The sequence below is a fragment of the Jeotgalibacillus salarius genome, from assembly GCF_004405125.1.
In the GTDB taxonomy this organism is placed as follows: Bacteria; Bacillota; Bacilli; order Bacillales; family Jeotgalibacillaceae; genus Jeotgalibacillus; species Jeotgalibacillus salarius.
In genome coordinates this window covers 255,780-313,450 of the sequence record NZ_SORX01000001.1, presented here as the reverse complement: position 1 = coordinate 313,450, position 57,671 = coordinate 255,780, and the positions used below count along the sequence as shown (strand labels likewise).

Genomic DNA, 57,671 nt, shown 5'->3' with positions numbered 1-57,671 from the left:
GCAGATCATGTTGCATTTAACATTGCGACAGATGAATCTGCAGAGCTCAGCGGAAACGCAAAAGCACTGTCAGACGCATACCGCTTCGTCGCAGTTGCAGACGGGGAAGTTGTCGATACATTTGATGACATGTTCCTGGCAAATGTAGTTTACGATGACAGCAGTGTGGAAGACGTGAAAAAAGTGTCAGTCCAGCAGTGGAAAAACAACAAATGGCACTATGCCGGCGGATCAGAATTTGAAGACGGTCTGGTCTTTATCATGACTGAGCCAGGTATCTATCAGGTTCTGGAGAATGACGTCACATTTAAAGACATCGCCGATCACTGGGCACGTCCTGATATTGATGTAATTGCATCATTGAACATCACAACGGGTAAAACACCGGATGAATTCAGGCCGAACGTTGGTCTGACACGCGCTGAATTTGCTGTTTTACTTGCAAGAACAATGCAGCTTCCCTCAAAGAAAGTTGAAGGTGTATTTACCGATGTAAATGCTGATCACTGGGCAGGAGCAGCAATCGAAGCCGCATACCAGGCAGGCATCATCACAGGTAAAGCAGACGGCAGCTTTAAGCCAGGCGAACAAATCACACGCGAACAAATGGCAGCCATGATCATGCGCGCCATCAATCATCGCGATCCATACCTGGCACCAACCATCTTCATGCCAAACGAATTTAAAGACCATGCAGACATCTCAGACTACGCACGCGACGCAGTCTACCAGGCCGAAGCACTCGGCATCATTACTGGAAAAGAGAACGGCAGCTTTGCACCGAAAGATCAGTTAACAAGAGGTCAGATGGCTGCTGTGTTGAGTAGGGTTTTGGGTGTTTTGAGGTAGTAGGTAATTAGGCAGGGGCATAGCGGGGACGGAGGTTACTGTGTCGTTATTATAATCATTCTAAAAGTGGCGCACTTAACTCCGTCCCTAGTGTGCCGCTCATTTTAAAGGAGGCTCAAAATTGCCCAGAGAATCAAGAAAAATAAGCCAAAGCGGTATCTATCACGTACATTCAAAAGGAAGCAATTATCAAATGATATTTTATGATGATCATGATCGTAATAAGTTTTTAATGAAGTTGCATTCAGTAAAACAAGTGACTGAATTTGAACTTTATGGATGGTGCCTTATGGATAATCACTTTCATTTAATTATAAAAGTAAAAGAGGTTCCTATTTCACGGATTATGCAAAAGCTGAATGGGAGTTATGCGATTTATTTTAATGCTAAGTATCAAGCAATTGGTTCATTATATTATGACCGTTTTAAAAGTCATGAGGTAGAAAATTTGCAGTATTTATTTACATTGATACGTTATGTTCATCATAATCCTGTCAGGGCACATATGGTACAGACTCCTTCAGCATGGCATTGGAGTAGCTGCAGGGATTACTACGGTTATTCAACACCTCACTCACATTTATTAAACCATCATAAAATCCTTCAAACTTTTTCATCAAACCCCGAGCAAGCCATTTATAGATTTACTACTTTTAATGAAAGTCCTGCAGACAAACCTCGTCATCTTCTCACCAAAAAACCTGTCTTCACTGATCAAGAAGCAATAAAAGAAATTCAAAACCACATTATTGATCCTCCAATTCATGTCATCAAATACCTTCCACCAACAGAAAGAAAGATAGTAATCAGACATCTCAAAACTATAAAAGGGATCTCTTTAAGGCAACTTGCACGAATTTTAGGCACTTCTTTAGGCGTTGTGCGCAGAGCTTGAATAGGCGGCACAGAGGGGACGGAGTTGATTGTGTCGTTTTAGTAATTATTCTAAAAATGAATGACTAAAGTTCAGTGTGCCTATTTTGTAATGATTCTAAAAGTGTCTCACACAACTCCGTCCCCCCTGTGCCGCCTGCCTTGCATACTCACAACCCAAGCTCATCCTGTAATTCACCCTGCAATTGTTTAATTTGTTCCGGCGGAATTTGATAGTAATAGATGTCATTTATATATACGTCTGATCCGCCTTCAACTGAGCGTTGGTTGATTTGGTTCAGGGCGGGTCTGTATTTGTTTTGGATGTCCATTATGTTTTCGACGGTCAGGTTGGTTTTTACATTTGAACCGATTACATTAAAAATGTTATTAAAGTTCCAAAGTGAGGAGATGCCGGCTCCTTCTCTGAGTACAGCTTCAATGACTTTTCTTTGTCTTTCCTGTCTGCCAAAATCACCGTTTGGATCTTCGTAGCGCATACGTGAATAGGCTAATGCTTCATTTCCGTCAAGCGTAATTTCTCCCTCATTAAAATTGTAGCCTTCTGATTCAAATGACAAATGGTTATTGATTGTGATTCCTCCTACTGCATTAACGATATCTTCAAACCCTTCCATGTTAATTTTCACGAAATAATCAATTGGAATGTCTAAGAAATGTTCGACAGTTGCAATGGTCATTTCTACACCGCCAAACGCATAGGCATGGTTAATTTTGTCGTGTCTGCCGTAGCCGATCACTTCAGTATAGGTATCTCTTGGAATGCTAAGTAAATGAGTCTTTTCAGTTTGTGGATTGACGGTCATGACAATGATTGTATCTGATCTGCCCCGGTCTCCTTCGCGTTCGTCGACACCTAATAGAAGAACAGAGAAAGGATCATGTTCTTCAAAACGAATGAAAGAGGACCTTTTCTCGGATTTCTCCCGTTCTATTGTCACGTGCATTTCCTGGGTGGCACTTGCAAATGATTGATAAAAGCTGAATGCATAAACACTGGTTGATACTAAGCTTATAATGAGTATGAATAAAGTGATTTTTAACCATAGATGACGTTTTTTCTTTTTCAACTTCATTGAACACACCTCTCTCATTCATTTATCTATTGCGTTCTCAATAAAAACTTGATATGTTCATTATAAAGAACAAAGGTATAATTGTAAATCTGAATTTAAAAGGAGTGAAAAGTAATGATCGATATCCACAGTCACATACTCCCGGGAATTGATGATGGTCCGGGTAATATCGAAAAGACGCTTTTAATGATTGAGCAGGCTTTGGAAAAAGGAATTCATCACATCATTGCAACTCCCCATCATCAAACAAGAAAATACACTCAGGAAGCAATTGAAATTGTGGAGGCTGTTAATCAATTAAATTTATTGATGAGTGAGACCGGAAGAGATATGACAATATACACTGGTCAAGAGATCAGAATGCACGGTGAACTCGTACAAAATCTGAAAAAGTATATTGATCTTCCGCTTGTTTGTCCCTCAGGCCCATATGTTTTAATTGAACTCCCAACAGACAATATCCCGCTTTTCACTGAAAAAGTCTTCTATCATATGCTTACTGAAGGATACCAACCGATTATTGCTCACCCTGAAAGAAACATGGAATTAATAAGGAATCCTGAAAAACTATATCAATTCGTCAACCAGGGTGTGATGACTCAATTAACAGCATCAAGTATCACGGGCAGTTTTGGACGAAAAATACAAGCTTTCAGCAAAGCAATTGTTGACGCTAACTTGACTCATTTCATCGCTTCGGATGCACATAATACAACAGTAAGAAATTTTCAGCTGCAGGAAGCTTACGAAACAATCCAATCACGAACGGGTACTTCAAAATATTTTCAGCAAAATGCACTTAGTGTGATTCAAGGCACACCAATATTTTTAAAACCGCCAAGACCTGTTGACGAATCAAATGTGATGACGCGATTCAGGTCGGTTTTGAAACGTGTTTAGGGTGGCACGCTGGGGACGGAGTTGAGTGAGTCGTTTTTATAATCATTCTAAAATTGACGCACACAACTCCGTCCCCCCTGTGCACACTTCATCGCACTTTAACCTCCGTCCCCAACATGCACATACACAAATAGTCGTATCCACCCAACTATTGTAGTAAAATAAAGGCAATAACATGAACGCCATACATAGGGGAGTGGTTTGATGGTTACTGAGGTGTATATGGTTCGGCATGCGCATTCGGTTTTTTCGCTGGAGTTTGAGGAGACGCGCGGTTTGTCTAAGTCTGGCTGGAAGGCTGTTGGGAAAGTGACTGAGGTTCTGCTTGGTGAGAGAATCGATGTGATTTATTCGAGTCCTTATGTGCGGGCCAGGCAGACGCTAGAAGGATTGGCAAAAGAGTTGGGTAAAGACGTGATCGTGGATCCTCGTTTTAGAGAACGTGATTTGGCAGCGCGTGATCATCATTTTGATGAACCTCTGACTGCGATTAAAAAAGTATTTGAGGATAGGGATTTTAAGTTTCCAGAAGGAGAGTCTAATAATGAAGTGATTGAACGTGGGATTTCTGCTTTAAGGGAAGCTGTTGAGGATCATAAAGGTGAAAAGATTGCGATAGGTATTCATGGCAATATATTTGCTTGCATGATGAGCTGGTTTGATGACAGGTATGGGTTTGAATTTAGCCTTCAGACGACAAAACCTGATATCTACAAGCTTTCTATCAATGAAAATTTTGAACTTGAAGCAAGTGAACGTTTGTGGAAGACGGACTGGATAGTGGATTGATTGGACTATGCAAAATTTTATAGATATAAAAAAGCCAGGCAACTCTGCCTGGCTTTTATGAATTAAGGAAAGCTGCTGGCTTACCAACCAAAGTATTACCGCAGCTGAGTGTTATCATATCTAAATTCATTTATATATGCTAGTATAATATTGTTTCTTAAATGAATTGTATTAATCGTAATGAAAATGAAAGAATAAATGAATATTTTGGTGTTTATTTTAATAGTCTACACTATTTATATTATGTTCATTTTCTGGAATTAGAACTGTTGGAGGGTTTTTATGAAAAAATTTATTGTTTTTATTAGTGCAGGGATTGCCGCAATGACTTTTACCAGGTCTGCGGAAGCATTTTCGGATGTTGAAATGTATAACGATGAGATCAGTTTTTTAGAACAGCAGGAAATATTCACAGGATATGGTGACGGAGAATTTAAACCTGCCGCGGACCTTACCAGACTTCAGGCTGTTCAGGTGCTGGTTAGAGAAATGGGCGTTTCTGATGAAAGTGCAGCTGATCCTGGGTTTATCGATATCACTGAAGATAGCTACGGCTATGCTGAAATTGCAGCAGCGGCTGAGTTAGGTATAATTTCAGGTAAAACAAATGAAGCTGGGGAAAAGTATTTTGACCGCTACGCTCCTTTGACGAGATCTCAGATGGCAAAAATTATGAGTGAAGGATACGACCTATTAGATGATCAGCGGATATCATTTATTGATGTGCCAATGTTACATTGGGCGAATGATTATGTGAACAGTCTGGCGGCCAACGATATTACCACCGGATTTTCAGACAGCACGTTCAGACCGCAAGAAAATATTCAGCGTCAGCACTTTGCAGTATTTATGGCGCGACTTTTAAACGATGAATTTAAACCTTCATTTAATCAGGATAGCTTTATGCCTGATCAGTCTAAAATTTATACGTATCAAACTGGTGATTCAACGCTTGAAATCAAGCATATAGAAGGAGATACCTGGGAAAGACGCTTTGGAGTAAATAATGAGATTTCAAGGGAATCGAAAATTATTGAATCCAATAACGGGATTGTTTTTGGAGAGCCTCAACTGGTCTTTAGTTTTGCATTAGGTTATCCCATTAAAGAAGGTCACAAGTGGATCGATCAAAATGCACTTACATTAGAAATTACCGATGTTAATGCCACAATAACAACCCCTGCTGGAACTTTTAATCATGCAATTGAAGTCAAGGCGGATGGTTATATTGATTATTATGTAGAAGGTATCGGGCTGGTTAAATCAACTTGGTATGGTTCAGACATACAGAGAGTTGTTGCTGAATTAATTGAAATTAATTGATCGAAGAGGGCCGGAGGAATAGATTTCTTCAGGCTCTTTTGTTTTGATACAGGGGGGGAAGGCACTATTAATATGAATATTTTGAAGTCCGTCCCCAAGGAGTACATTTCATGGCTATTTAACCTCCGTCCCCAACTGTTCAGTTTACTGCTTCCAAATTCCGGGTAAAGATGAGTACATACATAATAGTGGAGGTAATGACTTATGAAGAAAGTAGTGACAAGTATTTTGGGCTTGGGATTGGCTGCAGGATTAGTACAGCCGGTATCAGCTTTTGACGATGTTAACCAGTACGAGGATGAGATAAATTTCTTGACTGATCAGGGGATTATTAAAGGTTATGAGGACGGCAGCTTTGGTCCTGCTAATGAAGTGAATCGTTTACAGGCAGTACAGATGATTTTAAGAGAAATGGACGTAACCGATTTTAATGCACCAAACCCCGGTTTTACGGATATGAATGAAGATGACTATGGCTATAAAGAAGTAGCAAAAGCGGTTGAACTTGGGATTATTTCAGGAAAAACTGATGAAAACGGTGCAAAGTATTTTGATCCTTACAATTCATTAACACGTGCTCAAATGGCTAAGATCCTTTCAGAGTCTTATGGGATAGAAAAAGAGTGGCGTTATTTCTTCAGTGATGTAGACCGTCAACATTGGGCAAAGGAGTATGTCGATCAGTTAGCATCTCAAGCCATTACAACTGGCTACGAAGATCAGACTTTCCGCCCGGAAGAAGATATACAGCGCCAGCATTTTGCAGTGTTTATGTCCCGTTTATTAAACGAAGATTTTATTACAACTTCTAATCAGGAAAACATCAGTTTTATGAAAGATCAGAATAAATCATACGTTTATGAGCAGTCTGTCGGAGAGCAATCAGTCAGTTATGTTTCAACTTTCAATGGCTATCATCTTTCCGGTGCAGGTGACGAGTGGGAACTATGGTTAAATACCTACAATGACGGAGATGAAACTGAAGGGGTTTCTATTGAAACATCAAAAGGGCTTTTCGTAGGATTATTAGAATCTGAGTATGCTCAGGTACTGGCTTACCCAATTGAATTAGGTGAAGAATGGATTCATATGTATGGTGAAGAGCCAGATGCAAGGATAGTAGATACAAATGCCACAATTACAACTCAAGCAGGTACTTTTGAACATGTAGTGGTTGTAGAAGATATTATATATCCTGCCAAAAGATATTATGCACCAAACATAGGTATCATCAAAACTGAAGACATGGATCCAAATGATAACAGTGATTTTAAAAATGAATTAATTGAAATTAGAGAATAAAATTTTTCATAAAAAAAGACGGTTCAATACGAATCGTCTTTTTTGTTTAAGTTGATGTAATGTGCATGTTGGGGATGGAGCTGTAAGGTCCAGCCGCAGCGACATTTCAAGCATGTCCTCGCCAGGCACATTGTATAGCCATTTAACCTCCGTCCCCCAAAATGACATGCTAAATATCTACTCCCTCATAAACAACTGCGTATAATAATGCCCATAATATCCACCTTCATAATGTCCGATTCCAATATGCGTGTATCCTTCGTGAAGGATATTATCACGATGACCAGGACTTTCCATCCATCCTGTAACGACGGCTTGTGCGGTTGTATAGCCTGCAGCGATGTTTTCGCCTACATATGTCCACGGATAGCCAAAGTATGCTACCATTTCTGCAGGTCTTCCATATGTTGGTGAGTTATGGTCAAAGTAGTTATTGTCAGCCATATCTTTTGATTTTATATTTGCCAGGAATTGCATCTCTGGTTTGAAGATGAGTGGTTGCAAACCTGCTTTTGACCGTTCTACATTTACTAATCTCAATATTTCTCTCTCTAATGTGCTTGGCTCTCCGTCATCCACACCCGCGTATCCATCAGGATGTTCTTGAAGAAATTCCATCGTTCTGTAAAGGAAAACTGCCATATTTGCCCTCAATACAGGGGTGTTTGGACTGAATGTGACATTGGAGGTACCTGTAGTAATACCCGCCTTAAAAAGTGTGCTTGCATATGAAGCGACTTCACCGCCTTCTTGAAGATCACTGAATTTTTTCATGCTGCTGCCTGACAGGTTAAATGACTCCACAAGAATTTTAGCCATTTGACCACGTGTCATAGCCTGATGTGGATTAAAACGTTCTGCTTTATTGAAAATACCTAATTCCGTAAGTTTTGCAATGTAGCGATAGCCAGTCGTGTTTTCGTTAATATCAGTAAATCCAGGATTCTCAATATCCTCAATGTTAAGTTTGTATGCCCGTCCAATGAGTGCTGCTGCCTGAGCTCTGGAGACCGCACGTTCCGGTTTGAATGTTCCATCCTGAAAACCTCCAATAATGTCTGCTTCAGATAAATCAGTAATTTCGTGATATGCCCAATGGTTTTCCTGCACGTCTGAAAAAGTGGCTGCAAGAGCAGTACTGCTGATTAAAAACAAAAGTGTAACCACGAGCACAACCTTATTTTTCATATCAATCACCCCTTACATATTAGTTATTATTTATTATACAGCTCAGTATTCTTTTTAAAATACTCATAAAGTCTAAAATAAATAGAAATCTATTCACTTATCAGATTTTTTTAATAATTTACTAGTGTAAAAGTTGTTCTTAAGTAAGAAGAGTGGTAAAATTTTTAATTGACAGCGCTTTCAATATATGTTTTTACAATTTTCTTAACTTTCCTTTACAAAATGCATATATAATTGACCTGTCAGAAAAAATCATAAGGATGGTGTCAAATGAAGAAAAAATTATTAATGACTTCCGTTGCCGGTGCAATGGCGGTAAGTGTGTTCGGATTCCAGGCTGCTGAAACGCATGCAGATAATCACGAATTTGAACTCCGTGTGTTACATACGAATGATACGCACGCAAATTTAGATGATGTAGCAAAGCGTGTCACATTGGTAAAGAGTTTGAAGGCTGAGATGCCTGATAGCAACCTTTTAGTGGATGCTGGTGATGTATTCTCAGGATCTCTTTACTTCAATGAATTCAGAGGTCAGGCAGATTTAGAGTTTATGAATCTGATGGGCTATGATGCAATGGTCTTTGGTAATCATGAATTCGATCTTGGGACCCCTGAAGGTCATCCTGAGCTAGCTGAGTTTGTTAAAGGTGCAGACTTCCCATTCGTATCTTCTAATGTTGATTTTTCTGATGATTCGAATTTCGATGGTTTACAATTTTTTGAGTATACTACTGAATTTGAAAATGGTGAAATTTACAATGGTGTCATTAGAGAAGTGAATGGGGAACAGGTTGGGATTTTTGGTTTAACTACCGAAGAAACAGCGTCTATTGCAAGCCCTGGGCCGGTTACTTTTTCAAATTATTTAGATGCTGCTGAAGAAGCGGTAGCAGCTTTTGAGGATGCGGGCGTAAATAAGATTATCGCTCTTACACATATCGGTTTTAATGATAGTGCAGCAGTTGATAATGATATGCTTCTGGCACAATCAGTGGAAGGAATCGATATTATTGTCGGGGGCCACACTCATACAGAACTTTCTGAGCCTGAAGCTGTAGGCGACACGCTGATTGTACAAACAGGTGCTAATAACGATAATCTTGGTCAGCTTGATGTAACTTTCGATGCTGATGGTGTTATAACTAATTATGAAGGAACACTTCATGAGATTGATGATTCAGTTGAAGCTGATACAGAAGCTGCTGAAATATTAGCTGAATACAGTAGCGTGATCGATGAACTGAAAAACAGACCTTCTGGTGCAGAAGCTGAAGTATTCCTTGATGGAAGCAGATACGATCCTGCTAATGGAGATATTAACTTCGGTGGTGTTCGTATAAATGAAACAAACCTTGGAAACCTGATAACTGATGGTATGTTGTGGAAGGCACAGTCTATTGACCCGGACACAGTAATTGCTCTGCAAAACGGTGGTGGTATACGTGCTTCAATTTCAGAAGGACCGATTACTTATGGTGAGGCATTAACAGTTATGCCATTTGGTAATGACCTTGCTATTATGAATTTAACAGGTGCTGAAATCTATGAAGCTCTTGAACTTAGTGTATCTCAATATCCAGCTGAGTCAGGTGCATTCCTGCATGTAGCAGGTATGTCCTTCTCATTTGACCCTGCTATGGAAGCTGGTTCACGTGTAAAAGAAGCTTATGTCATGATGGAAGATGAAACATATGTAATTGAAGAAGACGAAATGTATAAAGTTGCAACAAACGTGTTCACTGCTACTGGTGGAGATGGATACGATATGCTTGAAGAAGCATATAATGATGGTCGTGTTTCAGAGCCGGGCTACAGAGATTATGAAACATTTATCGAGTATGTTACATCACTTGATGAAGTTGCACCTGAAAAAGAAGGACGTATCATTGCACTTACTCCTTTTGAAGATGTAACTGAAAATAACTGGTATTCTGGTTATGTAGCTGACCTCTATTACGGTAGTATCTTAAACGGTAAGTCTGAAACAATGTTTGATTCTCTAGGCACACTTTCACGTGCACAGGCAGCTTCATTTATTGTAAGAAGCCTTGGATTAACTACTGATGAAGAAGCTTCATTCAGTGATCTTGAAAATGTGGCAGAAGCAACACAAAATGAAATCGCTGCAGCAGCGGCTAATGGAATTGTGAACGGTATTGACGGGGAGTTCAGACCTTATGCTCCTGTTACTCGCTCACAATTAGCTCTTATGCTTTACAGAGCATATATGGTTGATGGAGAAGAATTTACACCTGAATCAACTGACTACTTCACAGATGTAGAAGGCTGGGGAGAAGAGACAACAAATGCAGTATCATTTGTTTACGAAACAGGAATCGCTTCTGGATATGGTGATCAGTACCGTCCACTTGCATTCTCAACTCGTGCACAGGCTGCGAAGATGATCTCTGTTTTCTTAGATGTTGAGACGATGGAATAAGAAATAAATAACACATTGAGCGCCATCAGGATATCCTGATGGTGCTTTTAAATTGAGTTAGATATGTTAAGTGTGCATTTTGGGGACGCAGGTTAAATGATCAAAAGGTGTGCACGTAAGGGACGGAGGTTGATAGGTTATTCCGGCAATTGCAAATAGGATAATATTCTGAGTCTGTCCCAGACGTGCACATTCTATGAACATTCAACCTCCGTCCCGCCCGTGCACATTAAGTAGTTCTCAAATCTTCATAACCATAAGGTCACAAACTTAATCATTCTAACTCATAGCATTAAATAAATCGCTATATACCATTCTATTTGTTCGATTAAACATTCTGTAAGATAAAATAAGACTTTATACTCAATAAACTCCTTCGTCTACCGATATATTTTATATAGATAAAATATTCAGATAAAAGGGGTTCTGGGGATGAAGAGTGTCAGGTCAAAATTGTTAACGGTTAGTATTTTGTTATTATTGGTTCCGGTTTTAGTGTTAGGAACAGTCAGTTATATTTCTGCGAAAAACAATTTAACGGAAAGTGGAGAAGTGATGATTGAGAATGCAGTGCATTTGGCATTGCAAATGATTGAAGTGACGAATGAACAGGTGGAGGCAGGCGACCTTTCACTTGAAGAGGCACAGGAAAGTGTGAAAGCCCAGTTGATCGGTCCGCTGCAGGACGATGGCACGAGACCAATCGATACACCGGTTGATCTTGGGGACAACGGGTATTTTGCAGTTTATGATGAGTCAGGAACACTGCTTGCTCATCCATCCATTGAAGGACAAAATATGATGGAGATTGAAGACATTAACGGCTTTAAATTCGTTGAAGATGTATTTGAAAAAGCATATGCAGGTGGGGGATTCACGGAATATGCGTGGGCTCTGCCAACCAACCCTGATGAAACGGCAGATAAGATTATGTACAGTGCTTATGATCCGAATTGGGGATGGATTATCTCAACGGGTTCTTATTATATGGACTTTAATGAAGGCGCAAATGAAATTTTAACATTGATAGCAATTACTGCAGGTGTGGCCCTTCTGGTAGGTATCATCATTGTGATCTTATTTGCACGCAGTCTTTCAGCGCCAATTGTTAGAGTGAGAAATCATTTGCAGGAGATGAGCGAAAATAATCTTGATCTTGAAGATTTAAATGTTAAAAATAAAGATGAAATCGGTGAGCTGGCTGCCAGTTTAAATTTGATGAAAAATAATTTATCAGGCATGGTCAGCCAAATTTATAATGTATCACACATGCTAGCGGCTTCATCTGAAGAATTAAGTGCGAGTGCAGATGAGACGAATCGAGCGAGTGAACAGATTGCCGGGTCCATCCAGACAATTTCGGAAAATGCGAATGAACAGACAACACATGCTGCGACTTCAAAAGGGACTGTGCAGGAAATTTCGACTCGTATTACTGATATTAAAGGGTATCTAACATCTGCAAGTGAAGCGACTAATGCTTCTTCAGCACACGTTACGAGCGGAAAACAGCGAATTGAAGAAACGTCGCATAAGATGGAGGAAATTCAGACTAAAACGAGGGAAGCAGCACGTGCTGTGCAGGAGCTCGGTGACCAGTCGCAGCAGATTGGCAGTATTGTCAGCCTGATTACAGACGTAGCAGAACAGACCAATCTGTTAGCGCTAAATGCAGCAATCGAGGCGGCTCGTGCCGGTGAACATGGAAAAGGATTTGCAGTTGTAGCGGATGAAATCCGCAAACTTGCTGAACAGTCAAGCCGTTCAGCTGGTCAGATTCAGGAGCTTATTGCCCATATCCGCTTAGGAATTGAACGTTCTGTAAATGTTATGACTGAAGGTGAAGAAGCCGTTTCTGAAGGGATGCAGGCAATGGATCGGACAGGTGAAGGGTTCAATGAAATCCAGCAGTCCACTTCAGAAATTGTTTCAGCGGCACAAAGTGTTCTGCAAGCCATTACAGAACTCGATGGCAGCACCCAGCAAATGGTGCGATCAGTCGAATCTACTGCAGAAATGGTGGAAAATTCTTCAGCAGAAAGCGAATCAATCGCTGCCGCATCAGAGGAGCAGAGTGCATCGATGCAGGAAGTTGCCTCAAGTTCAGCAGCCTTAACAAAAATGGCTGAAGAGTTGAGTGAGGTTGTGGCGAAGTTTAAAGTGAAAGGACATTAAGAAAACTGATTCAAAAGAGGCAATCAGCCTTTTTTGAATCAGTTATTTTTTTGAAAATAGTCATTTGCCCACTGTACTCCTTCATCAGTCAGCATATAATGTACTTTGTTGAATCGTTTTATTTTTTTTGTGAGTGGCCTTGTTCTGCTTAAACCTAAATGAACAGAGCGGGGGAGGCCATCGTAATTAAACACGTGAACCATTAACATATAAATAAAATGAGGACGGACAGGGCAGGTTATTCCCTTATTCTTTAATAAAGCCATCGCTAACAGAATTTTTTCTTCCATTACTTCTATTTCATTCAGCATTTCTTTTTCACGTGTAGTCATTTTTCTCATAAAAGACTCAATATCACGTTTTTGTTCGTCAGATTCATACGTGAACCCTTTATCTTGTTCACCATGGCTTCGAACCTGCTGTTCAATGAATTTTTTTCCTTCCGGAGTGATATAATATGCTTTTTGACCGAGTGATTTGCCTATCCGTTCAAAATATTTTTTTTTGACGCATTGACTGATGCACAAATGAATGTTTTGAGGTGCCCTGATATCAGCTGATATATATAAATCTTTTAATGTTTTGGCTGTAATGATTGTATTGTGATTGACCGTCTCAGCATAATATCCGAGTCCTAAGCAATAAATCCATTCAATGCGCGTGCCGAGCATTTTAATAAACTGATTAAGTTCGCTATTTATTTCAATTGCAGGCTGCCCGGTCTCCAATAATTTTTCAATGTAGGAAGGTGCATTTTCGCGTACAATTAACTCTAGTTTCATTTTATCAGCGAATTGTTTAGTGCTGGATTCTTTCAAATGGTTGATTGCAAGTGACAAATGTTGCTCTATTTTTTTAAAGTCACCTGTAATTTCGTATTGGTAATTATCGTATGCAACCTTAAGCTCAAACTTATCTTTATCCAAAAAATCTCCTCCATTTGAAAAAGCAATCGAATGGTTAAATAGTCTCATACAATAGTAGTATATATTTTCCTTGATAGCAATAAAAAAGAATAAATTTATGCAAAACTAATGTGTACAAGAACATATATTTCATAAGTTATGAGTGTATTAGAAATAATACTTTACTGGTGCAGGGATCAATTACAGAATAGAGCTTATTATTTGTGTTAATTTAATATCTTTTTACATTATTCATTAGCATAATAAAAACCCGCCATTTCTGACGGGTGACTCGTTAATAAAACCTTTTAAAACTTTCAAAATGATTTTTCCAATAACTATTATCCAAAGAACTGATGATAATGCCGATATTGTCTGCAGCATGAATCATTTGATTATTACCGATATAAATTCCTACATGTGAAATCCCTGATTTGTAGGTGTTTTCGAAAAACACCAGATCTCCAGGTGCAGGTTTATTTACTTCATATGAACGGTCGTAATAACCTTGTGTATTATGACGTCCAACAGGATTACCTGATTGATTCATCACATAATAAATAAATCCGCTGCAGTCAAAACCCTCGGGCGTAGTACCAGCCCATAAATATGGGACGCCGATTTGTTTCAATGCTGCTTCTACCAGAGAAGGTAAAGGGCCCTCTATTAAATCCTCAACTGTTTCAGGTGGTGGTACGTTAACATGTTGAATATTTTCTTCCAGTTGTTCGATCAGAATAGTCTGATCTACAAAAATCCTGACGGAAGAAAGCTTATTCCACTCCATTAACTGCTTCATAGTTACCCCATGAGTTAAAGCAATTTTGAAAAGAGAGTCCCCGGGTTTAATTTTGTAGGTTTTTCCTTCAGCCTTTTCATTTGAAGGAGGTAAGGTCACCTGTTTTGAAGCATGTACTGACAATGTTTGGTTTACATAAATTACAGTTGAAGTAAGTTTATTCCATTCAATTAATTGTTGAATGGTTACACTATATAATGCAGCAATTTTAGAAAGACTATCTCCGGCTTTTACAGTATATATTTGTGCAGAAGGTTTATCTGATTCAATGGGTGGTGTGTTGTTAGGTGGTGTAGGAGCTATTTTGTTAAATTTAACATTCAATTTCTGACCAGGAATTATTTTTTTGGTTGCAAGCTGATTCCAGGTTACAAGATCAGGAACCGTTACACCATTTTGTGAGGCGATTTTTGATAGACTGTCTCCAGCCTTTACTTCATAAATCACTGACTGATCATTGAGATTTTTTTGAGCAGAATTTGTCATAGCTGCTGTATATGTTTTAGAAGTGGTTATGTATTTGTTGATATGAAGAGATTGCCCTGCGAAAATATTATCAGAGTTAAGTTTGTTCAAACTTTTTAGTTCATTTACTGTCAGGTTATGTGTTGAAGCAATTTTAGACAATGTATCACCGGATTTGACGTGATGAATTCCGTTAACCTGAATTTTCGGAACAGACGGTGTAATTTCTTCCTCAGCTATTACGATCAAGTTTTGATTTAGACTAATTTTATCGTTTTTTAGATGATTCAACTTTTTTAATTGATCAAGGCTTATGTTATATTCTTTTGAAATATTAAATAGGGTATCTCCTTTTTTAACTGTATATTCCTTACCAGATGCTGTGGCAGCGGTTGAAGTAAAAAGTGCTGCAGTTGATAGGATTAGTAAAGATGATCTTACAGCTTTTTTCATGCATACAACTCCTCATATTCTATCGTTTTCCTACATATCGGTGATTTATGGTCTATTAAAAGAGGTATAAAGGCTTATTTATCAATATTATTATATTTATTTCATTGTAACCATTACATGAGCCAAAATGCCCTAATTATGCTATAATATCAAAACAATCAAAAAATTAAGAAATATAAGGAGATGCTCATATATGATTAGAGATTTTATTATAAATATATCAATTATGATCTCTTTTACATTTGTATGGCATCAGCTTTTTAAACATAATAAACTTACGCTAAAGTCAGGGATGAGTTTGAAAGTAATCGATGGACTCATTGCGGGGGTTTTTGGCGTAATGTTAATGAACTTCAGCCTTGCAATCAATGAAATTACGATATTGGACTTAAGGCATGTAGCCATTGCGATGGTTGCACTATACGGCGGACTCATTCCAGCAATGATTGCTTCTTTTGTTGTAATTATTGGGAGATATGCGATTGATATTAACTTCTCTTCTCATGTTGCGCTTTTTATGGTGCTGGCAATTGGTCTTGGTACAGGTCTGATTGGCGAATATGTTAAATGGAGTGTATGGAAAAAATGGACACTTATGCTGGTATTTTCACAGAGTGTTTTTTCACTTGCATTTTATATAGTGTCGAATTCATACCAGTCGGTCATTTATCCTGCGATCCTCCATGCGGTAAGTGCTTTCGCAGGCGGCTATTTAGTGTTGTATTTTGCGCGGTATATTAGAAGAGCAACGGATGCATTTTATCAGGTTCAGGAAAATTCACTTAAAGATCCGCTGACAGATTTATATAATGTGAGGGCGTTTGACGAGTACTATAATCAATTCCTTAAAAGAAATGAAGAATATAACGACTCTCTGGGACTTCTCATGATAGATATTGATTATTTTAAAAAGATTAATGATAATTTTGGACATGCAGCGGGAGATTATATATTAAAAGAAATAGCTGTGTTGTTAAAGGAAGAGACAGCGAATGGGTTTGTATCAAGAAATGGAGGAGAGGAATTCACCGTTATTTTTCCCGACCTTACATTTTCTCAAGTATGTAAATATGCAGAATCCATTCGTCGGAAAATAGATGAATATGAATTTGTGATTGAAAGCGGTACCTCTTTGCACCTGACAGTCTCTATTGGTGTCAGTCATACAGACTTTGCACCACAGCAAGGGCTCTTTGAAAGTGCGGACAATGCACTATACATCGCTAAACAGGCAGGGAGGAATCAGGTTTGCTCACTGTGTGATGTTTCTGAGAAGCAGAAGGAAGCAAAAATTTTGAGCTCATTAAAATAAAAGCATCTCCAGGAATTTGTCACCTGGAGATGCTTTGTCTATTTTATACTTAAATTAATTTGTAACTTGAGTAAGTTGAACAACCGGAATTGTTACAGCGTCACCGCTAACTGTGAAGTCTCTTGTTTCAACTGCATATCCATTAGCATAGAATGCAATCGTGTAGTCGCCATCTACTAGAGAAAGGTCATCACCAGTATTGATGATTGTGTTAACTGAACCATCTTCGTTGAAAACAACTGCTTTTGCTGTTGCATCATTGTTGTCTTCATCTACTACACGGTAGCTAACTTCCTGCATAGCAGCTTTTTCAGCAACAGTGATTTCAAGCTCCACATCTTCACCAGAAGCGATTGTTGTTGTTTCTTCAACATCAACGTAATCTGAATCATCAGCAAAGTCGATAGCGAAGTCATAGTCGCCAGCAGATAGTGAAGTGAATTCTACTGTAGAACCGTCAGCAGTACCATTCCAGATACCAAACTCGCTCGCTTCATCATAGAATGCGTCTGTTAAAGTAATGCCTGCGTCCTCAAGGCTTACTTCTTCTCCTTCGCTATCTACAGTATTTACTGTAAATGTAGCGTCAGCGCCAGTCTCAACTGTGTAGTTTACACGCTCAAGGTTATCACCAGCCTCGATTGTCTGTGTAGTAGAGAATGTTTCGAATCCATCTCCACGAACAACAACTGTGTAAGTACCCGGGTCAAGGTCAGTCAGGCTGTAAGCGCCGTTATCAGTATCAGTAGATGTAACTACTTCGCCTTCTTCGTCATGGTAGACAACTGTTACGTCAGCAGCTGCAAGCGTGCCTTCAGTTCTGACGAATCCAGCTACGTCGCCTGTAGAAGCAGGAGACTCAAGAATGAAGTCTACTGTTTCAGGAGTGTTTTTCTCAACAGTTACTTCTTCAGAAGAGTTTACGAAGTCTTCTGAAACAACCTCAACTGTATATTCGCCAGCTGCAACGCCAGAGAACTTGTAAGTACCATCAGTTAATTCCAGTGAATCAACCGTGTTACCTTCAGCATCAAGCAGGTTAACTGTAGCATCTTCGTCGTTTACAGTACCAGTTACAACACCAGCAGCTTCAGCACGTGCTTCAAAGTCTGCATCGCTGTCTACTGAAAATGCATCGAATGTTTCAGTTACGATATAGTCACCAGATACGCGAAGTGTGTAATCAGCAGGTGCTACACGGTCGAATGAAGCTGTGATTTCATCAAGAGTTTCAGCAGTTGCAGCAACAGTAGCTGTCTCAACAACTGTGTTTCCACGAAGTAGTTCTACAGTTACATCACTACCAGCAAGGAATTCTTCACTCACTCCTTCAGTGCCAATCACTGCAGAAATTGTGAATCCTTCTTCAAGCTGAACGTCAACCGTCTGATCAGTTCCTTCAGTTACTGTGAATTCAGTGTAAGAGATTGCAGAATTCTCATCAGCATCAACGATTACGCTGTAGTCGCCGCTTAGAAGCTGAAGATCAGCAAGTTCAACTGTCCCGTCAGTTACAGTTCCTTCAGTTACGACGTTACCCTCATCGTCCTGAACAGCAACTTCAGCAGCGGCAACATCTTCACCTTCAGCGTCAGTTACATTTACAGTCAGGTCAAGTGCTGCGATTTCATTAAGCTCGATGCCTGAAAGTACGTTAGCAGTTTCCTGGCTGTCAGTCGTGATTGTCTGTTCGAAAGATTTGAATCCTTCTTTTGCAACAGTCATGTTGTATTCAGTACCAAGCGCAAGGTCAGCAGATTCCTGATCAACTGAGTAAGAACCGTCAACATCAGTTTCTGTCGTTCCTGCAGTTACCCACGCTTCAGCTTCTTCATCATACACTTCGAAAGTTACAGTTGCGTCATCAACTGAAGCACCAGTGTCAGCATTTACAACTGTACCGCTGATTGTGATATCAGCTACATTAATTAATTGACCATCAAGGTCAGTAGAAACAGTTGTCACTGTATCTTCTTTAACAACCTGATCTTCAAGCGTAACTGTCTTATAGCCGTCTTTTGCAACTATTACGTCTACATCACCAGCAGCTACATTAAGAAGCTCATAGTAACCATTTTCGTCAGTTACAGCCTGCTTGTCGCCGATTGATACTACAGCACCTTCAACGACTTCGTCACCATCAGTGATAAAGCCAGAGATACCTGAAGCAAGAGCTGGAGTAGTGTCATCCTGCACAAGCTCATATGCAGCAACAAGGAATGAAGCCAGGTGGCCACGTGAAGTGTCGTCAAGTGGACGGAAGTTAGATACTGTTGTTACGCCAAGATTAGCAAGGATCTGAATATCGTCCTGGTAGCTTGCGAAAGCAGAACCAAGATCTTCAACTTCAGCTTCGTTATCAGTTTCAACTTCGTCAAGGTTAAATGCATTTACGATTACTTGTGCCATCTGCTGACGAGTAATGTTGTCTGCAGGCATAAGGTTGTTATTACTACCCTGGAAAATGCCAGCTTCTTTAACAATAAGAGAGAAGTTGTAAAGTTCTGCGTCACGAGAATCAGCAGTTACATCATTGAAAGGTTCAACGTCTGATAGATCGTGATCTTGAAGGTAGTCTGCAAGATTGTCATAACCTTCAGATGCAATAACATACTTACCTAGAGCTTTTACAACGTTAGAACGTGTAAGGTCATTTAGTGGCTTGAAAGTGCCATCCGGATAACCGCTTAATAGACCGTAGTCTACTGCGCTGTAGATGTTTTCAAAATGTGAGTTCGTTTCAGGAACATCTGTAAAAAGTTCTTCCTGAGCATTATATTGTGCTTCTTCAGCAGCTGCAGCTGGTGCAACAGCAGATGCAACGAGTGCAGTCGTGACTGTTCCAGCTAAAAATTTACGGTTTGTTGACATAGAGTAATTTCCTCCTAAGAATAAAAGCGTGTGCCTGTATTTAGGTGTATATACACCTTTAGCATCACATAGTCTTAATTGTAACGTGTTTGTTATAAATTTAAAGCAATATATACAGTAAATAAGTAAAATAATCCTTTACGCTCACAGGTCTATACGTATTATTGCTCATAAAGGGGGCTCGTTCAAGAATATTTTGTGATCACATAGTAAGGGTAGCGTTTTGGTTGCGTAAACTAACTGATTTTTCAGATGGGTTAACATATATCTTTAGTAACTTAAACAGAAAGATTATAAAGGTCGCGATAATTTGGGTATTTAATTCCTTGGAAAAATATTCAGAGAGTTAGATAGGTGAAATGTTGATGGATTATAAAGGGGGATATAAGGAAATTATTTTAAAAAATCCCCCATTCAGCACGACAGATTTCAAGTGCTGAACGGGGGAAATATTATGATGCTTTTGATTCTTTACGAATAGCCGGCAGGTTGCCAAACAGAAACCAAGCTTTGGGAAAGAGCATATGAAGCATCCTTATAAATAGATAGGTACTAATCATGACCAATGGAAAACGGAGCATGATGTACAAGTTAAATTCTTTAAACGTTTCTGCAACCAGCAGGTTAGACCATATGACTAAAATAAACGGATGTACGAGATAGAATCCGAATGAATAGATTCTCAGACGTTCGATTACTGCTAGTATCGGTGTGGGAGCACTTTGTTCGATCCAGGTACCCAATTTGAATAACAAGTAGCAAGAGGTTGCAAAAAATAAGATTTTTACAAGCGTCAACATGCTATAGGACATAAAAGGCTGTCCCAGCGTATACGAGAAATAGAACCCATAGGTGTAAACCAGTCCTACACCGATCGTTAATAATGTGAATGTCAGAGCGGCCTTTAAATTCCAGAGATGTTTCACTTTCTGGTAATGGACACCGACCCAACCTCCAAAGAAGAAGCTCCCCAGATAAACCATAAAGAATGGGAAGGTAATCGCTCCGGTCTCACTATTCCAAAGTGTGTAGATGAATTCAAGAGCAAATCCGATGATGAAGAAATAACGGTTAAAAAATTTAAACCTTTTAATCAGATAAATAAAAAACGGAGTGAAGAAGAATAGCTGAACCAGAATCATAATGAAATAAAGTTGATAATAAGAACCGCCGACTAATAAGTTGTCCCAGATCGAACGTAATCCTTCGTACTCCCGGTACCCCATATAATATGAAAATAGTTCATAGAAAATAGACCAGAACAGATAGGGCCCGAGAATAAACATAAACCGCCTGCGGTAAAACGTTAGCCATGTTTTTAATGTATAAGGTTTGTCTTCGTAATTATAAAACAATACTAACCCGCTTAAGAATACAAAAACTGCACCTTCAAAACGCGTGAACCTGTTTAGCATTAAATAAAAATCATATAAAAAATGGTCTACTGGCACATTCGCCATCGCAGGTGCTGTTACGTGAATCAGCACGACGAGGTTCATCGCTACGACCCTCATAAATTTTAAAGATTCAATTCTTTCCTTGCGCATATAATCTCCTCTGTGAATAGGTTTTTTACTGCATAAGCTTACCACTTGAGCTTAGGTTTTGTCACTGTCTGTGATAAACTTGTATTCATAATGAAAAGAAAGGGGAAAATATGAAAAAAATTCTAACAACTGTTATTGCATTAATGCTTATAGTGCCGTCAGTGAGTGTTTTCGGAGCTACGTTTTCTGATGTGAAAATGTATGAAGAGGAAATTGACTGGCTTGTAGAAAAAGGCGTTATCAATGGTTATCCGGACGGAACATTTAAACCGGATGCACCTGTAAACCGTTTGAATGCGGTACAAATGATTTTGCGCGATATCGGCTTTACAAAGGAACAGATTGAAAATTTTGAAGGTGAAGATCCCGGTTTTACCGACCTGAAACCAGGAACATACGGGTACCAGGAAGTGAAGCTTGCACATTCACTGAATATTATAGAAGGGAAGGTCGGAGAAGACTGGCAGCCTTATTTTGATCCGTCTGGAACACTTTCAAGAAGCCAAATGGCCAAGATTTTAGTTAAATCATATAACCTTCCATATGTAGATGAGCTTCCTACTTTTAACGATACAACTTCTATTGATATAAAAACTCAGGATTACATAAGCAGAGTAGCAGGGGCTGAAATTGCAACTGGTTATGAAAATGGGAATTTCCGACCATATGAGGATACTTCCCGTCAGCACTTTGCATTATTCATCAAACGCACTTCAGACTTTTTATATGAACCATTACTTGATACTCGCATATATTTCCTTGGAGATGATGAAGGAGATGCGGCAGTAATAGAATTTGCTGATCAGTCAACAGTGCTGATTGATGCAGGGCTTGATTCAACTGAACTTGATGAACAGCTAAGTGATATTGGTTTTACAGAGATTGATCTATTCATCGCAACAGATTTTTCTGAAGATACATTAAACGGAGCAGTTCCAGCGCTGTTTGAAAAATATGACATTGACCGTGCAATTGATGGTGGTGGCGATGGTGGTACGGCCTACATCGAAATGTTAATTGAACTCAATATTGAAAGATCAATTGTCGGTGATGGAGATCTTCTTGCAGATGATGAAAGCGGTAATGCAGTATTACTTAATGTTTCTGAAGATCAAGGTTCATTGATGATCCGATTAATTAATCAGGAAGTATCCGTCCTATTTGCAGGATCAGCGAACCAAAGTATGTACAACGATGTTGACCGTTCGTATGATATCGTACAAATATCCAGGAAAGTTCAAGTGTCAGATGGCGTTTTGAACTCAATTAATCCAAAGCATGCGATTCTACCAACTGACTATACTTTTGAAAACTATCGTCATTTAGATCGTAATGATGTATTAGTCTTCTCGCCGCAGGAGCAATATATCACTACGGCCGTATCAAGCGGACAGTATTATTTCTTTTATGATAGTCCATTGAATTCGCTTGAGGATTAACACTTTAGAAACATCCAGTTTCTCTTTTAAAAGGGAGACCGGGTGTTTTTTGGTTGTGTAAGCAAAAATGTGCATGCCGTTTATGTGGAACCTGTTGATGTGGCCTAGAAGTTGGTCGATCGCGCGGAGAAGTAGGTCGAATCGGCCGTGGAGTTGGTCGATCGAGCAGAGAAGTAAGTCAAAGCAGCCGAAAATTCAGTTGACCATAAAAAAATCTGACGCTGCAACAAAAAAGTCCCGCGATCACGTTTAAAACGGAAAGGGGACTGTCTCTTAGTTATTCATATTCACTAAACTTCAAGATGAGTGTATTGTCAATCAGCTGAATTGAACCTTCTTCAGGCCACACGGGCATTTCCTCTACTTCAGGACGTTCTTTAAATTCATCCAGCGTATAATCTCCTATCAGATAGAAATCTTCTCCAAAATAGGTGTTGAGCATATATTCCATATGAGCGGGATGCGCTAAGAATGAGTCTCCCATTGCACCTGTCATTTCAGGTATGCTGTTCCAAACTTTAATACCGATATTTGATCGGATATCCGGAGCACCGATTATACCGATTTGCTGTAACTCATCGTAGTTTTCCGTTTGCTCCATTCGATCAAGGATCCGGTTCATTGTTGCGAACGACTTCTCATATCGCAAATTCATATTGAAGTACGCAATATTTGAGATTACAGCGAAATTGTAGATGATCACGCTGACGAGCAAGACAGCAACCCATGAATATGCTTTTGCCATAAGTGGTGTCCGCCCTGCAAAATTCATTTGATCATATATAATCACCGGCAACATGTAGATAGCTGAAATCGCCATAACCATTAACATATGATACGTTACGCCTGGAGAAACGAAATAAAGTAAGTATGTTAAGAATGGCAGAGCGCTTAAACTGCCAGCCAATAATGCAATCTTAATCGGTTGCGTATAAGTTTTGTTGTGGACAACAGCTAAAATCAAACCTGCTGCCAACAAAATAAAGAACCCCACGTTCAATAAACTAAATAGTCTCGGAAAAGAGTCCGTCACGAGTCCGTGAAAAAAGAATTCCATGCCACTATCTTTAATTTTTCCTAATGTAACTCTCAGACTTTCTCCACCGGCACCTACCTCATTTAACCCCTGGTAGTTGGTGATCTGACCTGCAAAGAAAGTTTGATAGATTTTAAACAATGCGAAGTAAAGCCCCATGCCGAGAGCTGCTACACCTGAAAAACGCATCAAGTAAACGAAAAATTCTTTAACAGTTGAGTCTTTACGCAACAGCTCTTTGATGAGATATACGCCTGCAAACACTAAAAGCATTGTCAGGTTTGCCTGATAGGTACCTACACTCACGAAGAAAATAATAGCACCTGGAATGAAACCAAAGCGCCATTTTTTAGCGACAACAAGCGAAATCACTGTCAGTAAATTTGCCAGCATATAGCCATCTGCCGTAAACATATAAGAAAACGTTGCGCCTACTGTTGGGAATGTAGCAACCATTCCGGCAGCAATGATGATAGATGTGGTCTTTTTTAAATCAAATAGCATGGTGACAAAAACAGCTGTTAATGCGAGATATAAAATTGATAACGCTCCAATCAGCCAGGGCAGTTCAAAATAAGAACTAATACCGGCGAGAGGACTGAGGAAAAAACGACCAGACACAAACTTTTCCTGCGTGTTATAAACATTAATCAGCCCATCATGGTTGGGCAAGGTATTTGTCATGACATACATATGAGTAAGAAAACCAATAATCGCAGCAGCGAGAAAAGATATTTTCCATTCTTTTTTAAAATTCGATTTCATCCATTTGAGTAAATCTTCAGGCATTGGAAGGCTCCTTCATCAATTTTTCTCTTTTACTAAATATTGTGGCCTGCGTTTCGTTTCAAAATATATCCTGCCAATATACTCTCCTATAATACCAAGGAAGAGCAATTGAATACCTCCAAGAAGAATAATGGCAGAAATTGTAGTGAAATAACCCGGTGTTTCTACACCATGCAGAAAATAATTTACAAGCGTGAACAGGATATAGATAAAGCCAAAAAGCGTAATCCCAATGCCACTGTAAATGGCGATGCGCAGCGGTTTGTTGTTAAAAGACAGGATGCCATCCATCCCATAGTTTAGTAAGCTGGCAAAGCTCCATTTGCTCGTTCCTTCTGTACGAATCTGATTTTCAAATTCAATCATTTTTTCATGAAATCCGATCCATGAAAACAATCCTTTTGAAAAACGGTTATATTCAGTTAAAGAAAGCAGTGCATCAAGTGCTTGTCTGCTTAATAATCTAAAATCACCTACACCGTCAGTGATTTCAACTTCAACCAGTCTGTTAACTAATTTATAGTAAACGTTTGTTAATCTCTTACGTACAAATTTTTCACCAGTCCTGTTACGTTTTGCGATGACCTGATCATAGCCATTCTCATAGTGATTCCACATCGTCGGAATAAGAGAAGGGGGGTGCTGAAGGTCTGCATCAATCAACACAACAGCATCCCCTTTAGCATACTGAAACCCAGCTAAAATAGCGGCCTCTTTACCAAAATTTCTGCTAAAGGAAATATAGTGAACGTCCTGATCCAGTTCTGCAAGTTCTCTTAGAATTGGCAGTGTCTGGTCACGGCTTCCATCATCAACAAAAACATACTCAATTTGAGCGGGGACCTTCTTCATCCACTCTTTCGTTTCATCATAAAACTTCTGAACTGTAGCTTCTTCGTTATAGCACGGAATAATTATACTTAGCGTTTTCACTGGATCAATCCTTTTCCGTTTTCAATATTTTTCTCGAAATGACAAAAGTAAAGGGTATGGCAATACCTGAAGCAAGCAATGGTGCAATTTTATTATCAATTTGCATCCATTCGGTCAAAATATATAGCGCGCCTGTTGAAACTGAGATATTTACGACATAGGTAAGCGGGAACTGGAAGAACTTTCTCCAGCTTGGCTTCGTCCTGTAAGTAAAATAAGTATTCAAGTAAAATGATCCAACCATACTGATCAGAAACGCCAGCCAGTGGCCGACAAGATAATGAATCGTCAAAACTTCTGTGAAAAGCAAATACCATAAATAATAGTGAAATGTATTAAAAAATCCGACCATAATAAACTTGATCGTTTCATTCTGCAATAAGCGTCCCATCAATTGTTCCACATCCAAACCTCACTTCAATAAAATCATCTTGTCTATTGTATCAGCCAATTTTCACCAAGCCAACCCTGACCATTCTCATGCGTATATTTGAGGGGCACAATGGGACAGAGTTAAGCGAGCAACATTTAGAAAGATAATAAAATGACTCCTTCAGCTTCGATCCTATTGTGACCCCATAAAATAACCCGGCACCAATCGGCACCGGGTTAGGCGTTAAGCCTTTTCTTCTTTTAAGTGATGATAAAAATATGCTGTCACAATGGCCAGATAGATACTGACGCCCGGCGCTGTGAAAACGTGACCGGCAAAGTGTGCAATACCCAGTCCCAATACGATACTTGAAATCACAAGTGCATAATGGGGATAGAATATTGCTTTGAATTCTTTAAAAACATTTCGAATAGCTGATATTGCGATGTATAGGATCGGCAGGAAGTATAATATTGTTCCGATGATCCCTACTGAATAAAATACGTCGGAATAATCCATTTCAATCATCTTTGGTACTTCTTCAAAGTTCCCTGCGTAACCCATACCAAAAACTTTTTGAGTCACAGGCGCTTCAGCGTAATATTCACCAAATTGGTTCAGGAAAAGATCACGGTTACTTAATATGAGGCTATTCAGATTGTTATCTTCTTCCTCGACAGGTTCATCTTCAACACCCTCAACAGGTTCTTGGTCCTCTGCTTGTTGACGCTGATCTTCTAGTAAATCAATATGCGCGTAAGTGTTCAGAAACACTGGTGTAAATGGTGTTACTGCACCAAGGACAATCAACAGAGCTAAAGTAAATGCTGCACTGACTTTCAGGTTGCCAAAGTGTTTCACTTTTGCGAACAAAGCAATGACTGCACTGATCAGGCCCATTACGAGTGTTATGGCAACAGCGCCATAGCCTACTTTTGTTCCGATCATAATGAGTGAAAAACTGACAAGTATAAATGGGATCCAATAAGCGAAGTGCTTTACCTTTTCAGTCCGCAAAATTGCGAAATAAAGAACGATTGGCAGGATGATAGCGAGTGAAGCGCCAAGCTCATTACCTGCAAAGAACCATCCGGTAAACCCGGTTTTTGTCCATTCATATGCTTCAAGGCTGGTACCAGTTAAAATAGCGATTACCATTACAAATCCGATAAATACTGAAGCAATCATAATATTATGGAAAAATACTTTTGCCAAATTCAGATGTTTTGAGAAATAGCGGAATAAAAATACAAAGTTTAATAACACAACATTAAAGTATGAAAGCTTTACTAGGTATTTAATCTCTTCACCAAAGTAAAAAATCGGCTTTTCCATGTAACTGATACCCAGGTTAATCAATAGATATATGCCCCAGGCAGTGAAGTAAATAACAGCGTATTTTGCGATTTTACTGTTCTTCCAGTTGATAAGCAGGAAAAGTGCACTGACGCCCATGTAAAGAATTCTGATCAGCACGCCAACTGTTGCGCTGACCTGCAGCTGTGTAATACTGAAAGTTGTGAGCACATCAATGATAGGTTGAAGTGCAATAAAATAGAAGAAAAGCAGTATTAATTTTTCATTCGTTTGCAAAGACTTGAGCATAGTTTCATTCCTATCCTTTTCCATAATATGGGGATTTATATTCTTATAGATTTAATCTATACCTTGTACGAGCATCCATTTAATAATAGCGGATATCGTCAGATGATAGCAATACATAAATGAAAATACAAGACATTGTGATCAGGTTGTGTAAAAGATTAGTGAACAGTGTGATATTTGAAACTTTCAAAAGTTAACTTCGTCTGTATATAAAGTCCTCTTTTTCTCAGAAAATAGCTGAAATCCGTCTTCTATATGGTAGGATAGTAGATAGATTATTTTGTCAAAAAAGTCATTGGCACCAAGATTTTCATAAGGGAGTGCAAAAGAATGTTTAAACCATCTATAGTAGCAAAGTTATTTCTTTCTTTCATGTTAATTTTACCTTTCGTCAGCACGAATCATGTAAAGGCGAACGATGATATCACTGATCATCCGATGGAAGAACAGATTAGAGCATTAATCAATCAGGAAATCATGAAAGGTTATGATGATGGTTCATTCCGTCCATATAATTCCGTAACAAGAGTACAGTTCGCTTCACTGATTGCAAGGTCTCTAAACCTGGAGCCTGATTTAACCCAGAACTTCAGTGATATGCCTACTGATGAAGAAACGATTAATCGTATTCAGGGGGCTGCCGGAGCTGGAATTATTACTGGATATCAAGACAGTACTTTCCGCCCTCACACCCAAATTTCACGTGAACATATGGCTGTTATGTTAAAAAGAGCGCTTGATTATCTACAGGTTGACGCAGACAGAGCAACGCTGCGCTTTGCAGATAATGATCTGATTAACAAAGATTACCTTGAGCATGTATCAGTAAATGTACATTACGGCATCATCAATGGTAAAACAATTAACAATAAGCAGTACTTCGCACCGAAAGAGCGTTCAACACGAGGCCAGGCAGCTAAAGTGATCTATGAACTTTTAAATACGATTAAAGCTGAAACCGAACCAGTACCGGAAGAACCGGGCACACCTGAAGAACCTCAAGATCCTGAAGAACCAGAAAAACCTGAAGTGGGGTATGGGATCGGAACATTCACTTCTTCAGGAGAGCTTTTTGTTGAAAGAGAATACGACACATACGATGAAGCATTGAAAGCTTATCAGGGAAGCTCAGGTAAATTCCTTACTTTTGGAGACTCTGTTCTTAAAATGAATACAGGTATTGCCCTGACTATCCCTACGCCATCAGGTTCTTTAACAAACGTTTATAATGAATCTATGACGTCTGCATGGACATATGTAGTAAACGATACAGAGCTTCGCTATCTTGATGCAGATAAAGATAAAGTTAAAGTGCAGGTTGGTAATAAAATTGGCTATGTGAAGCACAGTAACGTAAAGCTGATACCGTTCACTGCACTTGAAGATCGTTCAAGTTACTCAGTCAATGCTGCGGGAGAACTTCTGCACCGTGTCTATATGAACAGCCGCAATTCAGCTGCAAGTTATGTAGTCGGACCGGCACCTGACAAACTTGTGCAGGGTCAAACATATTACAGCTGGGACGGTACGCAATTCTACGATGCAAACGGAAGAGAAGTAGCCGAAGGTTATCAATATTTTCAGCACCTCCCTGCAAGAAGTGTAACGAACTATACTGCTGAGGAAATAAATCAGTATATTGTAGACGAGCTGAAACGTCTTGAAGCCAGAAACCCTAACAATACTTTATACAAAGATGCGTATAAGAGAAGTAAATTAGTAGGGCTTGGCACACATTTGAAAAAAGTTGAAAAAGAAAAAGGCGTAAATGCGCTGATGATTCTGGCGCTTGCTCAGCACGAGTCAGCATATGGTTTAAGCGAGCGAGCTTTGACTTTTAACAACTTATTCGGACTCCGGGTATACGATGATAATCCTGCAAATGATCATTTTGAAACCGTACAGGATAATGTTGACGAATTACTAAATGAATTCTGGAATAAAAACTATATTCCGCCAACTGGTCCCCATGCGAATGGGGCAGCATTCGGACACAAAGGGTATGGTTTTAATGTAAAGTACGCTTCTGATCCATATTGGGGTTCAAAAGCGGCAGGACATATGTATCGTATCGATCAAGCTTTAGGTGGAAAAGATTTGAAAAATGCAGTTCAAATTGGTATGACAACTACCACTGGGCTGAACGTCAGAACGGCACCTGAACTGTCAGTTGCAACTAAACTGTTCACTTACCCTAAATCAAACATGCCAATTATTATAAAAGAAGAAGCTGCTGGTGCCTCAGAGATACCATGGATTAAAATCGCTTCAGATATAGGTGTTAACAAAGATGCTTATGTGTCTGGCCACTATGTGAAAATGTTGCCAATTGTAAAATAATATACGATAACAAAAACTGTCCGGCGAGCCGGGCGGTTTTTGTTTTGAGTTTTACAGGTAAGTAGGGAGCACTGTTGATCGAAGCGGGAAGTTAGTCGATGGGCGTGGAAAGTGTGTCTACTTACTGTGCAAATACGTCGATGGCGAGTAGAAGTACGTTGATGCACCGCAAAACCTGGTCTATTGCGCGGGGGTCACCGTCAACGCATCTTCAGATCCTGGTTTGCGCCTTTGATGCCATTGAGTAACTGATGTCTCAATGGCATCAATAGCCAGTGAAGTGATGTATGAAAGAGTAGGTTGATAGAAGAGGGGGTTTGGACGATGTGCATGGAAAGTAGGTCGGTCGCATGCGGAGGTGTGTTGATAGATCGTAAAACCAAGTCGACTATGAAGAATCCCCCGTCGATGAACCTAAAACTCTGTTGATCGAACTGAATTTCATCGACGATTAGCACTTTAACAAGGTTTATCACGATCGAAATGTTCATAAAATTGTGCTCTCATTATTATCTTCTATTCCCGTTGTTAGTAGATTAGGATATAATGGAAAATATTACTGAAAGGAGTTGGCATATGTATTCAAATACCCGAACCGAACCAATGCAGTTGAAGGCGCTAAAAGCTTTGAAAAGGAGGCTGCCACCGAACCACTTATCCTTAAATAAAATTGAAGAAAAAATCTCAATTTTAGAATCAGGCTTCCACGGTGAAAATTTTTTTGACCAATTCACTTCACACGTTCTTTCCCCAAGATGTTTAAACCTCAGAAACATCACACTTCCTGCATTTTCCGAAACCATCCAAATTGATTCATTATTCATTACACCCTCATTTATACTAATCTGCGAAATAAAGAATATAAAAGGTAATCTGCATTTTGACAAGAAGGGAGGCAGTCTAAGCCGAGTCGTGAACGGCAAAGAAGAATATTTCTCATGCCCAGTTACGCAAGTTGAACGTCATAAAGAGGGAATTGAAGTTTTGTTGAAAAACCTTAACGTTAAAATTCCCGTAATAGAAATGGTGGTGTTTACGAATAGTCAGGTGAAATTTACTGTGAGGTCTGATGAGCAAAGTATTTATAATCAGATAACAAGAATAGAAAGTGTAACCAGAAAAATGAGAGAATTAAAATTGTTATATCGTGTACAAGTTTTAGATCAAAAAGGTGTTAAGGAATTGTGGACAAAGATTATGAATAAAAGTTTAACTCCATACTGGAAGGACGTAAGATCACCATATTCTATAGAAGAGAATGAGTTAATAAGAGGCGTTCTGTGTATTAAATGTGATAAGGGAACTGTGCTGAATTATGGTAAATGGTGTTGTCAAAGTTGTGGACACAGCAATAAAGAAAATTTTTTGGAAAGTGTTACAGATTATTTTTTATTAATAAAAGATAGCTGCAGTATCAAAGACTTGCGTAATTTTTTAGATATTGATAGTTCGAGAAAGGCGCTCGAATGGATGTATAAATTTAATTTCCAGAGTAAAGAAGGAAGCAGACCGAGCGTATTTTTTAGCCCAATGTATGTGAAAAAAACTTAAAAAAATTAAAAGGCAATCGTTAGAAAGTGAAATGTTGACGATGTAGGAAAGTAAGTTGAAGGATTTCAAAACAGCGTTGATCGCGAACGAAATTACGTCGACTCAAAAGTCAACCACGTCGACCGCGCATAAAACCACGTCGATGTACTCTCAAAGCCGGTTTCCCGCCCTAGATGCCGTTGGGTAACTGATTGCCCAATGGCATCCAGGGCAGGGGATGAGCTGCGTGAAGAAGTAGGTTGTTCGACACCAAATGTCGGTCGATGAACTACGAAAGCAAGTTGATACATCACCCTGCCTGTGTTGTTAGAAAACATAACCAAGACGACACCCCATCCGACTCCGTCGATCACATTAAACCCATCACGATATCACCTTTAACCTAACTTTCCAAAATTTTCTCCAACAGTTAAATTACATAGTATAATAGATAAAATAAGTGAAAAGGGGTGTAGTATGTGAAAGTAATGTTGTCGATGATTTTGAGTACGATATTGATGTTTGGTGTTACCGTACCATCCAGTTGGGCACATAGTCTCGAGGAACCGATTACTTATATACCGTTGGGGGATTCATATGCCGCGGGGATAAATAGTGAGCTGCAGCAAGATACAGGTTATTCTGACTATATAGCACAGGATCTGAAAAAGAGAGGGTTACTCGAATATTATACAAATGAATTCACAAATTCGGGATTTGATTCAGTAGAACTTCTTGAAGATTTAAAAGAAAATCAGGATTTGAGAGAGCAGCTTAAGAATACAGATCTGATTACACTTTCTGCTGGTGGCAATGATCTGCTGGGTATACTTAATATTGATAGAATTACCGGTGAATTGTCTTTCGATCGTCAGGAAATTACTAGAGTTTACTTTGCGTTGAATAACCGTCTGGCATTATTGCATGAGGAAATAAAAGCAATTAACCCTGATGCAGATGTCTATGCATTTGGTTATGCTTTCCCACTCCCAGCTTTAGATCAGGTTCAAAAAGAGGCTTTTTATGATACATTTGAATTTCTCAATAATACAATCGAACGCCAGGTGATTGAAGCAGGCGGCAAATACATCGATGTTGACACAGTATTTGGGCGTGATGCTTTTCAGTGGTTTCCTAACCAGTTCGACATTCACCCGAACACACTTGGTTATCGCGTCATGGCTAATGAGTTTATAGATACCTATCATCATCCGCTAAAGTTCAGTGATGTTCCTTCAAATCATTGGGCAAAAGAATATATTGATGGACTATCAAAGCGCATGGTTATGACTGGGTATGAAGACGAAACGTTCAGACCGCAGGGAAAATTGACAAGAGCAGAAGCAGCACAGGCGCTTTATAATGTACTGTATTTGGATGAAGTCCAGTCAGACGTGCCGAACCCGGACTTCAGTGATGTCCCTCTTACACACCCTAATTATGCTGCCATTGCAGCATTAGCTGATCTTGGCATATTTATAAAAGCAGATAATTTCAATCCGGATAGCTCATTATCCCGTGCGCAGATGGCGAAAATATTTGATTTGACGTTTGATCTGCCTGAAGGAGAACCAAAGTCTTTTAAGGATCTGCAGGGTAACTATGCTTGGGCATCAACTCATGTCGACGCGCTTTCAAGTGCAGGGTATGTCTCAGGGTATGACGATGGCACCTTCAGACCGAATCAATTTATGAGTAAAGCACAGATTGCTAAAATTCTTCAGCTGATGCTAGAAGACAGGAAATATTAATAAAAACGAACAAAAGACAACCGCTGTCCTTTTTAGGGTACGAGGTTGTCTTTTGTTTATAAGGTCATATATATAATAGAAGAAACTATTTTCTTAACTGGCCAATCAGGAATTGAGAGCCTGGTATCCACTTGAGTAGCCATGAAATCGCTATGCTTGAAATGACGCCGAATACAAATGCAGTTATCGTAAAAGCACTTACTGACAACTCATAAGGTAAATATCGAGCATACACCTGAAGCAGCATCATATGCAGCAAATAGATTGCAAACGAATATTTACTGATGACTTTAATTAAATACGGTACCTTTTTTATATAGACAGAGATTGAAAGGACCGACATAAATAATAGAATCGTATAAATCAATACATCATTTCGACGTGAAGAAATTCCAGTCACGCCATCCATTACATTATAGATACAATATAGCAACGCAATACATGTCAGAACGATGAAACCGGGTCCAGCCTTCTTTAAAAAAGGTTTAATTTCAATTGCATGCCTTCCAGCAAAATATGCAATTGTAAAGAATGCAAGCCATCCAGGAAATAAAATAATGCCATAGTGATTCCACAGCAGGTCCCAATTGCCTCCTGGAGAAGAAAATGTTTTAAAAAACATATTATAGCCCATTGTAATTAAAATGGATAAAGAAATTAATAAATAAGGGTTTAAGTATTTGTTAAATCGGTTAAATATAAAATGTAAGACATAAAACTGGAAGATTATTAAGATAAAATAGCCGTGCCAGCTTGCAAATAAAATATAGTTAAATGCACGGTCAGAAATAGCTTCCCATGTAAATGTTCCAAGAAGGCCAAAATATCCGGCATAAACAAATGGAATAGTGAAGTAAGGTATTAAAATATAAAGTATTCTTTTTTTCCAAAATTCATTGGGGGTCCGGTTAGGGTAAGAATAACTTAATATATATTCCGACATCATTACAAACATTGGAGTTGCGAAGATAAATGTGATTTGCAACAATCTTGCCATTTCGATCGATGATTCGGGTAAATCATAAGTGACAAGCGCTCTTGAAATAGAATGCACCCAGACAACGCTCAGACAGGCAAAAGCTCTGAGCCAATCGATACCGGCAATGCGTTCCTTAACCAATAGGATTACCTCCAATCAAATTAACCGTTAAATTATACCACGAATGAAGCAATAAAAAAAAGCTTCATCCGGAGAGAAATTTAAGCCGGATGAAACCTTGTGAAGTAAATTATTTAAGTGTACGTGTAAGGAAAGCAGCGAACTGACTGCGGTTAACCAACTCACGAGGAGCAAAAGAACCATTTTCTTTACCTGTTGTGATTCCTGAAGCTGCAAGTGCCTGAATCGCACCATATGCGTAATGATCTGTTGGAAGATCAGTAAATTCAGTTTCAGATGCAGCAGCTTTCAGATCGAAAGCTCTTGTGAAGATCAACGCCATATGTTCTCTTGAAAGTTTTTCGGTTGGACGGAAATTACCGTTCTGGTCGCCAGTAATAATGCCAGCTTTGTTTACGGCATTGATTGCACCACGTGCCCAGTAATCGGATGGAACATCACTGAACTTGGTTGAAGTATTAATTTTTTCAAGTCCTAGTGCTGCTACAAGATAAGAAGCTACTTCAGCACGAGTTGGGTTTTCATAAGGACGGAAGTAAGTTCCTCCATTTTTGCCGTACATAATACCTTGGTTTTTCAAATAAGCAATTTCATCATATGCCCAAAAATCTTTTGTGATATCAGCGTAGATGCCTGAATGAGAAGGTGCTGCCTGAGCAGTTTGTGTTGGAGTGCTTCCAAAAGAACCTACACGCTTTGCTCCTACATATTTAGAACCCCAGTAATAAGGGTCATTAATTGAATCGATGTTAATACCTTTATAGCTATGTGCGTGAATAAATTTAGAATTACCTATGTAAATTCCAACGTGTGACACGCCGCTTCCAAATGTATTGAAGAATACCAGATCACCAGTTTGTAAGTTTGATTTTGATACGCTGGTACCAACTCCATATTGAGTAGCTGTTGTTCGTGGTAATGAAATACCTGCTGAGTTTTTCATTACGTACTGAACGAAACCGGAGCAGTCAAAACCTGAAGGAGAAGTTCCTCCGTATACATATGGCGTTCCTAAAAATCGCTTAGCGTAGTTTGTCATGTCTGATGCAGAAGCAGCTTCTGCTCTGTTGTTGTCTAGGGTCGCGGGAATAAGTAACGTAAGTGCCAAAAGTAATACTAGCGTCTTCTTTAATAGCTTCAAGTTTTTGTACCTCCAAAAGTAGTGTTTCTGAATCTCGTAAAAAATCAACTAGGGAAATCATAGCATAATAACAGAAAATTTCGTTTTACAGTTATGTAACAAAAGATTGCAAGTCTGTCATAAATGAAAAAGAAGAAGCCGGCGTTTACGCGCCGGCTTCTTCTTTTTGAGTGTTCATGTAGTGCTGAGCCCTTGATATCATTGCAGAAAATTGTGCTCTGCTGATAGATTCATAAGGGTTAAATTCTTTTTGATTTGTAACAATTCCTTTTGAAACTAACTCAATTAATGCTGAGAAAATTTCATTTTCAGGTGAAATGTCGTTAAATAGTAGCTCTATTTCACTATTTGATTCTTCGAAATGTAAGGCTCGAAATAAAATTAATGCCATTTGCCCGCGTGACAATTGTTGATCAGGTTTAAAGTAGCCACCTTCATAACCATTTAAAACTTTTTCATGGTTGGCTGAAAGAATCGAATATTTTGTCATAAAGTCAAATTTTTCAATATCTGAAAATGTTGATTTCATAGATGGGAGTGAATCCCATTCTAGTAACCGATTCATCATAAGTGCTGCGTGGCGTCTGCTGATTGGTGCGTCTGGACGAAAAGTTTGATCTTCATAACCATTTATAATACCAGATGTCGTAGCATTCATAATCTCTTCGTAAGCCCAATAAGCTCTGGCAGTGTCCGTAAAAGTGAAGCTTGCCTGGGCATTTGGTGCGAGATTTAAGTATGATTGTTCTAATATGGTGTCACCATCAGAGATAACAGTAAACAATTTAAAAGCAGGTTGTATGGGTGCATCAATTTCAATAGATTGATAAGTGCTGTCAATTTTACTGCTGAATACAGAACGTCCGTTTACAAAAAGCTGTAATTGATCACCAGTAAATTCTGAGTCGGTCAACAAATGAAACTCATTTAATCTGTAAGGTTGACCATTTCGATAATTCATCCATTCTATATTTTTTAAAGGTGTGTTCTCCCATTTTTCTGGTTGGAATTGCACTAAACCATTACCAGAGTAAATATCGTATCCCTGTGCCATGATATCTTCAGCACTGCCGAATAATTTTTGGCGGATCTTAAGAATTGAGTCATCAGGATACTGGTGTTTCAAAATGGCTGCTGCGCCTGTCACAAAAGGTGCTGCCATAGACGTACCGTTTAATTTTTTGTAAACAGGATCAGTATATGTGCTTAGTACTTCAAAACCTGGTGCAGTCAAGTCAACCTCCCAGCCGAAATTAGAAGTGCCTACTCTTTTCATTTGCTGGTTAACACCACTCACTGTGATAACAGTAGGGTAAGAGGCAGGATACACTGCTTCTGTAGAAGAGTTATAATTTCCGGCTGCTGCGATAATAGGAATTTCACGGATTGCTGCTTCTAAAATAGCATTTTTAAGCAGATCTGTTTTTCCTTTACCTGCAATACTTAGATTGACAGCACTAACATCCAATTCAATCGCATCATATAATGCCTGGCTAATTTGAAAATCAGTTCCTGTTCCTCGCTCGTTCAGTACTTTCATAGGAAGAATATCAATAGGTGCATATCCGAACACTCCAGCGGTTCCAACTCCATTATTGTAGCAAGAAGCAAGTATTCCGGTAATGTGGGTGCCATGACCGTAAGTATCCTGTGCCCATGAAAATGATTCATCTGTGTAATCTTTACTCAGGCTGTAGAGAATATTTGAACAAAAGTCTTCATGCATTGCCACTCCGGAATCAAGAACTGCAACTAGTGGGTTATTTACACCCATTAATGATTTGACTGTAAATGAAGAAGGAGTTTCATTTTCATTTAATAATGTCAGGTGGATTTTGTTTACCGGCTGTTTATTAGAAATAATTATGTCTAATTTAGAAAATCTTCCATAATTCATGCCGATTAAGTTTCCTTTTTCATCTTTCGCTTCTATGCCCCAATATATGTCATTCTCTTCAATTTCAAGAGATATTCTAGACAGTTCAGTTCCTACGTCTATTTCTATCGTTTGTGCATTAAAGGGACCCGTGTTCTCGATCAAATCAGTGTCATTTATAATTAACCTTTTACTATCTAACAGGTTTTTTCCGGCTTCAGGATACAATGTTTGAATTGCAGACTGATTAACAGCAGACAATCCCCATTGGTCAGTTGCATAAACATCCGGTGATATTTCAGCATTTGCCTGCTTTGAAACATTCTGTTCATAATTTTTGATCAGCGGATGATCAGGCACTGAACCCGAAATAAGGAGTGCGCGTGGCATCTCATTTAATATTTGAATTGCAGACAGTTCATATTTAAATGTCTCTTTGTCTTCAGGACTATTAAAGTTTAGAATCCACTCTTTATCTGAAGCGCTTGCAGAAGTAATCACCAAGGAGAAGAAAAGGATAGAAAAGAATATTGTAACGATTGATCTAAAAGTCACGCAGACACCTCCAGTCATTAAAGAATGATTATTTATTATTATAAGTCATTTACCCTAATAAAAAGACATTTACACGTAAAATATTTCAGAAATATTTCAAAAAGATATCAAAGTCATAACAATGTAATATTTGATATTACTTTTATCGCATTGCTGTTTCAGCAAACATCTACTAAAATGGAAAAGGTTAGTAGTGCATCTAAGAATTTTACATTTGGAGGTTTACATGGTTCATAAATCAATTTATTCAGTCTTTCGTCCCTTAGCCGCAATTGTTGCAGGCTTAGCCATAGCAGGTGCTGCTGTATCTGATACTCAGGCTGCTTCATATGAAGTTACACCTGGTGTCCAGCACACCCAATCATCCTTTTCCATGAACGCAAGAAATCAGGTTTCAAATGTTCTGGATATCAATACAGCTTCACCTTACATAAGCGTGGATCTGGGAGTTCCTTCTCCACTTACATCCTTGTCAGCGGTTCAAAACCAAGCTACCCGCAATACTGAAAATCTGTATCACATGGTTGGGGCTGTGAATGCATCATTTTTCCACTTCAACACAGCTATGCCAGCCTATTTAGTTGCTGAACAGAATAAAGTAGCTACATACGGCGTGATATCTGACGGGATGGACGAGTATATGAGCATTCCATCAGCCTTTGGCATTGATGCACAAGGGAAGGCTTTAATAGATACATTTGCATATGACTCAACAATCTCTTTTGAAGGTAAAAATTTAAAAGTGTCCTCGGTTAATAAATCAAGAAAAGCGAACGAAACAATTATTTATACGCCGTCATGGAGATATTCAGACACTCGTACAAATGAACATGGTATCGAGATAATCGTAAGAGGCTTGTCTGACAAATTGGAAAACGGGGCGGAGCTTGGAAATGAGGTTACAGGTACAGTAGAAAATGTACGTTTGCCTGGAAGGACTTATTCAAATACAATTCCCTCTGACGGTTATGTAATCTCTGTTCATGGAACAAACGTTTCACAATATACCTCTTTGGCGAAGGGAGACCAAATTACCCTAAAGATGGATGTTGAGGATAAATGGAAAGATGCAGAGTACCTGATTGGGAGTGGTCCGCTGCTAGTCCAAAACGGTAAGGTGGATATGACGATCGATACGGGTAGTGCACGTGCTAAACAACGAACAGCCAGAACAGCTGTTGTCACAGATTCTACTGGAGAAAAAGTTAAGCTGGTTACAGTTGATGCGACTTCCACCAGTGCAGGAATGACGCTGCCAGAGTTTTCACAGTACCTTGTCAGCATTGGTGCCCACCAGGCATTAAACTTAGATGGTGGCGGCTCAACAACAATGGTTGCCAGAAAATACGGAAATGCTTATCCATCTATGATCAATGGTACGTCAACAGGCAATATGAGATCTGTTTCTACTATATTAGCAGCAGTTAGTAGAGCGCCTTATAGTGAAGCTAAATATATTTCGGCTAAAATCAGCAATAATAAAGTTGCTTTAGGCGGGAGTGCTGAAATGTCAGTCAATTATATTTCAGATGCGAATCGCCATAATTTAGCGTTTAAACAAGAAGATATTCAATATGAAGTTCAAGGTAACATCGGCAGAATGGATGGCCGCAAATTTATTGCTGAAAATAAAGGCATTGGTTCAGTTATAGCTAAATATGGGGATGTAACACAGCAAATTCCTGTAGAAGTAACCGATAGCTTGAAAACGATCAGCATAGTTCCAACAGCAGAAGTCATGGCTCCAGGAAAAGAACAGACATTTAATGTAAAAGGATATGACCATGATGGTAATGCAACCGCAGTGGACCAGTCATCAGTTAGCTGGGCAGTCTCAGGAAACGGTACCCTTACTGCAGATGGTACATTCACAGCAGGCAGTGTCGGAAAAGCTACAGTTACTGCATCTGTTAGAGGAGTTAATGGAAGTATTAACATTGAAATCTATGAAGGGGTTCAAAAGATAGATTCATTTGAATCTGCAAGTGTATGGCAGGCGTCAAGTGCGCGTTCTGCAACAACGGTTACTTTTCCAGGCAATCATGTGTCAGTTCCTGTCCGTGAAGGGAAATCTGCTTTAAAGCTCACATACGATTTTTCTGAAGGGGAAGCAGGAACGGCAGCATCTTATGCAAACTCTTCTTCCACTACGATCAACGGTGCACCAACTTATATTGGGATGTGGGTATTTGGAGACGGAAATCAACATTGGTTAAGAGGTAAATTAATAGATGCCGCCGGTCAATCACATACAATCAATTTCACAGAAGATGGTGGATTAGATTGGACAGGGTGGAAGTATGTTCGAGCATCTGTTCCAGCTTCAGCAGTTTCACCAATAAAAGTTAATCAGCTTTATATCACAGAACCGAACGCTTCTAAACAGGGGGCAGGTGAATTATACTTTGATGATTTAAAAGCAGAGTATGGAGAAAAATATAAGGAACCCCTTTACAGAGATATTCCGAATGACTACTGGGCACGTGAGCAGATCGGTTATCTAACAGACAGTGCGCTCATAACAGGTTACCAGGATGGTACTTTTAAACCTGTTACTACATTGAGTCGGGCACATGCAGCAGTCTTGTTAACAAGAATGATGGAATTATCTACTGAGAGTGTAGAAAATCCGCAATTTAAAGATGTGAACGAGAGTCATTTGTATTACAAAGAAATTGCCGCGGCAGCGAATGCTGGAATTATAAGCGGTAAAGCAGACGGAACTTTTGATGCACAGGCTTCATTAACAAGAGCCCAAATGGCGGTAATTTTAACGAGAGCTTATGGTTTTGATGGCATGTATCAGCCTTCAATCAACGATGCACCAGAATCGTTCTGGGCACATAAAGAAATTCATGCACTTGCGGACGCCGGTATTACGGTGCCTTATGAAGGAAATAATTTCAGGCCAAATGAATTTGTAAATCGCAGTCAATTCAGCACTTTCATGTATCGTATTTTGACTCAGGAGTAAAATTAAGCTGTCCCGGTTATATAAAAGCGGGACAGTTTTACAAATTTATCAAGTGGTTAAAAAGCACTGTTTTTCTAAAAGAGCTTAACTATATACCCTTATTTAACGATATAAAACCAGTAATACGATAAAAAGGTTTGAAAAGACTATAAATGTAACGTAGCCAATGAGAAAATAGTTTGCTAGAATGACCATAGTCGATGACTAAAAGCCGAAAGGAGAAAATAGTTTGAAAAATTTATGCAGGTTTTTGATTTTAATTCCAGCTATCATCTTAGTGCTTAGTTCTTTGTCAGTAGGAAATGTTTCGAAAGCCTCTAATGTATTCAACGACGTAGATTCGGATTTTTGGGCAAAAAGTGAAATAGAATATTTACATAGTTTAGGGGTCATTTCAGGTTATGAAGAAAATGGCACTACGCTGTATAAGTGGAATAATAAAGTAACACGAGCACAGGCAGCAAAAATGCTTGTAGTTGCAAGTGGTAGTGTCGAATTGAATGTGTCATCAGGTACTTTCACAGATGTACCGACAGATCACTGGGCATCAGGATGGGTTGAAAGAGCTGTAAAATTAGGGATTTTTTCTGAAGATAACGAAAACTTCAATCCTAATGCAAATCTATCTAGAGCCCAAATGAGTAAAATTATTTCTGAAGCATTTAGTCTTGATGATGCCTCAGCTGCTCAAGAGCCAGTGGTTTTCACTGACGCTTCTCAAAGTGAATGGGCAATCGGTTATATAAATGCTTTGTACTATAATGGAATTTCAAACGGCAGTAACAACTTATTCAAACCATTGTCAGATGTGGATCGTGCACAGTTTGCAGCATTTATGAGTCGAGCTCTTAATGATGAATTCAAGCTCGCAGTTAGCACGCCGGAACCGGCCCCAGAACCAGATCCAAAACCGGATCCAAAACCGGATCCTGCTCCTGAGCCACAGCCAGAACCGGAACCGTCACCAACGGATCCGGTCATTGCAAAACTAGTTGTAAAAGAGGATGACTTAAATGTACGATCGGGTCCTGGAACCTCTCATGGTGTAATTGGTGTAGTAGATGAGGGAGACCGTTTGAATGTTTATAACGTGAGCGGCGACTGGGTGAAGGTTGATTTTAATGGTAAACAGGCATACCTTCATCAGTATTATGTTACGTTTCTTGATACATTAGGTGATCCGCTTGGTGTGCCAACTGCTACGGCAAAAGTTACTGGCGCATATGAATTGAATGTACGTTCCGGCCCGTCTTCTTCGGCGACAGTTGTTGGAAAAGTTAAGAATGGAACAACAATTACCCTATTCGGCGGAACTGGCGACTGGGTGCGCATAGACCATGAAGGTCTCCCTGCATTTGTTCACAAAGGTTATATCACAGTCGACGTGCCAACACCTGAACCAACAAGTTCGCTTGTCGCAAAAGCAACAGTTCCTTCATTAAATGTTAGAGCTGGTGTAGGAACTTCATACCCGGTAGTAACTACATTAAAGCAGGGTGATCGGGTTGAAGTGGAAGGGCTCGATGGTTATTGGGCAAAAGTAAAAACTTCAAATGGCACGATCGGATATATTAATAAAACTTATTTAAAGCTAATCAACACATCCGGTCACATCCTTAAAGACCGTGTGATTGTTATTGACGCAGGTCATGGTGCTACAGATCCTGGCGCTTCGGTCAGCGGTTATACTGAAAAAGCAATAAATCTTGAAGTCGCACGACGTGTTGAAGCTAAGTTAAAATCTGTAGGTGCTAATGTAAAAATGACACGTACTGGTGACACATTCCCTTCTTTACAGGGAAGAGTCGACTTTGCTTATAAAAATTATGGTGAAATTTTCGTCAGCATACATGCTAATGCAATCGGATCAAGCTCGGTAACAGGTGCTGAGACTTTCTATGATGTGCAATATAACGACAACACGACAGAAAGTTACCATTTAGCAAATGAAGTACAAAAAGAAATTGTTTCACGTGCGGGCATGTATAACCGCGGCGTGAAGACTGAAGCATTTTATGTGCTTCGCAACCAGAATATCCCTGCAATTTTAGTAGAGCTAGGGTTTATGACAAATCCAAATGACTTGGCAAAACTTACAAGCTCTAAGTATATGGAGATTTATGCACAAGCAGTATATCAGGGTATTGTAGATTACTACAGTATTAAATAAGCTAACATGGAGTCCGGTGATCATTCACCGGGCTTTTTGGTGTGCTGATTAGGTATAGCTGTCGATCGCGCACGGAAGTTGCTAGGTGGCCGAGGAAAGTTTGTCGATCGTGTGCGGAAGCTGGTTGATGGGCGATGAAAGTACGTCGGTCGTGCGCGGAAGCTGGTCGATGCCCGAGGAAAGTTTGTCGACCGCGCGCGGAAGCTGCTCGATGCCCGAGGGAAGTATGTCGGTCGTGTGCGGAAGCGGGTTGATGGTCGATGAAAGTACGTCGGTCGTGTGCGGAAGCTGGTCGATGCCCGAGGAAAGTACGTCGGTCGTGCGCGGAAGCTGGTCGATGCCCGAGGGAAGTATGTCGATCACACGCGGAACCCTGTCGATGCCCGCACTAAACACGTCGATTTCCACTCCAATACGTCATCAAGTATTACAAACTGGTTCTTTTTTATGTTTTGTCTTATTTCATAAATTGCTATAATAGACATATTGCACAAAACAGAGGGACCGGGTGATTACATAATGAGAGTCGCAATTGCAGGAAATTATGGACATGATAATAACGGAGATGAGGCAATATTAGCCGGTATGCTTCAGAGTCTTGAGAAGTATGCCGATATATGCCGGAAAGACATCACTGTATTTAGTAACTATCCACATAAAACGATTGAAGAACATAAAGTGAAATCTGCCCCGTTGTTAGTGAGGAAGTCTAATAAATTAATCGCCTCGGCTACTACTTTACTTTCACACAGAAAAGTATTGAAAGACGTTGATCTTTTAATTATTGGCGGCGGTGGCCTGTTAATGGACCTTTACAAAAGAGATGCCCCAGCATATGCGAGTATCGCGATGATCGCAAAAAAGATGGGTTGTGAGGTTGTTGTATGGGGTGTAGGAGCGGGACCTATTACAACTTCGCCCGGCACTCTTCTGATCAGGCAGATAACAAAAGCTGCTTCAGTCATAACTGTCCGAGATGAAGATTCAAAAAAGTTGCTCCGCAGAATTGGTGTTGAAAAATCAATTGACATTACCGCAGATCCTGCCTTTGGACTTGAACCTGCAAAAATGCGTGATCATTCCGAGCGAATAAAGAAAATAGCTGTTACAGCAGTTCCATATTACAGTAAACAGTACTGGCCCGTTCATGATGAAGAAAAGTACTCTGCATATATTAGTTCTTTTGCAAAGTCATTAGATCTGCTTATGAAAGAGAAAAATGTTGAAGTGACATTTTATGCTACAAAGTATCCCCAGGATTTACAAGTAGTGAAGGACATTCAATCTAACATGATTAACACATCAAATTTAATTGAGAAAAATATGAAGCCTGATGATTTAATGAAGCTGTCAATTGAACAGGATTTGATCATTGGTACAAGGCTTCACTCTCTTATTTTAGCGGTAAGAACCGGAACGCCTATTATTGGAGTCGGTTATCATAAGAAGGTCGGCTCATTTGCAAAACTGATTGGACAGCAGGATTATTATGTGGATATTGAAAGTTTGTCTGAAAATACTCTTTTAGAAAAAGTAGAATTAATGGAAAAAGACTGGCTCAAACATCAGCAGGAGATAGAACAGACTGCACATTTATTTTATTCAAAAGCAGCTGAATTTCCAAAAATGCTGAAGCAGCAGTTCGGAGGGAAGTTGAATGACTAAAACAATTACAGTCATCACGAATATGTATCCTTCTGAAGAGCATCCTACTTTCGGGATTTTTGTTAAAAATCAGGTGGAAGCATTGAAGGCAGAAGGTTATCAGGTTGATGTACTTGCGATCAAAGATCCGCGCGGTGGTAAAGCTAATGCTTTGAAGAAGTACGGAATTTGGGCATGTAAGAATCTGTTTTATTTAGTGGCAAAAGGAAAGAAGACAGATGTTGTACATGTCCATTATGTTTTTCCAAGTGGATTATTTGGCATACTGCATAAAAAACTTTTTAAAACTAAAATGATTGTAACAGCCCATGGTGGCGATATTGATAAGATGGCACGGATTTCGCCGGTTACCCACCGCATGACTAAGAATATTATTAAAAACAGCGACTATACGATTGCGGTTGGAAATAAGTTGTACGATACAATTGTAAATGAATTTGAAGCATCAGAAAATAGGATGGAGCTATTAAACATGGGGGTGGACAGTTCAGTATTTAAACCTCATGACCGTATAAAAGCACGTGAAAACCTTCAGATTCCTTATGATGAGCGAGCACTCCTTTTTGTCGGCAATATCATTGAACAAAAAGGGGTAATGGATCTGATTGAAGCCATTGATCATCTAAAGAAAAGCGGTTCGTTTGATCAGTCGACCTTATATTTAATTGGTGCAAATAAAAATCCTGCATTTTTCACCCTTCTTCAGGAAGAGATTAGTAAACGAAAACTTGATGATGTGGTAAGATATGTAGGAACGAAAAATCAAAAGGAACTGGCTGAATGGATGTCAGCTTCGGATGTGTTTGTGCTGCCTTCGCATATCGAAGGGTTTGGCCTTGTAGCACTTGAAGCGATGTCGTGCGGCACACCTGTGATTGCAAGCCGCACTGGCGGTTTGCCTTACTTATTGGATCAGCAGTCAGGACATTTAGTCGAGCCGAAAAATGCTGCCTCGTTAGCAGAGGGTATTCGGACTGTACTGTCAGATCCTTCGTACAGGGAAAAGCTGCGGGAAAATGGATTCAACAGAGCAGCTGAAAATGACCAGAAAAGAGTCATTCAAAAGCTGAAGCAGCTTTATTTTCCTAATGGAGGGTAACACAATGGCGTCACGGAATAAAAAGGTGCTCTTCATTTCTTCAGTGGGTGGACACCTGACACAGCTGTTGCAGCTGAAACCATTATTTGAAAAATATGATTATCACATTATCACTGAGAAATCAGTAATAACTGAAGAACTTAAATCACAATATCATATGTCGTTTCTGGTTTATGGAGCCAGAAATTATCCGATCAAATATTTATTTAAATTCTCCTTTAATATCATCATGTCTTTTATTTATTTCTTCAAAATAAAGCCTGATGTGATTGTGACAACCGGTGCGCATACTGCAGTGCCTATGTGTTACATAGCTAAGATGTTTGGTAAAAAAGTTGTTTTTATTGAAAGCTTTGCTAAAACTACAACACCTACGCTCTCGGGAAGAATGGTTTATCCTATTGCCGATTTATTTATCGTGCAGTGGGAAACGATGAAGGAGCATTATCCAAAAGCGGTGCATGGGGGTTCGATCTATTGATTTTTATCGTGCTGGGCACCCATGAGTTGCCCTTTAAGCGTCTGCTTGAACAGATTGAACTTCAAATAAAATCTGGTCAAATAGAGGAAGAAGTCATCGTTCAAAGTGGACATACGTCATTTAAAACAAAAAACATGAAAATGATTCCTTTCATGTCTTATAAAGAAATGGAAGAGATGTATGATAAAGCGAACCTTATCATTACTCATGGTGGGACAGGCTCTATCACAACAGGTATCAAAATCGGTAAAAAAATGATAGCAGTGCCCCGTTTGAAAAAATATGGTGAGCATAATGACGATCACCAGCTGGAAATCGTTGGACAATTTTTCGAGTCGGGTCACATTCTTCAATGGAATGAAGCGCAGGAATTTAATGAAGTCTTACAGCAGGTAAGAACATTTGAACCAAAGCCTTTTGAAAGTGGAAGAGTGAAAATATTATCGATTTTAGAAGAATTTATAGACGATCATGCCTAAATTGAATGGGTGAATAAAATGAAATCAATTACACCTCGCCAAATTGCTGCGATTATTGGAAGTGTGGCATTGATCAACCTGATTGCAAGGCTGATTGGTTTTCTCAGAGAAGTAGCAATTGGTGTTCATTACGGTACAAGCGCCGCGGCAGATGCAATTATCGCTGCATATACAATCCCTAACTTTATTTATCTTGCAGCAGGCGGTGCGTTAACCACCGCCTTTATCAGCGTTTATACTAATGAACCTGCTCATCAAAAGAGAAAAGCTGCATCGATCATCCTTACATATACAGGATTGGCAGCGGCATTGTTATCGCTGCTATTTTTTCTGTTGCCGGATTTTTTCATCAGACTGTTTTTCAGTGGAATGATCGAAGAAACTCAACAGTTAACGGGCGATCTATTCAAAATTATGTCGCTCGGGACATTTTTCCTGACCATATCAATGCTATTTACGGGATACTTAAATGCGAACAGATATTATAAGGCTTCAGCGCTTGCGCCATTATTTTTTAATATTGTATATGTGGGTGGAGCAGTATTATTCATGCCGGTGATTGGCATAGATGCTTATGCGTGGTCTGTCCTTGCAGCAGCAATTCTTATGTACGGATATTTATTCATTGAATTACGTAAGAGAAATCTGAATTTACAAACACTGATCTTCACTGGTGGATCTGAAGGTCTGATTAGACGCTACTTGTGGCGCGCTTTACCGATATTAATCGGTGGTGCTACGATACAACTGTACTTTTTATTGCAAAGAATTTTTGCTTCCGGAATGGGAGAGGGAACGATTGCAGCTCTGAATTATTCTTCTAAATTAATTCAAATTCCTCAAAGCATTTTAATTACAGCCGTGACAACTGTTTTATTTCCATTGATCAGTCAAATGGCTGCTGAAACGAAAACGAGAGAACTTCAGCAAATGTATTCTAAAGGTATATTATATTTATGTCTTTTGATTATCCCATCTTCAGTTTTCGTTTTTCTAAATGCAGAAGCTTTAATATCAGTTGTATTTGAATATGGTGCTTTTGGTCGTGAAGCTTCAATCATAACTGCAGATTTATTAAAGGTTTTTGTTGTTGGGATGACGGCTCACGCACTTAATGTTTACTTAACCCGCTTTTTCTATGCTCATCATTTTAATTGGCTGGCTGTTTTTATTGGCGCTTTCAATGTTTTTATTGTAAACATTGGTGTAATTTTTATTTTGTTGCCTATGGGTGGAGCTTCCGCAATTGCCTGGGGGATGACGATCAGCGGCATTACTCAACTGATTATGCTATTGATCATTTCTAAAGTTAAAATGGGGATGAAGCCTGATGTTGGTAAAAACCTCATAAGAATACTTGGTTTGACTGTAGCATTAGGGGGTATTTTTATATTAATACAGCCATTTGAAAATCCAATTTTGCAGCTGGGAGTCAGCATGTCAGCATTGGCAGCTGTTCTTCTCATACTTGTTTTGTGGACCGATCCATCAAAAAGATGGGCTGATAAGTTGAATAAAATGCTGAAAAAGTGAAACTTTACAGTCAGTTTTTCGTCTGTAATGGATAAGAGGGTAGGACGAACGTTGCAAAGTATGAAAAACCACTCTCTTTTAATGACAAACTATGCTATAATCTGCTAGGAAAGTGGAATCAATCATTTTCCAGTTATGAAAACGAACAGTTTTCGAGGAGGAACCTTATGACCTTTTTAACGAATCTGCTGATTGTATTTATCAGCTCGATTATATTAACCCCATTTGTAAAAAAACTTGCTTTTAAAATAGGTGCGACAGATAAACCGAACTATAGAAAAGTTCACCAGCGTATTATGCCCCGTTTGGGTGGACTTGCCATATTCTTGAGCTTCGTAATTGGATTCGTTCTGATTCAACCTCAAAATGACGCTGCATTACCTTTACTCTTCGGTAGCGTAATCATTATTATTGTTGGTGTTCTGGATGATATTCGTGAACTTTCTGCAAAAGTAAAATTGCTTGGTCAGATTGCTGCGGCTCTTGTAGTGGTACTGGGCGGCGTGCAGCTTGAATACATTAACCTGCCTTTTGGCGGACAACTTGAATTCGGTGTGTTCAGTATTCCTATGACCGTCCTGTGGATCGTAGCGATTACAAATGCAGTTAACCTGATAGATGGACTTGATGGTCTTGCAGCAGGGGTATCAACAATCGCTCTTGGAACGATCAGCTTGATGGCACTACTTGATGGAAATATCTTTGTTATGGCAATGGGCATGCTATTATTTGCAAGTGTACTCGGATTTCTGGTTTACAACTTTCATCCGGCGAAAATCTTCATGGGTGATACTGGTGCATTATTTCTCGGATTTGCGATTTCAGTTATCGCACTACTTGGTTTTAAAAACGTAACAATGATTTCATTGATCATTCCAATTATTGTATTAGGTGTACCGATTTCAGATACGTTCTTTGCAATCATCCGACGTTTAGTGAACAAACAACCACTGTCAGCCCCAGACAAGAGTCATTTGCATCACAGATTACTTGCACTGGGCTATTCGCATAAACAGACTGTACTGATCATATATGCGATTGCAGCAACATTTGGTATGTCAGCTCTAATCTTCTCCATGTCGACTGTATGGGGTGCTGTACTGGTCATTGGAATTATGTTGATTGCCATCGAATTATTTGCTGAAAGTATTGGTCTTGTGGGCAAAGATTATCAGCCATTGATGAAACTCATGCGTGTTCGAAATGCACGAGGACGTTTATAAATAAGCATAATAAAGAATCGCAGGGCATATGCTCTGCGATTCTTTTTTAGTTTTGAATGACAAAATGATTTTCTATCAACAGTCGAACAGCTTCCGGCCGTTTTTCAGCATATTGTCTCAGCCAGTCCACTTCCTGATCCCAGGAATCAATGTTCTCAAGGTTTTGCCACCTTTCAATATGACGAGGCATGTCCTGAGAAATTTCAGAAGTCATTTGATCAATTGTTTGCAGGACGTTATCAGGATGAAATTCTTTATCAAGCATTGACTCCATTTTGTTGATAAAAATGGCTTGACCCCGGTCACTACTTACAATCGCCTTGAAAAGTTCGGTCGAGCTATGTTCACGAAGGAAATATTCAATTGTATCACTTTGTATGGCTTCATCCACATTGCTGAAGTTATTACCAAAGCCTTGATCAACATCATAAAGCATCCATCTCCAACGCCCATCATGCATAGCAGGTGCATTTGAATTATAAGTTACTTTCTTTTTCCATATAGCAGTGTTGTTATACAAAGCATCTTTGTTCCCAAAATAGATTTGGTAACTCATATATGTGAGAAAGTTCTCGATGTCCATCATTGAATTGAGTTCATCAAATGACTCATCTACATCCTCACTAACTGCAAATTCAACCATTTCAACATAGTCGTTCGCATCACCCGGAAGTCCTTCTTCAACTTTAAATCCCGATTGTTCACTTTGCTCGCTTTCGAGAAGTGCAATATTTGCTGGATCTATATTGTATTTCAACTCAATATAATCCGTAGAAAATGTTTCGCGTAAATTGTGAATACCCCAATATTCCCCATTTATATAGACGGTAACAGGTTGGGCGTGTTGCATGTCCACCGCACCGTCCTTTACGAGTCTATGCATCATAGCATCCCGGAGCATACTTCTTCTCCAATCATTGCCGGAATTCCTTAGCACCAGGCGATTGAACTCTGTCTGCTCTGAGTCTTGAAAAAATGGATAATAGAAACGACTTTGACCATATTCACTCTTAGAATATAGACGAAGGCTTTTTTGAGGAAGTGCACGACTGAATCCGCCATGTATTCTGATCCCGATATCCTGCACGAATGCGAATTGACCATCCTCAGTGAAATATTCCATCGTTGCTTCACGTTCCCATTCAGAACCCGACATACGATAATTCCCTTCCTGATCGTCCTGGGTACTGTTGTAGTAGTCCCCCGGAACATAAATGCCAGTTTGTTCATTAAATAATGATGCTTCATCCAAAGATAGGGAGACTACAGGCAATGTGCCATTACCAAAAGAACGGTCTATCAAAAAATAAGTTCTTGTGATTGTTTCACTCATCGTTCCATTTTCATAAGTAGCTGCTCTTAACACAACAGCATCCTGAACCACTTCATTTTGAAAGGTAAAAGGATCCTGGAAAACCGATACTCTGTTGTTTGCAAGTACAGTATTGTTTAAAATCTCATTGTTAATTAGGATAGGTCCAGTATATTTAGCTGATGAAGGAGATGGCGTTTCACCATTTAACGTATAGTAGACATCAGCTTCAGAATCCAGTGTTACTGAACTCCCACTTGTGAGCGTTCCGGATGGTTCAGAGATAACAGGGGGAGAGAGTGCTGTTGAAAAATCGTAGTCTACCGTAGTAGCGATTGTCTCTTCCAAAAATGAGAAATCTTTGATGCCATTACCATCGAGATATAATCTTTCTCCCAGCGGAAGATCAGTAAGTGGTGAAACATCTTTTACTTGATTATTTCTCAAATTCAGGTTTTGCAATGATGTTAAACCAGACAAAGGTTTTACATCAAAAATCTGGTTACCACGCGCATTCAAATACGTTAACAGTGGGACATTTTCGAGTGGAGATACATCTTGTATATCATTGTCTCTAATAGTGAGTCGTTGAAGTGAATCAAGCCCCTGCAGAAATGAAAGGTTGCTCAAATCATTTGCTTCAACATCAAGTTCAATTAAAAAAGGACTTGAAACGTTTAAAGCATTTAACTGATTAAAACTTACATTCAGTGTTTGAAGCTTATCTAAATTTTCGAGACCTGGTATTTCACTTAAAAGATTTTGGCTAAGGTTCAAATGCTCTAAAGAAGCAAAATACTCGATACCTTCCACATCTGTTAATTGATAACCTGACAAATCTAATTCAGTTAAATCTTTCACCATATTGCGATCAATTGGCCCAGGAGGCATTCCGGCTTCAGTCTGAAGAGCTTCTGTAAAAAGAGGGTCTAATTCAAGTGGTTTATCAGCTACATAATATATGAATGCCCAGATTACAGTAAGTGGTATTAATAATAAAGTGATCCTAAGTAATGTCATTATTTTCTCCTTAAAGCAAAGATTGAAAGTCTGTGACTCGAATTGTATACTAGTGTTAGCTTTCATTTTAACATGAATGCAATAATCTTTACATTCACTTTACGAAAGCGGTGGTCATATGGCGATAGAAATTTTTAAGCGTTATGAAATAAAATATTTATTATCGTTTGATGAATACTTGAGATTCAGAGAAGCGATTCTCCCTTATATGAAGTTTGATGACTATGGAAACAATGAGGGGAAATATAATATTGTCAGTCTGTATTTCGACTCAGAAGATTACAAGATTTATTACGAGACACGAAACAAGCTTCGTTTCAGGCAAAAGCTTCGTCTGCGTGTCTATGGGGATGCCGATTTAAACAGTCAGTCTTTTTTCGAAATCAAACAGAAATTTAAAAATGTCGTGAATAAAAGAAGAACAATTCTTCCGCTGAATGAAGCATACTCACTCATTCAGAATCCTTCACTAGACCTTCAGCAAATACATGCATCTAACCCGCAGATTTTAAAAGAAGCGCTGCATTTCCAATCTATTTACCAGTTAAAGCCTGAAGTAATCGTCAGTTATGACCGTCAGGCGTTATCAGGAATCGAACAAAAAGACTTAAGAGTCACGTTTGATTACAATCTGATGTGCAGAAATCATGATTTGAAAATCGAAAATGGTCCTCAGGGGATCCATTTTATTGACAAGGATAAGGTAGTACTAGAAGTGAAAGTTTCTGATAGCGTACCTTTCTGGCTTTCAAGACTATTAAGTGATTTTGAATGTTCAAGACAAAGTGTGTCTAAATTTTGTACGAGTATCGATTTAACTACGCAACAACATTTACAAAAAATGATTCATTAATTTCGGAGGTATTATGGAACCCTTTTTACAAGATGTCCGGCAGCTTGCGGATTTAACATCAAGACTTACAATATTGGAATCAGCGGCTGCTATCTTTCTGAGCTTTTTTCTTACGCTAATTATCGCAGCACTTTACAAGCATACACATACTGGTGCAAGATATTCACAATCTTTTGTACAGACGATTATTATCATGGGAATTACTGTTTCAGTCGTTATGATTGTAATCGGAAATAATGTGGCAGTAGCGTTCGGGCTAGTAGGTGCATTTTCAATCATACGATTCAGAAGCGCAATGAGTGATCCGAAAGATATTGCATTCATTTTCTTCGGAATGGCGGCTGGTATTTCGTGTGGCCTTGGATTTTATTTACTGGCGATTCTGTTCACATTTTCATTGTCAGTTATCATTCTTATACTATATTACACCGATTTTGGTAAAAGCAGTACTTCGCGCAAACGTTTATCAATTACTGTTCCGGAGAATCTTCATGACGAAACGATTTTTGATGATGTCCTTGAGGACCATCTTGCATTTTTCTCATTGCGTTCAATTGAAACGACCAGCCTTGGTACAATGATTCAGCTCGAATATGTGATAAGAAATAAGGAAGGGATCACTGATAAACAATTGATGGATGAAATTCGAAAAATGAATGCTAATTTGAAGGTTTCAGTTAACTATATGAATACTGATGTGTATTAATAAACCGAACATATGTCTTTTTATAGAACAATGAGCACAAAAAAAGAGCACTCAGTTGAGCGCTCTTTTTTTGTTACCACTCAGTATCTTCATCTTCCTGCGCAGTTTCACTGAAATCACTGTTTTCATCTGACAGGCTGGAGGAGTCATCATTCGAAACAAATGATGATAATCCAAGGTGCTGTCTCAGGTCTTCACTTACACCTTCAAGTTCTTCTTCGTAGGCTTCATAATAGTAAACTCCGTCTAACATGACGCCTTCTCCTTCAAGTGTGTGCATATCTACTGAGAGGTTTGAGTTCATTGCGTAAGACATGAAAGATCTCATTTCGGAAAATCTCATGTTTGTCTTCATATTATCTCCAACTGCATCAATGACATCTGCATATTTATTAATTGAACCGGCAGACTTGGCTTTGTCCAGGATGGCATCAATAACTTCCTGCTGACGCTCGCCTCTGGCAATATCGCTGTCCATGTGTCGTGAGCGCACGAATGCGAGTGCTTCTTCACCGTCAACTGATTGACGGCCTTCAGGGAGATAGATTGCGTTCTTCTGATCGTTTGAATCCATTTCGTACATATTGAATGGAACATCTACTTCAACGCCGTTAAGGGCATCTACGACGTCCATGAATGCGTAGAAATTCATTCGTACATAATAATCAACTGGAATGTCCAGCAATTCTTCAACGGCTTCCATTGATGCCCGTGGTCCACCGAATGCATGCGCATGGTTAATTTTGTCCTGATAATCCACTTCGGGAATATAAGCCAGTGTATCTCGTGGAATGCTGGTTAATTTAACTGATTTATCGTCATTGTTAAGGGTGGCAAGGATGATCGCATCTGTACGGGTTGTGCCGTTTTCGAATCCTTCAGCACTTTCTCTTACGTCACTTCCATCTACACCGAGAAATAAAACTGACACATTATCAACATCGGGATTCACATCTTTATCGCGAAGGTCAGATTGTGCACGCCCCTCGACTGCTTCGAAGGAGTCATCTGCTACGTTTTGAGCTTTTGTATATAAATAACCTCCATATACCAGCCCTGAAACTGCGATTAAAAGCAAAGGCAATCCTATCATCAGCACGCGTTTTCTCACGCGTCTTGCTTTTGCCTTCTTTTTATACGTTTTTCTGTCCATATATTTTAATGGCTCCTTTACTCGGGATTTCCAAATCATAATTGACGCTGCTCATGACCGGGAAAACCTGTCATAGAACGGCAAAAGAATCGCCAAGTTCTATTTTACTTGTTTTCCCGCTATCAGTAAAATGAAACTTTCATTACAATTGTCGATTATTTGTTTACAATGCTTTCACGGTATACGATTTCGCCTTCCTGAATTTCAGCCTGGCCATTCGTCAATTCGGTCATCCACGCAATAAAAACGGCAATGTCATCTTCTTCTACATACGTTTCCACTGATACATCTTCTAAATAATGAATCTCTTTTAAAGGGTATTGTGAAGATCGAACTTCATTCTCCACTTTTCCAAGCCATGTGTAATCCATTTTTGAAATCATTACTTTATTGAGAGAGCGTTCAACGATTCCGGCTGCCTTCAAGCCTTCAGTAACGGCTTTGCCATAGGCGCGGATGAGGCCGCCTCCACCGAGCTTGATACCGCCGAAGTAGCGTGTCACGACGACTGTCGTATCTTTTAATCCCTGCTTCTTTAATACTTCAAGCATTGGAACCCCTGCTGTACCTGTTGGCTCACCGTCGTCATTTGCCTTTTGAATCAGGTCATGTTCACCGATCATATAGGCTGAACAGTTGTGATTGGCGGAAGGGTGCTTTTTTTTAATTGACTGGATAAATGCCTGAGCATCTTCTTCGGTTTCAGTTCTTTTCGTGTAAGTAATGAAGCGGGACTTTTGAATATTGATCTCGCTTTCACCTTCTCCAGCGACTGTTAAATATTTTTTTAACATATTTTGCTCCTAACTTACGGTGGTTTGTTACACAATTATAACAAGAAACTGCGGGTTGCGTCATTTTTTGCAGAGATGAAACAAAGGTGCAATGTCGTATGCGTCATTTGTAATGCAACTTTAATATCGCGACAAAGTGATGATGTTATAATAGATAAGGTCCCATTGATGAAACAGGGCCTGAATAAATATACTAAAATAGCTTCTTTTTTGAGTAATTTCGACATGTTGCGGTGTTAAAGTTTATTTAACACAATACTTTCAATTTTACTGGTTTAACAGTATAATTTTTTGTGAAGACATGTATACGAGAGAAAGGAGTCTGCACGTGTCCGCAAACGGTATAGATACCCAAGTACTTGATTCAATACTGGGTAAAATGATAGAGACTGTGGATCAGAGTAAATCAGAAATTTTTGAAATAGGTGAACAGACACGCAATGAATACGAACAGCTCGTATCGGAATTGGGCTTAATTCGTGAAAAGATTGCAAGTGTGATCTATACAGGTGACGACCTCGAGAGGCGTTCGCGCTTTGCCAGGAAACGCCTTGCAGAAGTCAGCCATCATTTCAAAGATTTTTCTGAAGAGCAGGTCCGTCAGGCTTATGAGACAGCGCACGACCTTCAAATGAAACTCTCGGTAAACAGGCAGGAAGAAAAACAGCTTCGTGAGAGAAGAGATGATCTTGAACGACGCCTGCAAAATATGGTTGAAACAATTGAACGTGCTGAAAATCTGGTCACTCAAATTACAGTTGTACTCAGTTATTTAAACAGTGACTTGAGAAAAGTTGGTGCTGCTCTAGAAGATGCAGCGCAAAAACAGCAGTTTGGCATGCAGATTATTGAAGCCCAGGAAGAAGAACGAAAAAGACTTTCCCGGGAAATACACGATGGTCCGGCTCAAATGATGGCAAATGTACTGATGAGATCAGATTTAATTGAGCGTGTATTCAGAGATAAAGGCACAGAAGAAGCCATTAATGAAATTAAAAGCTATAAAAAGATGGTCCGCTCAGCGTTGTCGGAGGTCCGCAGAATCATCTATGACCTTCGACCGATGGCGCTCGATGACCTTGGTCTGGTTCCGACCCTCAGAAAATACTTAAGTACGATCGAAGAGTATAGTAATGGTACTAAGTTATCATTTAAGCAAATTGGGGAAGAATCTAGATTAGATACAAAATATGAAGTCTCACTTTTCAGACTCATTCAGGAGGCCGTGCAAAATGCAGTGAAGCATGCACAGGCTAATGAAGTCACTGTAAAAGTGGAAATTCGTCCGGATTGCATAAACGCAATCATCAAAGATGACGGAAAAGGCTTCGACCCTTCAGAAAAAAAGCAAGGATCATATGGCATGATGGGTATGAAAGAGCGAATTGAACTAATATCGGGGACGATGCATGTTCATTCCAAACCGGGACAAGGTACGACAATCAGTATTAATGTACCAATTACAAGTTGAAGATTGAGGGGGAACCAAACATGACAAAGATTTTAATTATTGATGATCACCAGTTATTCCGAGAAGGCGTTAAACGCATTCTTGATTTCGAGGAAACGTTTGAAATTGTAGGAGAAGGCGATGACGGTTCTCAGGCAATTGAACTATATGAATCACACCATCCAGACGTCGTATTGATGGATATCAATATGCCAAATGTGAACGGTGTTGAAGCAACGAGCCAGCTCGTGAAAAAAAATCCGGATGCAAAAGTCATCGTTTTATCTATACACGACGACGAAAACTATGTTTCACGTGCACTCAAATCAGGTGCACTCGGCTACATGCTGAAAGAAATGGATTCAGAAGCGCTGATCGAAGCAATCAAAATTGTTGCTGATGGCGGTTCATATCTGCATCCTAAAGTTACAGTTAACCTTGTAAATGAATTCCGCCGTCTTGCAGAAGCTGAATTCACAGGGAATTTCCAGCAGATGGAAGTTCGCCGTCCGCTTCACCTGCTGACAAAGCGTGAGTGTGAAGTACTTCAGATGCTTGCAGATGGTAAGAGTAACCGTGGAATCGGTGAAGGACTCTACATCTCAGAAAAAACAGTTAAGAATCACGTAAGTAATATCCTTCAGAAAATGAATGTAAATGACCGTACTCAGGCCGTTGTAACAGCGATTAAGAATGGCTGGGTTGAAGTACGATAATATGATCGATTGAGCTCCGTCTTTGAGGCGGGGCTTTTTATTTTGGGGTTTGGGTGATGTGGTGTGCCGTGGCCGGATGCACCGGATGCACGGTTTCTGTAGCTGAGTGCACGAGTTTGGCCGTTGAGTGTACGACACACCCGGGTTGAGTGCACAAGATCAGCTCGCGAGTGCGCAACTTCGCCGAACGGATGCACAATCCGCTATCGTGAAAGTAAGTACACACTCGCTTGATGATTTTAGGAAACAAAAGCTAATTACCCAA

42 protein-coding genes (1 of these 42 only partly in view) are annotated in these 57,671 nt (G+C 39.4%); 25 read left to right on the top strand and 17 right to left on the bottom strand.

The genetic code is table 11. The annotated features are described in order from the left end of the window. Positions 1-849 carry the 3' end of a S8 family serine peptidase gene (locus E2626_RS01395; protein ID WP_166786692.1) on the top strand. 3,903 nt of this gene lie to the left of the window's left edge, so the window shows 849 of its 4,752 coding nt (coding positions 3,904-4,752); its start codon lies beyond the left edge, outside the window; the stop codon is at positions 847-849. A 121-nt stretch (positions 850-970) separates the two neighbouring features. Further along, on the top strand, positions 971-1,744 hold the full coding sequence (locus tag E2626_RS01390; RefSeq protein WP_134378873.1) for a transposase: 774 nt from the start codon (positions 971-973) through the stop codon (positions 1,742-1,744). A gap of 148 nt (positions 1,745-1,892) precedes the next feature. Here E2626_RS01390 and E2626_RS01385 read toward each other — a convergent pair whose 3' ends face one another. Next, the gene (locus E2626_RS01385; RefSeq protein ID WP_134378871.1) at positions 1,893-2,819 is read right to left on the bottom strand and encodes an LCP family glycopolymer transferase; all 927 of its coding nucleotides are present in this window, start codon (positions 2,817-2,819) and stop codon (positions 1,893-1,895) included. Between the two features lie 114 nt (positions 2,820-2,933). Here E2626_RS01385 and E2626_RS01380 point away from each other — a divergent pair, with 114 nt between their 5' ends. The 4 genes from E2626_RS01380 to E2626_RS01365 all read left to right on the top strand — a co-directional run bounded on the left by E2626_RS01380 (position 2,934) and on the right by E2626_RS01365 (position 7,133). Next, positions 2,934-3,719: a tyrosine-protein phosphatase gene (locus E2626_RS01380; RefSeq protein WP_134378869.1), complete on the top strand. Its 786-nt coding sequence runs from the start codon at positions 2,934-2,936 to the stop codon at positions 3,717-3,719. A gap of 204 nt (positions 3,720-3,923) precedes the next feature. Beyond that, positions 3,924-4,508 carry a histidine phosphatase family protein gene (locus tag E2626_RS01375; RefSeq protein ID WP_134378867.1) on the top strand — a complete coding sequence of 195 codons (585 nt, stop codon included), beginning with the start codon at positions 3,924-3,926 and terminating at the stop codon, positions 4,506-4,508. A 282-nt stretch (positions 4,509-4,790) separates the two neighbouring features. Next, a complete protein-coding gene (locus E2626_RS01370) occupies positions 4,791-5,831 on the top strand; it encodes an S-layer homology domain-containing protein (RefSeq protein ID WP_134378865.1) in 1,041 nt (346 codons plus the stop codon). 204 nt (positions 5,832-6,035) lie between these two features. Next, the gene (locus E2626_RS01365) at positions 6,036-7,133 is read left to right on the top strand and encodes an S-layer homology domain-containing protein (RefSeq protein ID WP_134378863.1); all 1,098 of its coding nucleotides are present in this window, start codon (positions 6,036-6,038) and stop codon (positions 7,131-7,133) included. A 177-nt stretch (positions 7,134-7,310) separates the two neighbouring features. Here E2626_RS01365 and E2626_RS01360 read toward each other — a convergent pair whose 3' ends face one another. Further along, positions 7,311-8,321 carry a CAP and S-layer homology domain-containing protein gene (locus tag E2626_RS01360; RefSeq protein WP_134378861.1) on the bottom strand — a complete coding sequence of 337 codons (1,011 nt, stop codon included), beginning with the start codon at positions 8,319-8,321 and terminating at the stop codon, positions 7,311-7,313. Between the two features lie 270 nt (positions 8,322-8,591). On the opposite strand from E2626_RS01360, the gene E2626_RS01355 reads away from it, so the two are divergent. Both E2626_RS01355 and E2626_RS01350 read left to right on the top strand, forming a co-directional pair. Next, positions 8,592-10,763 carry a 5'-nucleotidase C-terminal domain-containing protein gene (locus E2626_RS01355; RefSeq protein ID WP_134378859.1) on the top strand — a complete coding sequence of 724 codons (2,172 nt, stop codon included), beginning with the start codon at positions 8,592-8,594 and terminating at the stop codon, positions 10,761-10,763. A gap of 432 nt (positions 10,764-11,195) precedes the next feature. After that, positions 11,196-12,938: a methyl-accepting chemotaxis protein gene (locus E2626_RS01350; protein WP_134378857.1), complete on the top strand. Its 1,743-nt coding sequence runs from the start codon at positions 11,196-11,198 to the stop codon at positions 12,936-12,938. A 38-nt stretch (positions 12,939-12,976) separates the two neighbouring features. Here the strand turns inward: E2626_RS01350 and E2626_RS01345 are convergent, their stop codons facing one another. Continuing rightward, positions 12,977-13,864, bottom strand: a complete 888-nt coding sequence (locus E2626_RS01345; protein WP_134378855.1) for a hypothetical protein — start codon at positions 13,862-13,864, stop codon at positions 12,977-12,979. 274 nt (positions 13,865-14,138) lie between these two features. Beyond that, entirely contained in the window at positions 14,139-15,560 is a 1,422-nt protein-coding gene (locus tag E2626_RS01340; RefSeq protein ID WP_134378853.1) for a LysM peptidoglycan-binding domain-containing protein, read from the bottom strand. Positions 15,561-15,753: 193 nt separating this feature from the next. Here E2626_RS01340 and E2626_RS01335 point away from each other — a divergent pair, with 193 nt between their 5' ends. After that, the gene (locus E2626_RS01335) at positions 15,754-16,872 is read left to right on the top strand and encodes a GGDEF domain-containing protein (RefSeq protein ID WP_134378851.1); all 1,119 of its coding nucleotides are present in this window, start codon (positions 15,754-15,756) and stop codon (positions 16,870-16,872) included. Between the two features lie 54 nt (positions 16,873-16,926). On the opposite strand, the gene E2626_RS01330 is transcribed toward E2626_RS01335, so the two are convergent. Together E2626_RS01330 and E2626_RS01325 are read right to left on the bottom strand one after the other, a co-directional pair. Further along, positions 16,927-19,743, bottom strand: coding sequence for a carboxypeptidase regulatory-like domain-containing protein (locus E2626_RS01330; RefSeq protein ID WP_134378849.1), 2,817 nt, complete (start codon positions 19,741-19,743; stop codon positions 16,927-16,929). 452 nt (positions 19,744-20,195) lie between these two features. Then, entirely contained in the window at positions 20,196-21,290 is a 1,095-nt protein-coding gene (locus E2626_RS01325; protein ID WP_134378847.1) for an acyltransferase, read from the bottom strand. Between the two features lie 110 nt (positions 21,291-21,400). Between E2626_RS01325 and E2626_RS01320 the strand changes: the two genes are divergently transcribed. Then, on the top strand, positions 21,401-22,729 hold the full coding sequence (locus E2626_RS01320; protein ID WP_134378845.1) for an S-layer homology domain-containing protein: 1,329 nt from the start codon (positions 21,401-21,403) through the stop codon (positions 22,727-22,729). A gap of 277 nt (positions 22,730-23,006) precedes the next feature. Here the strand turns inward: E2626_RS01320 and E2626_RS01315 are convergent, their stop codons facing one another. The 4 genes from E2626_RS01315 to E2626_RS01300 form a co-directional block, all read right to left on the bottom strand. Continuing rightward, entirely contained in the window at positions 23,007-24,554 is a 1,548-nt protein-coding gene (locus E2626_RS01315) for a glucosyltransferase domain-containing protein (protein WP_134378843.1), read from the bottom strand. A 15-nt stretch (positions 24,555-24,569) separates the two neighbouring features. Further along, positions 24,570-25,487 carry a glycosyltransferase family 2 protein gene (locus E2626_RS01310; RefSeq protein ID WP_134378841.1) on the bottom strand — a complete coding sequence of 306 codons (918 nt, stop codon included), beginning with the start codon at positions 25,485-25,487 and terminating at the stop codon, positions 24,570-24,572. Between the two features lie 4 nt (positions 25,488-25,491). Further along, on the bottom strand, positions 25,492-25,890 hold the full coding sequence (locus E2626_RS01305; protein WP_341785720.1) for a GtrA family protein: 399 nt from the start codon (positions 25,888-25,890) through the stop codon (positions 25,492-25,494). Positions 25,891-26,103: 213 nt separating this feature from the next. Continuing rightward, positions 26,104-27,465, bottom strand: coding sequence for an O-antigen ligase family protein (locus E2626_RS01300; protein ID WP_166786691.1), 1,362 nt, complete (start codon positions 27,463-27,465; stop codon positions 26,104-26,106). Between the two features lie 330 nt (positions 27,466-27,795). Between E2626_RS01300 and E2626_RS01295 the strand changes: the two genes are divergently transcribed. The 3 genes from E2626_RS01295 (at position 27,796) to E2626_RS01285 (ending at position 33,086) form a co-directional block, all read left to right on the top strand. Beyond that, complete coding sequence (locus tag E2626_RS01295) at positions 27,796-29,805, top strand: S-layer homology domain-containing protein (protein WP_134378837.1); 2,010 nt, start codon at positions 27,796-27,798, stop codon at positions 29,803-29,805. Positions 29,806-30,381: 576 nt separating this feature from the next. Further along, positions 30,382-31,356, top strand: coding sequence for a nuclease-related domain-containing protein (locus tag E2626_RS01290; protein WP_166786690.1), 975 nt, complete (start codon positions 30,382-30,384; stop codon positions 31,354-31,356). Between the two features lie 467 nt (positions 31,357-31,823). Then, the gene (locus tag E2626_RS01285; protein WP_244094226.1) at positions 31,824-33,086 is read left to right on the top strand and encodes an S-layer homology domain-containing protein; all 1,263 of its coding nucleotides are present in this window, start codon (positions 31,824-31,826) and stop codon (positions 33,084-33,086) included. A gap of 85 nt (positions 33,087-33,171) precedes the next feature. Here the strand turns inward: E2626_RS01285 and E2626_RS01280 are convergent, their stop codons facing one another. From E2626_RS01280 to E2626_RS01270, 3 genes are all read right to left on the bottom strand, one after another. Then, entirely contained in the window at positions 33,172-34,206 is a 1,035-nt protein-coding gene (locus E2626_RS01280) for an acyltransferase family protein (RefSeq protein WP_166786689.1), read from the bottom strand. Between the two features lie 109 nt (positions 34,207-34,315). Further along, complete coding sequence (locus tag E2626_RS01275; protein ID WP_134378829.1) at positions 34,316-35,347, bottom strand: C40 family peptidase; 1,032 nt, start codon at positions 35,345-35,347, stop codon at positions 34,316-34,318. Between the two features lie 145 nt (positions 35,348-35,492). After that, complete coding sequence (locus E2626_RS01270; RefSeq protein ID WP_166786688.1) at positions 35,493-37,778, bottom strand: S8 family peptidase; 2,286 nt, start codon at positions 37,776-37,778, stop codon at positions 35,493-35,495. 226 nt (positions 37,779-38,004) lie between these two features. Here E2626_RS01270 and E2626_RS01265 point away from each other — a divergent pair, with 226 nt between their 5' ends. Together E2626_RS01265 and E2626_RS01260 are read left to right on the top strand one after the other, a co-directional pair. Next, positions 38,005-40,752, top strand: coding sequence for an S-layer homology domain-containing protein (locus E2626_RS01265; RefSeq protein WP_134378825.1), 2,748 nt, complete (start codon positions 38,005-38,007; stop codon positions 40,750-40,752). Positions 40,753-40,981: 229 nt separating this feature from the next. Next, on the top strand, positions 40,982-42,922 hold the full coding sequence (locus E2626_RS01260) for an N-acetylmuramoyl-L-alanine amidase (protein WP_134378823.1): 1,941 nt from the start codon (positions 40,982-40,984) through the stop codon (positions 42,920-42,922). Positions 42,923-43,003: 81 nt separating this feature from the next. Here E2626_RS01260 and E2626_RS17090 read toward each other — a convergent pair whose 3' ends face one another. Further along, the gene (locus E2626_RS17090) at positions 43,004-43,330 is read right to left on the bottom strand and encodes a hypothetical protein (protein ID WP_166786687.1); all 327 of its coding nucleotides are present in this window, start codon (positions 43,328-43,330) and stop codon (positions 43,004-43,006) included. Positions 43,331-43,441: 111 nt separating this feature from the next. Between E2626_RS17090 and E2626_RS01250 the strand changes: the two genes are divergently transcribed. The 6 genes from E2626_RS01250 to E2626_RS01225 all read left to right on the top strand — a co-directional run bounded on the left by E2626_RS01250 (position 43,442) and on the right by E2626_RS01225 (position 49,402). Then, positions 43,442-44,587 carry a polysaccharide pyruvyl transferase family protein gene (locus E2626_RS01250; protein WP_166786686.1) on the top strand — a complete coding sequence of 382 codons (1,146 nt, stop codon included), beginning with the start codon at positions 43,442-43,444 and terminating at the stop codon, positions 44,585-44,587. After that, entirely contained in the window at positions 44,580-45,686 is a 1,107-nt protein-coding gene (locus E2626_RS01245; RefSeq protein ID WP_134378817.1) for a glycosyltransferase family 4 protein, read from the top strand. The genes E2626_RS01250 and E2626_RS01245 overlap by 8 nt, the downstream gene beginning before the upstream one ends. A gap of 4 nt (positions 45,687-45,690) precedes the next feature. Continuing rightward, positions 45,691-46,167, top strand: coding sequence for a PssD/Cps14F family polysaccharide biosynthesis glycosyltransferase (gene pssD, locus E2626_RS01240; RefSeq protein ID WP_134378815.1), 477 nt, complete (start codon positions 45,691-45,693; stop codon positions 46,165-46,167). Next, a complete protein-coding gene (gene pssE, locus E2626_RS01235) occupies positions 46,164-46,646 on the top strand; it encodes a PssE/Cps14G family polysaccharide biosynthesis glycosyltransferase (RefSeq protein ID WP_134378813.1) in 483 nt (160 codons plus the stop codon). Before pssD ends, pssE begins: the two co-directional genes overlap by 4 nt. Before the next feature lie 18 nt (positions 46,647-46,664). Then, positions 46,665-48,179, top strand: a complete 1,515-nt coding sequence (gene murJ, locus E2626_RS01230) for a murein biosynthesis integral membrane protein MurJ (protein ID WP_134378811.1) — start codon at positions 46,665-46,667, stop codon at positions 48,177-48,179. Positions 48,180-48,346: 167 nt separating this feature from the next. Further along, positions 48,347-49,402: a glycosyltransferase family 4 protein gene (locus E2626_RS01225; RefSeq protein WP_134378809.1), complete on the top strand. Its 1,056-nt coding sequence runs from the start codon at positions 48,347-48,349 to the stop codon at positions 49,400-49,402. Positions 49,403-49,448: 46 nt separating this feature from the next. On the opposite strand, the gene E2626_RS01220 is transcribed toward E2626_RS01225, so the two are convergent. Then, positions 49,449-51,734: a CotH kinase family protein gene (locus E2626_RS01220; RefSeq protein WP_166786685.1), complete on the bottom strand. Its 2,286-nt coding sequence runs from the start codon at positions 51,732-51,734 to the stop codon at positions 49,449-49,451. 118 nt (positions 51,735-51,852) lie between these two features. Here E2626_RS01220 and E2626_RS01215 point away from each other — a divergent pair, with 118 nt between their 5' ends. Together E2626_RS01215 and E2626_RS01210 are read left to right on the top strand one after the other, a co-directional pair. Then, positions 51,853-52,587 (top strand): polyphosphate polymerase domain-containing protein, encoded by a 735-nt coding sequence (locus tag E2626_RS01215; RefSeq protein ID WP_134378805.1) that lies wholly within the window; start codon positions 51,853-51,855, stop codon positions 52,585-52,587. A 13-nt stretch (positions 52,588-52,600) separates the two neighbouring features. Then, positions 52,601-53,293 (top strand): DUF4956 domain-containing protein, encoded by a 693-nt coding sequence (locus E2626_RS01210; RefSeq protein ID WP_134378803.1) that lies wholly within the window; start codon positions 52,601-52,603, stop codon positions 53,291-53,293. A gap of 73 nt (positions 53,294-53,366) precedes the next feature. On the opposite strand, the gene E2626_RS01205 is transcribed toward E2626_RS01210, so the two are convergent. Continuing rightward, entirely contained in the window at positions 53,367-54,446 is a 1,080-nt protein-coding gene (locus E2626_RS01205; RefSeq protein ID WP_134378801.1) for an LCP family protein, read from the bottom strand. A 155-nt stretch (positions 54,447-54,601) separates the two neighbouring features. Beyond that, a complete protein-coding gene (locus E2626_RS01200) occupies positions 54,602-55,240 on the bottom strand; it encodes a YigZ family protein (RefSeq protein ID WP_134378799.1) in 639 nt (212 codons plus the stop codon). Positions 55,241-55,568: 328 nt separating this feature from the next. Here E2626_RS01200 and E2626_RS01195 point away from each other — a divergent pair, with 328 nt between their 5' ends. Both E2626_RS01195 and E2626_RS01190 read left to right on the top strand, forming a co-directional pair. Then, positions 55,569-56,711 carry a sensor histidine kinase gene (locus E2626_RS01195; protein ID WP_166786684.1) on the top strand — a complete coding sequence of 381 codons (1,143 nt, stop codon included), beginning with the start codon at positions 55,569-55,571 and terminating at the stop codon, positions 56,709-56,711. 20 nt (positions 56,712-56,731) lie between these two features. Then, the gene (locus E2626_RS01190) at positions 56,732-57,406 is read left to right on the top strand and encodes a response regulator (protein ID WP_134378795.1); all 675 of its coding nucleotides are present in this window, start codon (positions 56,732-56,734) and stop codon (positions 57,404-57,406) included. The last annotated feature ends 265 nt before the right edge of the window (positions 57,407-57,671 follow it).

Bases quoted from the DNA above. Each gene is read 5' to 3' on its own strand.
- murJ (WP_134378811.1), top strand. From the start codon at position 46,665: ATGAAATCAATTACACCTCGCCAAATTGCTGCGATTATTGGAAGTGTG.
- E2626_RS01190 (WP_134378795.1), top strand. From the start codon at position 56,732: ATGACAAAGATTTTAATTATTGATGATCACCAGTTATTCCGAGAAGGC.
- E2626_RS01340 (WP_134378853.1), bottom strand. From the start codon at position 15,560: ATGAAAAAAGCTGTAAGATCATCTTTACTAATCCTATCAACTGCAGCA.
- E2626_RS01245 (WP_134378817.1), top strand. From the start codon at position 44,580: ATGACTAAAACAATTACAGTCATCACGAATATGTATCCTTCTGAAGAG.
- E2626_RS01220 (WP_166786685.1), bottom strand. From the start codon at position 51,734: ATGACATTACTTAGGATCACTTTATTATTAATACCACTTACTGTAATC.
- E2626_RS01265 (WP_134378825.1), top strand. From the start codon at position 38,005: ATGGTTCATAAATCAATTTATTCAGTCTTTCGTCCCTTAGCCGCAATT.
- E2626_RS01250 (WP_166786686.1), top strand. From the start codon at position 43,442: ATGAGAGTCGCAATTGCAGGAAATTATGGACATGATAATAACGGAGAT.
- E2626_RS01330 (WP_134378849.1), bottom strand. From the start codon at position 19,743: ATGTCAACAAACCGTAAATTTTTAGCTGGAACAGTCACGACTGCACTC.
- E2626_RS01300 (WP_166786691.1), bottom strand. From the start codon at position 27,465: ATGCTCAAGTCTTTGCAAACGAATGAAAAATTAATACTGCTTTTCTTC.
- E2626_RS01215 (WP_134378805.1), top strand. From the start codon at position 51,853: ATGGCGATAGAAATTTTTAAGCGTTATGAAATAAAATATTTATTATCG.
- E2626_RS01380 (WP_134378869.1), top strand. From the start codon at position 2,934: ATGATCGATATCCACAGTCACATACTCCCGGGAATTGATGATGGTCCG.
- E2626_RS01350 (WP_134378857.1), top strand. From the start codon at position 11,196: ATGAAGAGTGTCAGGTCAAAATTGTTAACGGTTAGTATTTTGTTATTA.
- E2626_RS01360 (WP_134378861.1), bottom strand. From the start codon at position 8,321: ATGAAAAATAAGGTTGTGCTCGTGGTTACACTTTTGTTTTTAATCAGC.
- E2626_RS01375 (WP_134378867.1), top strand. From the start codon at position 3,924: ATGGTTACTGAGGTGTATATGGTTCGGCATGCGCATTCGGTTTTTTCG.
- E2626_RS01290 (WP_166786690.1), top strand. From the start codon at position 30,382: ATGTATTCAAATACCCGAACCGAACCAATGCAGTTGAAGGCGCTAAAA.
- E2626_RS01205 (WP_134378801.1), bottom strand. From the start codon at position 54,446: ATGGACAGAAAAACGTATAAAAAGAAGGCAAAAGCAAGACGCGTGAGA.
- E2626_RS01370 (WP_134378865.1), top strand. From the start codon at position 4,791: ATGAAAAAATTTATTGTTTTTATTAGTGCAGGGATTGCCGCAATGACT.
- E2626_RS01210 (WP_134378803.1), top strand. From the start codon at position 52,601: ATGGAACCCTTTTTACAAGATGTCCGGCAGCTTGCGGATTTAACATCA.
- E2626_RS01325 (WP_134378847.1), bottom strand. From the start codon at position 21,290: ATGCGCAAGGAAAGAATTGAATCTTTAAAATTTATGAGGGTCGTAGCG.
- E2626_RS01335 (WP_134378851.1), top strand. From the start codon at position 15,754: ATGATTAGAGATTTTATTATAAATATATCAATTATGATCTCTTTTACA.
- E2626_RS01320 (WP_134378845.1), top strand. From the start codon at position 21,401: ATGAAAAAAATTCTAACAACTGTTATTGCATTAATGCTTATAGTGCCG.
- pssD (WP_134378815.1), top strand. From the start codon at position 45,691: ATGGCGTCACGGAATAAAAAGGTGCTCTTCATTTCTTCAGTGGGTGGA.
- E2626_RS01295 (WP_134378837.1), top strand. From the start codon at position 27,796: ATGTTTAAACCATCTATAGTAGCAAAGTTATTTCTTTCTTTCATGTTA.
- E2626_RS01385 (WP_134378871.1), bottom strand. From the start codon at position 2,819: ATGAAGTTGAAAAAGAAAAAACGTCATCTATGGTTAAAAATCACTTTA.
- E2626_RS01200 (WP_134378799.1), bottom strand. From the start codon at position 55,240: ATGTTAAAAAAATATTTAACAGTCGCTGGAGAAGGTGAAAGCGAGATC.
- E2626_RS01365 (WP_134378863.1), top strand. From the start codon at position 6,036: ATGAAGAAAGTAGTGACAAGTATTTTGGGCTTGGGATTGGCTGCAGGA.
- E2626_RS01225 (WP_134378809.1), top strand. From the start codon at position 48,347: ATGACCTTTTTAACGAATCTGCTGATTGTATTTATCAGCTCGATTATA.
- E2626_RS01285 (WP_244094226.1), top strand. From the start codon at position 31,824: ATGTTGTCGATGATTTTGAGTACGATATTGATGTTTGGTGTTACCGTA.
- E2626_RS01315 (WP_134378843.1), bottom strand. From the start codon at position 24,554: ATGCCTGAAGATTTACTCAAATGGATGAAATCGAATTTTAAAAAAGAA.
- E2626_RS01355 (WP_134378859.1), top strand. From the start codon at position 8,592: ATGAAGAAAAAATTATTAATGACTTCCGTTGCCGGTGCAATGGCGGTA.